This window comes from Dyella sp. 2HG41-7 (assembly GCF_021390675.1).
Taxonomy (GTDB): Bacteria; Pseudomonadota; Gammaproteobacteria; order Xanthomonadales; family Rhodanobacteraceae; genus Dyella_B.
This window is the reverse complement of the sequence record NZ_JAJEJV010000003.1, coordinates 230,687-287,254: the sequence shown is the minus strand read 5'-3', so window position 1 is coordinate 287,254 and position 56,568 is coordinate 230,687. Positions and strand designations below refer to the sequence as shown.

General features: G+C 60.6%; 54 protein-coding genes (2 of these 54 only partly in view). 29 read left to right on the top strand and 25 right to left on the bottom strand.

The genetic code is table 11. The features are described 5' to 3' along the window. The 6 genes from L0U79_RS01235 to treF form a co-directional block, all read left to right on the top strand. Positions 1-398, top strand: partial view of an amino acid aminotransferase gene (locus L0U79_RS01235; protein ID WP_233840062.1) — the end only. The gene continues 802 nt to the left of window position 1, outside the view; only the last 398 of its 1,200 coding nucleotides appear in the window; the start codon falls outside the window, past its left edge; its stop codon occupies positions 396-398. Positions 399-511: 113 nt separating this feature from the next. Continuing rightward, positions 512-1,423 (top strand): recombination-associated protein RdgC, encoded by a 912-nt coding sequence (locus L0U79_RS01230; protein WP_233840061.1) that lies wholly within the window; start codon positions 512-514, stop codon positions 1,421-1,423. A gap of 183 nt (positions 1,424-1,606) precedes the next feature. Next, on the top strand, positions 1,607-2,374 hold the full coding sequence (locus L0U79_RS01225; protein WP_233840060.1) for a SprT family zinc-dependent metalloprotease: 768 nt from the start codon (positions 1,607-1,609) through the stop codon (positions 2,372-2,374). A 36-nt stretch (positions 2,375-2,410) separates the two neighbouring features. Further along, entirely contained in the window at positions 2,411-2,713 is a 303-nt protein-coding gene (locus tag L0U79_RS01220; protein ID WP_233840059.1) for a YciI family protein, read from the top strand. A 27-nt stretch (positions 2,714-2,740) separates the two neighbouring features. Beyond that, on the top strand, positions 2,741-3,319 hold the full coding sequence (locus L0U79_RS01215; RefSeq protein ID WP_233840058.1) for an isoprenylcysteine carboxylmethyltransferase family protein: 579 nt from the start codon (positions 2,741-2,743) through the stop codon (positions 3,317-3,319). 110 nt (positions 3,320-3,429) lie between these two features. After that, complete coding sequence (gene treF / locus L0U79_RS01210; RefSeq protein ID WP_233840057.1) at positions 3,430-5,025, top strand: alpha,alpha-trehalase TreF; 1,596 nt, start codon at positions 3,430-3,432, stop codon at positions 5,023-5,025. Between the two features lie 32 nt (positions 5,026-5,057). Here treF and L0U79_RS01205 read toward each other — a convergent pair whose 3' ends face one another. From L0U79_RS01205 to pip, 4 genes are all read right to left on the bottom strand, one after another. After that, complete coding sequence (locus L0U79_RS01205; protein WP_233840056.1) at positions 5,058-6,047, bottom strand: alpha/beta fold hydrolase; 990 nt, start codon at positions 6,045-6,047, stop codon at positions 5,058-5,060. A gap of 76 nt (positions 6,048-6,123) precedes the next feature. Further along, positions 6,124-7,980: a M1 family metallopeptidase gene (locus tag L0U79_RS01200; RefSeq protein WP_233840111.1), complete on the bottom strand. Its 1,857-nt coding sequence runs from the start codon at positions 7,978-7,980 to the stop codon at positions 6,124-6,126. A gap of 77 nt (positions 7,981-8,057) precedes the next feature. Then, entirely contained in the window at positions 8,058-8,699 is a 642-nt protein-coding gene (locus L0U79_RS01195; RefSeq protein ID WP_233840055.1) for a glutathione S-transferase family protein, read from the bottom strand. A gap of 78 nt (positions 8,700-8,777) precedes the next feature. Then, positions 8,778-9,728 carry a prolyl aminopeptidase gene (gene pip, locus L0U79_RS01190; protein ID WP_233840054.1) on the bottom strand — a complete coding sequence of 317 codons (951 nt, stop codon included), beginning with the start codon at positions 9,726-9,728 and terminating at the stop codon, positions 8,778-8,780. A gap of 224 nt (positions 9,729-9,952) precedes the next feature. On the opposite strand from pip, the gene L0U79_RS01185 reads away from it, so the two are divergent. Then, entirely contained in the window at positions 9,953-11,782 is a 1,830-nt protein-coding gene (locus L0U79_RS01185) for a DUF3300 domain-containing protein (protein ID WP_233840053.1), read from the top strand. Between the two features lie 41 nt (positions 11,783-11,823). On the opposite strand, the gene L0U79_RS01180 is transcribed toward L0U79_RS01185, so the two are convergent. Then, complete coding sequence (locus L0U79_RS01180) at positions 11,824-12,324, bottom strand: Lrp/AsnC family transcriptional regulator (RefSeq protein ID WP_233840052.1); 501 nt, start codon at positions 12,322-12,324, stop codon at positions 11,824-11,826. Between the two features lie 118 nt (positions 12,325-12,442). On the opposite strand from L0U79_RS01180, the gene L0U79_RS01175 reads away from it, so the two are divergent. Together L0U79_RS01175 and L0U79_RS01170 are read left to right on the top strand one after the other, a co-directional pair. Further along, positions 12,443-13,366: a DMT family transporter gene (locus L0U79_RS01175; protein WP_233840051.1), complete on the top strand. Its 924-nt coding sequence runs from the start codon at positions 12,443-12,445 to the stop codon at positions 13,364-13,366. Positions 13,367-13,400: 34 nt separating this feature from the next. Continuing rightward, entirely contained in the window at positions 13,401-14,090 is a 690-nt protein-coding gene (locus L0U79_RS01170; RefSeq protein ID WP_233840050.1) for a glutathione S-transferase family protein, read from the top strand. Positions 14,091-14,113: 23 nt separating this feature from the next. On the opposite strand, the gene ubiE is transcribed toward L0U79_RS01170, so the two are convergent. Then, positions 14,114-14,863 (bottom strand): bifunctional demethylmenaquinone methyltransferase/2-methoxy-6-polyprenyl-1,4-benzoquinol methylase UbiE, encoded by a 750-nt coding sequence (ubiE, locus tag L0U79_RS01165; protein ID WP_233840049.1) that lies wholly within the window; start codon positions 14,861-14,863, stop codon positions 14,114-14,116. 138 nt (positions 14,864-15,001) lie between these two features. On the opposite strand from ubiE, the gene L0U79_RS01160 reads away from it, so the two are divergent. From L0U79_RS01160 to L0U79_RS01145, 4 genes are read left to right on the top strand one after another with little or no spacing between them, the layout of a single operon-like run. After that, positions 15,002-15,541 carry a DsrE family protein gene (locus L0U79_RS01160; protein ID WP_233840048.1) on the top strand — a complete coding sequence of 180 codons (540 nt, stop codon included), beginning with the start codon at positions 15,002-15,004 and terminating at the stop codon, positions 15,539-15,541. 15 nt (positions 15,542-15,556) lie between these two features. Then, positions 15,557-16,507, top strand: coding sequence for a substrate-binding domain-containing protein (locus tag L0U79_RS01155; RefSeq protein WP_233840047.1), 951 nt, complete (start codon positions 15,557-15,559; stop codon positions 16,505-16,507). Then, entirely contained in the window at positions 16,504-17,166 is a 663-nt protein-coding gene (locus L0U79_RS01150; RefSeq protein ID WP_233840046.1) for a c-type cytochrome, read from the top strand. The genes L0U79_RS01155 and L0U79_RS01150 overlap by 4 nt, the downstream gene beginning before the upstream one ends. After that, positions 17,163-18,092, top strand: a complete 930-nt coding sequence (locus tag L0U79_RS01145) for a c-type cytochrome (RefSeq protein WP_233840045.1) — start codon at positions 17,163-17,165, stop codon at positions 18,090-18,092. The genes L0U79_RS01150 and L0U79_RS01145 overlap by 4 nt, the downstream gene beginning before the upstream one ends. 57 nt (positions 18,093-18,149) lie before the next feature. Here L0U79_RS01145 and plsB read toward each other — a convergent pair whose 3' ends face one another. The 3 genes from plsB to L0U79_RS01130 all read right to left on the bottom strand — a co-directional run bounded on the left by plsB (position 18,150) and on the right by L0U79_RS01130 (position 22,983). Beyond that, positions 18,150-20,813, bottom strand: a complete 2,664-nt coding sequence (plsB, locus tag L0U79_RS01140) for a glycerol-3-phosphate 1-O-acyltransferase PlsB (RefSeq protein WP_233840044.1) — start codon at positions 20,811-20,813, stop codon at positions 18,150-18,152. A 39-nt stretch (positions 20,814-20,852) separates the two neighbouring features. Next, positions 20,853-21,830 carry a hypothetical protein gene (locus L0U79_RS01135; protein WP_233840043.1) on the bottom strand — a complete coding sequence of 326 codons (978 nt, stop codon included), beginning with the start codon at positions 21,828-21,830 and terminating at the stop codon, positions 20,853-20,855. A gap of 256 nt (positions 21,831-22,086) precedes the next feature. After that, a complete protein-coding gene (locus L0U79_RS01130; protein WP_233840042.1) occupies positions 22,087-22,983 on the bottom strand; it encodes an HAD family acid phosphatase in 897 nt (298 codons plus the stop codon). Positions 22,984-23,074: 91 nt separating this feature from the next. On the opposite strand from L0U79_RS01130, the gene L0U79_RS01125 reads away from it, so the two are divergent. Next, complete coding sequence (locus L0U79_RS01125) at positions 23,075-24,094, top strand: AI-2E family transporter (protein ID WP_233840041.1); 1,020 nt, start codon at positions 23,075-23,077, stop codon at positions 24,092-24,094. 10 nt (positions 24,095-24,104) lie between these two features. Here the strand turns inward: L0U79_RS01125 and bluB are convergent, their stop codons facing one another. Together bluB and L0U79_RS01115 are read right to left on the bottom strand one after the other, a co-directional pair. Beyond that, entirely contained in the window at positions 24,105-24,800 is a 696-nt protein-coding gene (bluB, locus tag L0U79_RS01120; RefSeq protein WP_233840040.1) for a 5,6-dimethylbenzimidazole synthase, read from the bottom strand. Between the two features lie 8 nt (positions 24,801-24,808). Next, a complete protein-coding gene (locus L0U79_RS01115; RefSeq protein ID WP_233840039.1) occupies positions 24,809-26,791 on the bottom strand; it encodes a UvrD-helicase domain-containing protein in 1,983 nt (660 codons plus the stop codon). A 138-nt stretch (positions 26,792-26,929) separates the two neighbouring features. Here L0U79_RS01115 and L0U79_RS01110 point away from each other — a divergent pair, with 138 nt between their 5' ends. Next, positions 26,930-27,562 (top strand): thymidine kinase, encoded by a 633-nt coding sequence (locus tag L0U79_RS01110; RefSeq protein ID WP_233840038.1) that lies wholly within the window; start codon positions 26,930-26,932, stop codon positions 27,560-27,562. Positions 27,563-27,592: 30 nt separating this feature from the next. Continuing rightward, the gene (locus L0U79_RS01105; RefSeq protein WP_233840037.1) at positions 27,593-28,369 is read left to right on the top strand and encodes a hypothetical protein; all 777 of its coding nucleotides are present in this window, start codon (positions 27,593-27,595) and stop codon (positions 28,367-28,369) included. Between the two features lie 6 nt (positions 28,370-28,375). Here L0U79_RS01105 and mutM read toward each other — a convergent pair whose 3' ends face one another. The 5 genes from mutM to L0U79_RS01080 all read right to left on the bottom strand — a co-directional run bounded on the left by mutM (position 28,376) and on the right by L0U79_RS01080 (position 32,816). Then, a complete protein-coding gene (gene mutM, locus L0U79_RS01100) occupies positions 28,376-29,203 on the bottom strand; it encodes a bifunctional DNA-formamidopyrimidine glycosylase/DNA-(apurinic or apyrimidinic site) lyase (protein ID WP_233840036.1) in 828 nt (275 codons plus the stop codon). A gap of 268 nt (positions 29,204-29,471) precedes the next feature. Continuing rightward, positions 29,472-29,966, bottom strand: coding sequence for a DUF4340 domain-containing protein (locus tag L0U79_RS01095; protein WP_233840035.1), 495 nt, complete (start codon positions 29,964-29,966; stop codon positions 29,472-29,474). Next, complete coding sequence (locus L0U79_RS01090) at positions 29,963-31,288, bottom strand: DUF4350 domain-containing protein (RefSeq protein ID WP_233840034.1); 1,326 nt, start codon at positions 31,286-31,288, stop codon at positions 29,963-29,965. Before L0U79_RS01090 ends, L0U79_RS01095 begins: the two co-directional genes overlap by 4 nt. Further along, entirely contained in the window at positions 31,288-32,073 is a 786-nt protein-coding gene (locus L0U79_RS01085) for an ABC transporter permease (RefSeq protein WP_233840033.1), read from the bottom strand. Before L0U79_RS01085 ends, L0U79_RS01090 begins: the two co-directional genes overlap by 1 nt. Beyond that, positions 32,070-32,816: an ABC transporter ATP-binding protein gene (locus L0U79_RS01080; protein ID WP_233840032.1), complete on the bottom strand. Its 747-nt coding sequence runs from the start codon at positions 32,814-32,816 to the stop codon at positions 32,070-32,072. Before L0U79_RS01080 ends, L0U79_RS01085 begins: the two co-directional genes overlap by 4 nt. A gap of 154 nt (positions 32,817-32,970) precedes the next feature. On the opposite strand from L0U79_RS01080, the gene L0U79_RS01075 reads away from it, so the two are divergent. From L0U79_RS01075 to L0U79_RS01050, 6 genes are all read left to right on the top strand, one after another. Next, a complete protein-coding gene (locus L0U79_RS01075; protein WP_233840031.1) occupies positions 32,971-34,170 on the top strand; it encodes a fatty acid desaturase in 1,200 nt (399 codons plus the stop codon). A 503-nt stretch (positions 34,171-34,673) separates the two neighbouring features. Continuing rightward, complete coding sequence (locus tag L0U79_RS01070) at positions 34,674-35,006, top strand: hypothetical protein (protein ID WP_233840030.1); 333 nt, start codon at positions 34,674-34,676, stop codon at positions 35,004-35,006. 567 nt (positions 35,007-35,573) lie between these two features. Beyond that, complete coding sequence (locus tag L0U79_RS01065) at positions 35,574-35,879, top strand: hypothetical protein (protein ID WP_233840029.1); 306 nt, start codon at positions 35,574-35,576, stop codon at positions 35,877-35,879. 12 nt (positions 35,880-35,891) lie between these two features. Then, a complete protein-coding gene (locus tag L0U79_RS01060; RefSeq protein WP_233840028.1) occupies positions 35,892-36,251 on the top strand; it encodes a hypothetical protein in 360 nt (119 codons plus the stop codon). 190 nt (positions 36,252-36,441) lie between these two features. Beyond that, entirely contained in the window at positions 36,442-37,380 is a 939-nt protein-coding gene (locus L0U79_RS01055; protein WP_233840027.1) for a DUF2071 domain-containing protein, read from the top strand. Positions 37,381-37,538: 158 nt separating this feature from the next. Further along, on the top strand, positions 37,539-37,841 hold the full coding sequence (locus L0U79_RS01050; protein WP_233840026.1) for a hypothetical protein: 303 nt from the start codon (positions 37,539-37,541) through the stop codon (positions 37,839-37,841). A gap of 217 nt (positions 37,842-38,058) precedes the next feature. Here the strand turns inward: L0U79_RS01050 and rpmG are convergent, their stop codons facing one another. After that, entirely contained in the window at positions 38,059-38,226 is a 168-nt protein-coding gene (gene rpmG, locus L0U79_RS01045; protein WP_233840025.1) for a 50S ribosomal protein L33, read from the bottom strand. A 13-nt stretch (positions 38,227-38,239) separates the two neighbouring features. Then, positions 38,240-38,476, bottom strand: a complete 237-nt coding sequence (gene rpmB / locus L0U79_RS01040) for a 50S ribosomal protein L28 (protein WP_026635436.1) — start codon at positions 38,474-38,476, stop codon at positions 38,240-38,242. A gap of 307 nt (positions 38,477-38,783) precedes the next feature. Here rpmB and secB point away from each other — a divergent pair, with 307 nt between their 5' ends. The 3 genes from secB to L0U79_RS01025 all read left to right on the top strand — a co-directional run bounded on the left by secB (position 38,784) and on the right by L0U79_RS01025 (position 43,452). Then, positions 38,784-39,284, top strand: coding sequence for a protein-export chaperone SecB (gene secB / locus L0U79_RS01035; RefSeq protein ID WP_233840024.1), 501 nt, complete (start codon positions 38,784-38,786; stop codon positions 39,282-39,284). A 17-nt stretch (positions 39,285-39,301) separates the two neighbouring features. Then, positions 39,302-40,327: an NAD(P)H-dependent glycerol-3-phosphate dehydrogenase gene (locus L0U79_RS01030; RefSeq protein WP_233840023.1), complete on the top strand. Its 1,026-nt coding sequence runs from the start codon at positions 39,302-39,304 to the stop codon at positions 40,325-40,327. 101 nt (positions 40,328-40,428) lie between these two features. Beyond that, positions 40,429-43,452 (top strand): DEAD/DEAH box helicase, encoded by a 3,024-nt coding sequence (locus L0U79_RS01025; protein ID WP_233840022.1) that lies wholly within the window; start codon positions 40,429-40,431, stop codon positions 43,450-43,452. A gap of 194 nt (positions 43,453-43,646) precedes the next feature. On the opposite strand, the gene L0U79_RS01020 is transcribed toward L0U79_RS01025, so the two are convergent. The 3 genes from L0U79_RS01020 to L0U79_RS01010 form a co-directional block, all read right to left on the bottom strand. Next, positions 43,647-44,330: an HAD family hydrolase gene (locus L0U79_RS01020; protein WP_233840021.1), complete on the bottom strand. Its 684-nt coding sequence runs from the start codon at positions 44,328-44,330 to the stop codon at positions 43,647-43,649. 45 nt (positions 44,331-44,375) lie between these two features. Next, positions 44,376-45,392, bottom strand: a complete 1,017-nt coding sequence (gene glk, locus L0U79_RS01015) for a glucokinase (protein WP_233840020.1) — start codon at positions 45,390-45,392, stop codon at positions 44,376-44,378. 177 nt (positions 45,393-45,569) lie between these two features. Then, a complete protein-coding gene (locus L0U79_RS01010; protein WP_233840019.1) occupies positions 45,570-47,090 on the bottom strand; it encodes a S53 family peptidase in 1,521 nt (506 codons plus the stop codon). 487 nt (positions 47,091-47,577) lie between these two features. Here L0U79_RS01010 and hemB point away from each other — a divergent pair, with 487 nt between their 5' ends. Further along, on the top strand, positions 47,578-48,570 hold the full coding sequence (gene hemB / locus L0U79_RS01005; RefSeq protein WP_233840018.1) for a porphobilinogen synthase: 993 nt from the start codon (positions 47,578-47,580) through the stop codon (positions 48,568-48,570). 27 nt (positions 48,571-48,597) lie between these two features. Here the strand turns inward: hemB and L0U79_RS01000 are convergent, their stop codons facing one another. Together L0U79_RS01000 and L0U79_RS00995 are read right to left on the bottom strand one after the other, a co-directional pair. After that, on the bottom strand, positions 48,598-48,978 hold the full coding sequence (locus L0U79_RS01000) for a tautomerase family protein (RefSeq protein WP_233840017.1): 381 nt from the start codon (positions 48,976-48,978) through the stop codon (positions 48,598-48,600). Between the two features lie 13 nt (positions 48,979-48,991). Continuing rightward, positions 48,992-49,567 carry a DUF4865 family protein gene (locus L0U79_RS00995; RefSeq protein WP_233840016.1) on the bottom strand — a complete coding sequence of 192 codons (576 nt, stop codon included), beginning with the start codon at positions 49,565-49,567 and terminating at the stop codon, positions 48,992-48,994. A gap of 108 nt (positions 49,568-49,675) precedes the next feature. On the opposite strand from L0U79_RS00995, the gene L0U79_RS00990 reads away from it, so the two are divergent. Beyond that, the gene (locus L0U79_RS00990) at positions 49,676-50,545 is read left to right on the top strand and encodes a LysR substrate-binding domain-containing protein (RefSeq protein WP_233840015.1); all 870 of its coding nucleotides are present in this window, start codon (positions 49,676-49,678) and stop codon (positions 50,543-50,545) included. A 28-nt stretch (positions 50,546-50,573) separates the two neighbouring features. Here L0U79_RS00990 and L0U79_RS00985 read toward each other — a convergent pair whose 3' ends face one another. Continuing rightward, positions 50,574-51,362, bottom strand: coding sequence for a glutaminyl-peptide cyclotransferase (locus L0U79_RS00985; protein WP_233840014.1), 789 nt, complete (start codon positions 51,360-51,362; stop codon positions 50,574-50,576). 106 nt (positions 51,363-51,468) lie between these two features. Here L0U79_RS00985 and L0U79_RS00980 point away from each other — a divergent pair, with 106 nt between their 5' ends. Both L0U79_RS00980 and L0U79_RS00975 read left to right on the top strand, forming a co-directional pair. Next, the gene (locus L0U79_RS00980; RefSeq protein WP_233840013.1) at positions 51,469-53,313 is read left to right on the top strand and encodes a monovalent cation:proton antiporter-2 (CPA2) family protein; all 1,845 of its coding nucleotides are present in this window, start codon (positions 51,469-51,471) and stop codon (positions 53,311-53,313) included. A 117-nt stretch (positions 53,314-53,430) separates the two neighbouring features. Next, complete coding sequence (locus L0U79_RS00975) at positions 53,431-54,516, top strand: glycosyltransferase family 9 protein (protein WP_233840012.1); 1,086 nt, start codon at positions 53,431-53,433, stop codon at positions 54,514-54,516. Between the two features lie 22 nt (positions 54,517-54,538). Here L0U79_RS00975 and L0U79_RS00970 read toward each other — a convergent pair whose 3' ends face one another. Beyond that, positions 54,539-56,568 carry the 3' portion of an ankyrin repeat domain-containing protein gene (locus L0U79_RS00970; RefSeq protein ID WP_233840011.1) on the bottom strand. The gene runs 1,414 nt beyond the window's last position, so the window shows 2,030 of its 3,444 coding nt (coding positions 1,415-3,444); its start codon lies off the right edge, out of view; it ends in the stop codon at positions 54,539-54,541.

Below are 56,568 nucleotides of genomic sequence, written 5' to 3'. Positions count from 1 at the left end.
GCGATGAAGCGCTGCGCGTGCAGTCGCTGGTCAAACGCATCATTCGCTCTATCTACTCGAGTCCGTCGACGCACGGCGGCGCGTTGGTGGCCGGCGTGCTCAATAGCGTCGAATTGCGCGCGTTGTGGGAGAAGGAACTTACCGAAATGCGCGAGCGCATTCACGCGATGCGTGCCGGCATGGTGGAAAAGCTCGCTGCAAGCGGCGCGCCGCAATTCGGCTTTATCCAGAAGCAAGCCGGCATGTTCTCGTACTCGGGTCTGAGCAAGGCGCAAGTCGACCGTTTGCGCGAAGAGCATGCGATCTACGCCATCGGTACGGGGCGCATTTGTGTGGCGGCGCTCAATCGCAACAACCTCGATACCGTGGTTGCTGCGGTCTCGGCCGTCATTCGCTAAAACTCTCATCACCGTCGCCCCAGCGAAAGCCGGGGCCCAGTGTCTTGTGCCTCGCATAAGGAATTGGGTCCTGGTTTGTGTCGTCACGGCGTATCGCTGCAATCGGATACCGCATGTTCTTCCGCAATCTCACGCTGTTCCGCTTTTCTCCTTCCGTAGCCGATGATCTGAAGCGCCTCGACGAAGCGCTGGCCGACCATCGTCTGCGCCCGTGCGGCCCGCTGGAAATGGGTACGCGCGGTTTCGTGCCGCCCGTCGGCCGTGGCGACGATGCGCCGATGACGCACGTCGTGAACGCATGCACCTTGGTCACGGTGGGCAGCGAAGAAAAGCTTCTGCCCGCCGCCGTCGTGAACGACGAATTGCAGCGCAAAGTGCAAAAGATCGCCGAAGAAGAAGGCCGCAAGATCGGCGGTCGCGAACGCAAGCGCATGAAAGAAGACTTGCTGACCGAACTGCTGCCGCGCGCCTTTGTGCGCAGCTCGCGCATGTCGGCATACGTCGATCGCAAGAACGGATGGCTGGTGCTCGATACATCGAGCCGAAAAAGCGCCGAGAACGCGCTGACGCAAGTACGCGAAGCGCTCGGCAGTTTCCCCGCCGTGCCGCTCGCGCCGGAAGAAGGTCCGCGCGTGTTGATGACCGATTGGCTCGCCCACGGCAACTTGCCCGGCGGCCTGGTGCTCGGCGACGAATGCGAACTGCGCGATCCGGCCACGGCCACCGGCGCGATCGCGCGTTGCCGTCGTCAGGATCTCGATGCGGAAGAAGTGAAAGAGCATCTGCGCAACGGCAAGCAAGTGTTCCAGCTCGGCTTGGTGTTCGACGATCGCATCAGCTTCGTGCTGGGTGAGGATCTGGTCGTGCGCAAGCTCAAATTTCTCGACGCGGTGCTCGATGAAATGGGCGACAGCCAACAGGATGCAGCCGCCGAAATGGACGCCCGGTTCGCCCTCCTGACCCTGGAATTGGAGCGCCTGCTGGCCAAGCTGGAAGAGTGGTTCGGGCTGCCTCGGCCCGAATAAGTCCTTGCCCCGGACAGCCTTTGGACCCCCTTCCGCGTCCCACCCTCAGGTGAGACGCGCGCCAGATCGCGCTTCCCGCCAATGAGGCAAAAAAGCCCTTGCGCGGAGACCCCGCGCCCCACATTCTGGCTGTAGCCGGAGCCCCCTTTCGGCCCCGGAAGCAGTACCCAAAGGCAGAACCCCATGGCGTATCTCGACGGCGACTGGCTGGAGTTGGCGACACCCAGCGGCAACACCATCCGTGTGCTCAAGGCTTCGCATCCACGAGCACGACGGCTGCGCCTGACCGTGTCCACGAAAGGCGCGCGCATCACCTATCCGCAGGGCACGCATCCGTCGCAGGTCAACGCATTTTTGCGGCACAACGCCGATTGGCTGGAGCGGAAACTCGACGAGCTCAACCTCGTCGTCGAGCCGCTGCCGCCGTTGCGTTTGGGGTCGCCCATCGAATTCCCGTTGCGCGGCGAAATCGCGACGCTGGATTGGGCCGAAGGTGCGTATCCGCGCGTCGTCGCCCACGACAGCGGTCTTACGCTGGAAATTCCGCGTCCGCACAGTCGCGCTTTACCGGTCGCGCGCGGATTGCTCGCGTCGTATTTCGAAACGCAGATTCGCCGCGACGTGTCGCGCTGGCTCGCCGGTTATGTGCCGCAGCTCGGTCTAGCACCGACGGCATTGCGCATTCGTCCCATGAAGAGTCTGTGGGGCAGCCTGGATACCCGGGATCGCATTAATCTCGATCTTTCGCTCGCGCTCGCGCCGACCGCTGCGCTGCGTTATGTGCTCGCGCACGAGTTGTGCCATCTGAAAGTGCGCAACCACTCGCCGCGCTTCTGGGCGCATGTCGAATCGATCTTTCCCGATTGGCGCGAGCAGCGTGATTGGCTGCGTCAAAACGGCGCCATGCTGAAGGCGGAGTTGGATCGACTGATCGCCGATGTGGCCGATTAAGGGTCGAACTGCACCGTTGCAGTAAGGATGCTCGCCATGCGCTATTTCTTCTGCAAGCTGCACGGACCTCGCGATACATTTCCCGCCGACATCACGCCGGAAGAAACGGCGCTGATGAAGTCGCACGCGGACTACTGGCGCGAACGGATGAATCAGGGCTATGTCGTCGTATTCGGTCCGGTGATGGATCCGCATGCGGTATACGGCATTCTCGTCATGCAATTGCCCGACGACGCTGCGCCCGAATCGCTGGTTAACGAAGATCCGGTCATCAAGGCCGAGCGCGGTTTTCGTTTCGACATTCATCCGATGCGCGCAGTACTGCCGCAACAGGCATAAATCACGCGAACACTCTTGGAGGCAATGATGCCGGTGTCATTCGAAGATGGATTCCGAGTTGTCTGGACGGTTTGGTTTATCTACTGGTGTGTCAGCGCGCTGGGGGTGAAACCGGCCGCGCGTGTCGAATCATCGGGCTCTCGCCTCGGCCGGCATGTGATCCCGCTTGTCGTTGCGGTGCTGCTGTTGTACCGATTCAACTGGATGGATGGCACGTTTCTTATCGAGCGTTTCGTGCCTGCTCAATCTTGGGTTGTGTGGGTGGGTTTCGGCCTCACCGTAATCGGCTTAGCTTTTACATGCTGGGCGCGTGTCACGTTAGGGCGTAACTGGAGCGGCATCGTGCAGCTCAAGCAAAATCACGAATTGATCGTACGCGGCCCTTACGCTTGGGTGCGCCACCCGATTTACACTGGTTTGCTGCTGGCGTTTTTCGGCACCGTGCTCGGCAATGGCGAATGGCATGCGCTGCTAGGCGTGCCTCTCGTCGCGTTCGCTTTCTGGCGCAAACTTCGACTCGAAGAGCGTTGGCTGTGCGAGCTCTTTGGCGATCAATATCGTGCGTACATGCGCCGCGTGAAAGCGCTGGTGCCGTGGGTGGTCTAGGCATGTTGGACTTCACCGATATTCCACGGTTTGCACCGTAAGTTTCTCTTGTTGAGACAAGACGCCTAGTTTTTTTGAGGTGCGGGCGTCGTTCCGACACGATATCGGCCATGAACAATCCATCCCTTCCAAGCGCGCACACAAAGCTTGCCGGCGTAGCATCCGCCGACACGCTTACGCCTGCCGATCGCTATCAGGAATTGTTTGTCGACGTGCAGCTGGCGCGCGTGTTTCCCGACAGTAAAACCTTTGTCGACTGCGTACCGCATGGCGAGCCGGAGCGCATCCTCGCGTTGTATCGGCAACAGCGAAGCGAAGCCGATTTCGATCTTGCCGCGTTTGTCGACGCGCATTTCGACGCGCCGAAGATTCACAAGCACCATTACGTATCGGTGGAGGGCCAGTCGCTCCGCGATCATATCGACAGCTTGTGGGACGTACTGACGCGCCACCCGCATCAACACCCCGCCCAATGCTCTCTGCTTCCGCTGCCGAATCGTTATGTCGTGCCGGGCGGTCGCTTTGGCGAGCTTTATTACTGGGATTCGTATTTCACCATGCTCGGCTTGCGTGAGAGTGGGCGTACCGATTTGTTACACGATATGGCGAACAATTTCGCCTATCTCATCGACGCGTACGGACACGTGCCCAATGGCAACCGGACGTACTACCTGAGTCGCTCGCAACCGCCCATGTTCGCCTTGATGGTGGAGCTCTTTGAAGAGCACGGCGTTCGCGAGGCGATTGAATATTTGCCGCAACTCGTTAAAGAGCACAGCTTCTGGATGGCTGGCGCGGAGGAGCTTCGCCCAGGGGATGCGTACTGCCATTGCGTACGATTGGACGACGGTACCTTGCTCAACCGTTATTGGGACACCCGCGAAACGCCGCGCGAAGAATCGCACGCCGAAGATGTCGAAACCGCCCAGCGCTCGCCGCGCCAGCACTCACAGGTGTATCGCGATCTGCGCGCCGGCGCCGCGTCCGGTTGGGACTTCAGTTCGCGCTGGTGCGACAACGGCAAGCTCGAAACGATTCGCACCACCGCCATCTTGCCAGTGGATCTCAACGCATTCGTCTACAAGCTGGAACAACAAATCGCCGAACTCAGTCGCGCAGACGGTCAACGAAAACAAGCGGAGGCATTCGCCAAGCGCGCGGAAGCGCGACGCCAAGCGATCAACCGTTTGCTTTGGGACGATGTCGTTGGTGTCTATCTCGACTACGACTGGCAACGTCATGCGTCACGCGAAGCACTTAATGCAGCAACCTGCACGCCGCTTTATGTAGGGCTCGCGAGCCAGACGCAAGCGGAACGCGTCGCCGAGTCATTGCGCAAACGACTGCTGGCCAAAGGGGGCCTGGTCGCCAGCGAAGTCGAAACAGGCGAGCAGTGGGACAAGCCAAACGGTTGGGCGCCCTTGCAATGGCTGGCGATTCACGGCCTGCGCCAATACGCACTGGACGATTTAGCCGACGACATTGCGCATCGCTGGCTTCATACCGTCAGCGGCTTGTACAAGCGGGAAAGCAAGCTGGTGGAGAAATACGCGCTAGTCGGATCGACCGGTCAAGCCGTCGGCGGTGGCGGCGGCGAATATCCGCTGCAGGACGGCTTCGGATGGACCAATGGCGTCACGCGTCGATTGCTGCATGAAAAACCCGATCATCATGCAAATCGTGCGTGCGCGGCATCCGATGCGTGAGGATGCCGTACACGCATGTTGCTAACGCGCCATCAATGCGCCAGCGCGAAGCTCGTCAATACCTGCACGAACGCCTGCGGCTTCTCCATCTGCGGCATGTGATTGCATCCGTTAAGCACGCTGGTGCTGATCGAAGGTGAATGCGTTAGGCCGCCGCGCAAACTTTCGAGTGCCGAAATATCGATGATCTTGTCGTCGCGGCACCACATGCCGAGCACCGGCATGGTGAGCTTGTCGAGTTGGTTCTGCAGCGACAGTACCTGCGAGTTTTCGCGCAGCTCGTTGAACGTATGATCGATGAACGCGCGATTGTTGACATTGTCTTCGACGAATACGTCGACCAGGCGCCCGGGCAGTTTCGGCACGTGTTCGAAGGCCAGCGCATTGGCTTGGTAGAAGCCGGCGCGGTCGTTGAAAACGAACGGATCTTTGCCGCTCATCGCTTCCTTGGCGAAGTCGTTTTCCTTGAACTTGAGGCCAAACGAATCGACGAGCGCCAGCTCGGCGACATCCTGAGGATGCTCCGCGGCATACACGCCGGCGATCGCGCCGCCCATGGAGTGGCCGACAATAAGTGCGTGCTGCAAATGAAGCGTCTGGACGAAATCGTTCAACCGATCCGCCTGGTTGTCGATGTTGTAGCTGGCGCCGGCGACGCGCGACGACTCGCCCCAGCCGGGTAGATCGGGAATCACAACATGGAAATGCGCGGTGAGCAGCGGCGCCACTTTCAGCCACACTTCCTTGCGCGCCGCAAAACCGTGCAGCAGTACGATAGTCGGACCTTGGCCGCCTTCGTAATACACCCAGCGCGTATCGCCCGCTTGCACCGAGCGCTTCGACAGCTGGGCGTTCATCGCCTCGCGCCAGGTGTTGGCTTTCATCAGCCACTGCGGCGCAAAGAGATAAGTGCCGCCGCCGAGCACGATCAGCAACGCGGCAAGCATGCCGAGAAATTTAAGTCGGCGTATCAGCAGCCGTTGCCAAAGGGGGCGCGCATTCGCGTTAGCGGGAGTGCTCATTGAGGTGTCTCGCAATAACCAAGGGGATGTTCGCTATCCCGGCGTGGCCGGGATAGCGAAGGTCCAGAACGTCGGATCAGGATTTGGTGCCTTTGGCCTTCGCAAACAAGGCTTCGACCGCCTGTTGCGTGAGCGGGTGATAGCCGTCCTTCGCCTTGCTGTACACCTGTTCGGCAAAGGCCAGGCCTTCCGGCGTTTTGCTTAGCGCGCGATAGACCGGCATGGTGAGGTACAGGCGGCCGATACGCGTCATATGTTCCGCTGCGGCAGGCCAGGTGGCCTTGTCGCCCGCGGCAATCGCATGCACGTACCAACGCATGCCGATTTCGGCGTTGGGCGTACCGGTGAGATGCCACGTTGCATCCAGTTCCTGCATCTTGGCGAGCGACGGCGCTTCCGGCATGCCGTCGAGGAAGTACATCCATTCCTGTGTGTTCCAACTCTTCGCATCGAGCTTGGCGGCCGTCAGCGTGCCGCCGAGAAACGCTGTGCGTTCCTTGTCGATGGCGTCGAAGCGCGGCGAGTCGGGAATTGGCGCGTTCTTGGGAAGGCCGGCGCCGTAGACCCATTCCTTCACTTCGTTCCAGCTCATTTTGCCGGGGTATTTGTCGATCAGATTGGGCTTCAAATAATCGAGCATCTGTTCGGTGGTAATGCTCTGGAACGCGAAGTGGCTGAAATAGCCCTTCAGATAGTTGTCGAAGTTCTCGCGACCGTAGCGTTGTTCCAGCGTGCGCAGAAACCACGAACCTTTGTTGTATGCGACATCTGACAGCGAGTCGTCCGCATCCACCTTGCCGGGCACCGGAGCAAGCCGCTGCGAATTCAACGGCAGTGTGGCGATTTCCTTTTGCACGGTATGGATATCGAGCAAGGCTTCTTCGTCGGCTTGGCGCTTGCCGTACAACGCCTCGGTAATGCGGCCTTGCACGTATGTGGTGATGCCTTCGTTGAGCCAGATGTCGCGCCACGATGCCGCCGTAATCAGATTGCCCGACCACGAGTGCGCCAGCTCATGCGCAACCAACGAAACCAAACTCTTGTCGCCCACCAGCACGGTCGGCGTGGCGAACGTCATATTCGGATTTTCCATGCCGCCGTACGGGAAACTCGGCGGCAACACCAAGATGTCGTAACGGCCCCAACGATACGGGCCGTACAACGATTCCGTGGTGCGTATCATCTTTTCCGTATCTTCAAATTCATGCGCGGCTTTGCCGACCACCGAAGGCTCCGCGTACACCGCCGAGCGTGGTCCCGTGTCTTTCGCGGCAAGATCGCCTGCAGCGATCGCGAGCAAGTACGACGGAATCGGATGCGCCTGGTCGAAGTTGAAGTGACCATTCAACGCATGCGACGAATCGTTCGGCGCGCTCATCGCGACACGCGTGTCCTTGGGCGCCGTGACATCGGCCGTGTACGTGAAGCGAATCGCGGGTGAATCCTGCAGTGGCACCCACGAGCGCGCGTGGATAGATTCGGATTGCGAGAACATGAAAGGCTGCTTCTTGTCCGCCGTTTGCGCGGGCGGCAACCATTGCAGGCCCGATGCGTTGGGCGAGGTGGCGTACACAATGCGCACTTCCTGCGGATGTTGCGGCGCCTGGATGGTGAGTTTGCTGCCGAGTTGCTTATCGCGTGGCGCGAGCGCAAACGTCAGCGGCGATGTTTTGCCCTGCGCATCGACCGCATCGACACGCGTGATGGTGAGGTCGCGCGTGTCCAGCACCAGCATGCTGGCCTTGGGATCCTTCCAGTTCAGCGTCAACGTCGCCTGACCGTCCAGCTTGCGCTGCGGAAAATCGATCGCCAGCTTCAGGTCGAGATGGGTGACGCGCACCTCGTCGGGCTGGGCGTAGGAATAGGGATCGTCGGCATAGGCCGCCACCGGCAGCAGCAGGGCGCCAAGGGCCAGGGTTCGAAGCGGGGACATCATGCGGCTTCCAAAGAAAATCGGGAGCAGCGAGTATGCCACTCCCTCCTCGTTCCTGGCCCGTGACGAACGTTAGGTCACGGCAATTCGCCGCTGCTGTGCGGGTCGTCGGAATACGGGTGCATCGTGGCCAGGAAGCCCGGTTGCGATTTCACGCGATCGATCCACGCACGAACATGCGGATGCGGCGCCAGCGAAAAGCCTGCTTCTTCCGCGTGGCTGGTGTACGCAAAAAGGGAGATGTCGGCCACGCTATAGCCGTGATCGGTGAGAAAGGGGCGTTGAGCCAGTTCGCGGTCGAGAATCTGCAGCGTTCGTTCGCCCGCGGCGCGCTTCATCTCAACTAAAGCCGGCGGGCGGCGCTCCAGCTTTCCGGTAAGCGTCCAGTAACGCAGCGAACCGATCACCGACTCCACACGCTCCTGTTCGAAACTCAGCCACTGCTGCACCTTCGCGCGGCCGAAGGCGTCAGCGGGCAGATACGGCGTATCCGTGGCCAGAAAAAACAAAATCGCATTCGACTCGGACAGCGAGCGCCCATCGTCAAGCTGGATCGCCGGCACCGTGCCCGTCGGGCTAATGCGCAAATACGCCGCGGTACGACCTTCGCCCTCGAAGATGCTGACGTTCACGGTGTGATAAGGCCGCTTGAGATGATGCAGTAGTTGGCGAACTTTCCAGGCGTTTTCGGAAGCGGGGTAGTCGAACAGCGTGAGCATCGAGCGTCACCTTTTCATGTGTGTCGGCTGACTATCTCAGAAGCCGTGCATGGGCCGATATCCGTTCTTTGCGCGACGCTAGACGTAGCGATCGGCAAGCTTGTCTGTCGCTTGCACAAGCACATCGACGATGGCCGGCTCCGATGCCGCGTGGCCGGCCAGCACAATATGGAACTCCGCTTCCGGCCATACGGCAGCGAGGTCGCATGCATTTTTCACGGGACAGATAATGTCGTAACGCCCGTGCACGATAACGGTGGGAATACGGCGCAACTTTTCCACGCCGTGCAGCAATTGATCGTGTTTCAAAAAGGCGCCGTTACGGAAATAGTGCGCCTCGATGCGGGCAAGGCTCACCGCCACTTCCGGCGCGGCGAAACTCGCTTCCGTTTCGGGACTTTCTTCCAGCGTGATGCCGCCGCCTTCCCACGCGCCCCAGGCTGTAGCCGCTTGCAGTCGGACGTTTTCGTCGTCGCTGGTCAGGCGTTTCCAGTACGCGTCGAGCATGTTGGTGCGTTCTTCGGGCGGAATCGCTTCGGCGTACCGCTGCCATTTCTCCGGCAAGATCCACGACGCGCCACCTTCTTCGTAGTACCAGCGGACTTCCTCCGGGCGACAAAGAAAAATGCCGCGCAACACCAAGCCGAGCACCCGCTCGGGGTGCGTTTGCGCATACGCCAGCGCCAACGTGGAACCCCATGAGCCGCCGAACACGCCCCAACGTTCGATTTGCAGTTGCTCGCGGATCGCTTCGATATCCGCGACCAGATGCCAGGTCGTGTTGTCGGTGAGATCGGCGAAGGGCGTGGATTGCCCTGCGCCGCGCTGGTCGAACAAGACGATGCGATAACGTGCCGGATCGAAAAAGCGCCGGTGATACGGCGATAAACCCGCGCCAGGACCGCCATGCAAAAACACAACCGGCAGCCCGTCCGGATTGCCGCACTCTTCGACATAAAGCGTATGCCGGTCGTCCACGGCGATACGATGCGTGCGATACGGTTCGATTTCGGGATACATCGTATGCATGGAATAACGCGTCCTTAGCAATTGACGCCATAGTTGGCGCACTTATGAAACAAAGCTTACCGGTTTGCCAAACGCCGGCCTAATGCGATTTTCGTTTATCGCGCATTTGCCCAAATGTCGAAGAAGCGTGTGCATACTCGGCTCGAACGCCACGGAATGTCCGTGGCGTAATCCGGGAAAATGTTTCGTTTTCCCGTGGCAGATATCGCTCGAGGAGTGATGCCGTGGGCAAACGAAATTCGCTGAGTGTGGCCATCGTAGCTGCCATGTGCGCAGGCATGTTGATCGTGGCCGGATGCAATCAACAGCCGGCGCAAAACCAAGCCAATGCGCCGGCGGCGGCGAGCACAGCGCCGCAGCAACCCGCGTATACGCCGCCAACGGCGGACCAGCTCTACCAGATGGTGGCGCCTATCGCGTTGTTTCCCGACAAGCTGGTCGCGCAAGTGTTGGCTGGTTCCACGTATCCCGATCAGATTACCGCGGCGGAAAACCTGGTCACGCAGAATCCGAATCTCAAAGGCGATCTGCTGCAGGCCGCCATGCAGCCGCAAAATTGGGATCCGAGCGTCAAAGGACTTACGCAGTTTCCGGCCGTGCTGAGTCAGATGGCGCAAAACATCCCGTGGACGACCGCGCTCGGCCAGGCGTATGCCAACGATCCGACCGATGTGCTCAACGCCATCCAAGTGATGCGGCAACGCGCATCGGCGAGCGGCAATTTGCGCAGCTCGGCGCAGCAGAGCGTCACCATGCAGCCGGTAGAGCAGCCGCAGGAAAGCCAGCAAACCGGCTATGCCGATAACGGTGAAGCGCAGCCGACGTATTCCGGCCCCTCTGTGGTGCCGCAGCCTGGTCAGGTTTTCGAGATCCAGCCGTCGCAGCCCGACGAGGTCTACGTGCCGTCGTACGACCCGCAAACGGTTTACGGCGAAGAAGTGCCGGCGTATCCCGATTATCAGTATCAACAGCCGTCGTACAGCGCGGGCCAAGTTGCAATGGTCGGCGCGGTCGCGTTCGGTGCGGCCATCGTGGTCGGTGCGCTGATCGAACACCACGATCGCGATCGCGACCGCAGTGGCGACTGGCATTCGTGGGGTATGAATTGGGGTGGCGGAAACCGTGGCCAAGATGGTGGCGGCGAGGGTGGCTGGCGCCGGCCAGCTGTGGTGTACAACAACCAGACCTATGTGTCGCGTTCGACGACGGTGATCAACCGTTACACCAACAATGTCGTCAACAACACCGTTACCAACAATCGTTACGTCAATAACAGCACGGTCAACAACAGTTACGTCAACAACAATCGCACTACCAACAACGTGACGAACAACAATCGCGCCGTCCCGAACAATGCGGTCGCGAACAACCCGACCAACAATCATCCTACGACCGCAGCGCCGATGAGCATGCCGAACTTCGGACGTGCGGGTTATCCGCCGGTTGCGAATCGTCCAGCGGCGCCGGCAGCGCATCCACAAGCACCTACGCAACCGATTGCGGCGCCGCATGCACAGGCGCCACGCCCAGGCGCTGCGCAACCGGCGCCCGCTCCGCGTTCAAACCTCGCGCCGCACGTCGCGGAGTTCCACCAGCCCGCTCCCGGTCCCGCTGCGCCGTCGCATATCTTGCCGCAGCCGCCTGTGATTCGACCTGCGCAACCGCGCCCGCAACCCGAAGCGCGTCCCGCGCCAGCGCAGCAGTCCGCGTTTCATCCAGCGCCGGCTCCGGCTCCGCAAGCGCGTCCGCAACCTGTATTTCATCCAGCGCCTGCGCCAGCGCCGCAAGCGCAACCTGCATTTCATCCAACGCCGGCACCAGCGCCGGCTCCACAGGCACGCCCGCAACCTGTATTTCATCCGGCGCCAGCACCAGCACCAGCGCCGCAGCCACGTCCGCAACCTGCCCCCGCTGAGCGTCCGGCCGCACCTGTGCAACATGCGCCACCGCCGCCTCCTGCGCCGCAGCCGCAACAACAGGCGCATCCGGCGCAGCCGCAACATCAAAACAACAACCCGCATCAGCCGCAGAAAAAAGACGACACACACAACTAGCCTTTCGACCAACGCGCTCCCTGTTCTGCAGGGAGCGTGTATCAGTCTTGCGATAGCTGGCGAGCCGCATCCCACATGGCGCGCGAGATCGATCGGTTGGCGTGCGGGGTTTGCAACACGATCAGCGTGGTGGTGCTGATGCTGGAGTGAATCTTCAGCAGACGATCGAGCACGGCTTCCAGATGCGTGATCGACATCGCCACCACGCGCAGCAGGGCCGAGTCTTCGCCGGCGAGGCGTCGGCAATCGAGCACTTCGGGTATGTCCGCAACAATCTTGCCGATGCGCGCGCAAATGCCGCCATCGCAACGCAGGCGGACCATCGCTTCGATACCGAAGCCGACGCGTTTGGGATCGACCACCGCGCGATAGCCGACGATGGCGCCGGCTTCCTCCAATCGCTTGACGCGTTCGGCAACGGCGGGCGCAGACAATCGCACCTTGCGGCCCAGTTCGGCGTACCCAAGGCGCGCATCCTGTTGCAGGGCTTCCAACAGTTGCCAATCCTTGGTGTCCCAATCGGGTTTCGATTCGTAGGTCATATACGGCCTTTGATACTTCGTTCGACGGTGAAACAACGGATAGGAATACGGTTCCATTATTCCTCCATCGGCAGCGCAAGACTAGGATTTACCTGTTCCTACCCCGCGGATTTCACCCATGGACAGCCATGAGCGCCTAGACGGGCGCGCTTTGATTTACATCGCCATTGCATTGGTGACCTGGTCGTCCGCGTATGCGGCGATTGCGTATGCGCTGGCTTCGTTTACCCCGGGCGAAGTGGCGCTCGCGCGACTGGCGATTGGTTCGCTGTGTTTCGCCGCGCTGTTGGCGGCCAAACGCGTGGCGATGCCACAGCGTCGCGACTGGCCGCAGCTGGCCGTACTTGGCGTATTCGGTTTGACCGTCTATCACCTCTGCCTCAACGTCGCGGAAACGCGCATCGCCAGCGGCACGGCCGCGATTCTTATTTCCCTGGTGCCGGCCGCGACCGCGGCGCTTTCCGCGGTGTGGATTGGCGAGCGTCTCAGCCCGCGCATGATTGCAGGCTTGTTCGTGGCGTTGATCGGCGTGGTGCTGGTGGTGTTGGCGAGCGGCAAGCAAGTGACGTTTCAGCCGATGGCGGCGCTGGTGTTGGTGAGCGTGCTGAGCTCGGCGGTGTTCTTTGTCGGCCAGAAGCCGCTGTTCGTCCGCAACAACATGATCGGTGTGACCGCCTTCGGTTTCTTCGCCGGCACCTTGGGTGCGTTGCCGTTTGGTCTGGGCTTGCCACACGCGCTGGCGACCGCACCGTGGTCGCATATCGCCGCATTGCTGTGGTTGGGCATTGCGCCGACGTTTGTGGGTTATCTGGCATGGAACGCGGCTTTGCATCGCGCGTCGGCCTCGCAGGTTTCCAGCTTTATCTATTTTTCGCCGCCGATTGCGGTATTGATCGGTTGGGTGTGGTTGGGCGAACGGCCCGGCTTGCTGACCTTGGTCGGCGGCGCGATTACGGTGGGTGGCGTGGCCCTGGCGAATGCGAAGCGGCGCGCGCCGGCTCCGTCGATGCCGAACGACTCGGCCACCGCGAAGCAGTGTTGAGTTCGATCCTTTACGTCATCGAGAAGGGGAATCCATGTATACGCTTTACATCGCCAATAAAAATTATTCGTCATGGTCGTTGCGGCCATGGGTGTTGTTGAGCGAACTGGGTATTCCGTTTGAAGAAAAACTGACGCCGTTTACATCAGGCACATCGTCGAGTTGGACGGCGTTCCGAGCGTTCTCGCCGACCGGCAAAGTGCCTTGCTTGCACGACGGCGATATCGCAGTGTGGGATTCCTTGGCGATTGCAGAGTACGTCGCAGAAAGCCATCCCGCCGTATGGCCGGCCGACGCGCGCGCGCGCGCCTGGGCGCGCAGTGCGGCGGCGGAGATGCATTCGGGATTCACCGCGCTGCGTTCCAACTGTCCGATGAATTGCGGCATTCGATTGCGTCGCCACGCGATGCCGGACGCTTTGGCGAGCGATGTCGCGCGCTTGAACGAATTGTGGAGCGAAGGGCTGACGCGTTTCGGCGGGCCTTATCTCGCAGGCGCTACGTTTACCGCCGTCGACGCGTTTTACGCGCCGGTCGTGTTCCGTATTCAAAGCTACGGACTGAAGATGGACGCGCCGGGCCAAGCCTACGTGCAGCGCATGCTTGCGCTACCGTCCATGCAGCGCTGGTACGAGGCCGGGTTGAAGGAAACCTGGCGCGATCCCGATCACGAAGAAGAGACGCTGCGCGAAGGCGACTTACTGGAAGATCTGCGCGCGTCGTAACGCGCGCAGATTCACGCGTTACATCAGAGCTTGTAAGCGCGATGAATCGCCACGATGCCCTGGCTCAAGTTGCGCACTTCCACGCGACCGAAACCTGCGCGTTCCATCATGCTCTTGAGCGTGTCCTGATCGGGATGCTTGCGGATCGATTCGGCAAGATACTGATAGCTGTCCGCATCGCCGGCGAAGAGTCGACCGAGCTTGGGCAACACCTGGAACGAGTGGAAATCGTAGAGCTTGCTGAAGAGCTCGTTCTTTACCTTGGAAAACTCGAGCACCAAGGCGCGACCGCCCGGCTTCAGCACACGGCAGATATCGGCGAGCGCTTTGTCTTTGTCGGTGACGTTGCGCAGGCCGAACGCCATCGTCACCGCATCGAAGCTGTTATCGGGAAAGGGTAGGGCCTCGGCGTTCAACTGCGTCCAGCGCAGGCCGGATACCACACCGCGATCGGTAAGCCGGTCGCGGCCCACGGTGAGCATGGCGGCGTTGATATCGCCGACCACCACATCGCCGTTTTCGCCGACCACCGGCTTCAATAGCGCGGCGATATCGCCCGTGCCGCCGGCCAGATCCAGCACGCGATCGCCGGGGCGAATGCCGCTGGTGGCCACGAAATGGCGCTTCCACAGCCGATGGATGCCGAACGACATCAGGTCGTTCATCAGGTCGTAATTGCCGGCGACCGAGGTAAATACCTGGCCGACCAGCTTTTGCTTGTCCTCGACCGGAACGTCGCGGAAGCCGAAATGGGTAGTGGGCTGATCGCTCATCCGCCCATGGTACAGGATGGGCGCGCGCCGATCGATTTTACGGATAAGGCGATCTTATTTGTCATATACGCAACACAAAGTGGCCTGATGGACCCGGCCGGCGTAGCCTTGCGGACATTGCCACGAGGAGATGCAAGGATGAAACGTTCGACTCTGTTGTGCTGTGCGATCAGTCTGCTTGGCTGCACCGCGATGGCCGCGCAAGCGGCATCGACGCAAGTCATTACCGCCGCAGGCAACTACCATCCCTTGCCGCAGGCGGCATATCAGCCCAGTCCGTCCGCGACTTACAAAATCGTTTTCTCGTTGACCAAGAACAGCGACAAGCCCGATCAGGTGAATCCGGCACTGGAACGCGTGGCGCGCACCGTCAATATTTATGCGGGCGCCGGCGTGCCGCTCGATCATCTGAAGTTCGTCGCGGTGGCTTACGGGCCCGCGACGCCGCTAGTGCTCGACGATGAGCATTACAAAGCGCAATTCGGCGTCGCCAATCCCAATCTCCCAGTGATTGCGCAATTGCGCAAAACCGGTGTGGACGTGGCCGTGTGCGGACAGGCGATGGCCGAACATCACTATCCCAACGAATGGGCGTCGAAAGACGTGACACTGAGCTTGTCCGCGCTGACCACGATCAGCGAGCTGGAATTGCAGGGTTATGCCCTGCTGCCGTTGTAATCGAGGGAGTCGATCATGTCGCTAGGTTGGAAACGGCGTCGGCAACACGCGTTGCTGGCAACGGTGCTGGTTGCCGCGTGCGGTGTCGCGCAGGCGACGCAAACGGATTATCTGCCGCCCTGGAATCCGCCGCCGACTGGCGGCGTTTCCTTCGCGGTGCCGCCGTTCGATGCGATCGCCGATTTGCACGGCGATATTGTCGATCCGCAGCTCACGGTGTTTTTCGCCGGCAATCAATTTATGGTGGTGCACGATTTGGTGGAAGCGTTCAAGCAACGCTATCCCCAATATCAGCGCATTTACGTGGAAACGTTGCCACCCGGCATTCTCGCCAAGCAGATCGAAACCGGCTCGCTGGTGATGGGCAATCTGCGCATTGCCTTGAAGCCGGATATTTTCACCAATGGCAAAAGTTCCATCGCGGAATTGCAAAAGCAGCACGCATGGTTTGCCGATACCGTGGACTATGCGCTCAATCCGCTGGCGATCATGGTGGCGAAGGGCAATCCCAAGCATGTCGAAGGCTTGAAGGATCTTGGTCGCGCCGATGTGCGCGTCAGCATGCCCAATCCGCAGTGGGAGGGCATCGCCAAGCAAATCGAAGCGAGCTATCGCAAAGCGGGCGGCGATGCGCTGGATAGCACGATCATGCAAACCAAGGTGAAGGATGGCAGCACGTATCTCACGCGCATCCATCACCGCGAATCGCCGCTGCGCGTGTTGCAAGGCGAATCGGATGCGGCGCCGGTGTGGTCGACCGAAGCGTATTTTCAGCAACAGGTTTTGCATCGCCCGGTGGAGACGATTGCGATTCCGGCCGATCAAAATGTCACGGCGACCTACACGGTTGCGCGGATGAAAGACGCGCCGCATGCGCAGGCGTCGAAAGATTTTCTCGCGTTTATGGCGTCTGCCGACGCGCAGGCGATTTATCGCAAATACGGTTTTCAGCCGCCAAAGCCATGAATAAGTATTTCGTCGTCACGTTGTTGATTTGCGCGCTGTGCGTGAAAAGCGTCATGGCGGACACGCCAGATGGCGCCACCATCGCGCATCAAGGCAACGGACACGGCGTTGCGCCGTGCATGGCGTGCCACGGCATAGATGGCGGTGGCCAAGCAGCGGCAGGTTTTCCGCGTCTGGCAGGGTTGCCGCAAGCCTATCTGCGCAAGCAGCTGGAAGATTTCGCCAACGGCTCGCGCAACAACGCCACGATGCAACCCGTGGCGAGCGCATTGAGCGATGCCGAGCGCGATGCGCTCGCGCTGTACTACAGCAAACTCGCGGTACCGAATGCCACGCCTGCTCCGGCGCCTTCGGGCACAACGGCTCAATTAGGTCAATCGCTGGCTGAGCGCGGACGCTGGTCGACGGGCTTGCCTGCCTGCGAGCAATGTCATGGCCCGGGCGGCATCGGCGTAGGCGATCACTTCCCGCCATTGGCCGGACAATCTTCGGTCTATTTAGGCAATTCGCTGCATGCGTGGCAGCAGGGTGCGCGGCATAACGATCCGCTGCAATTGATGCAAAGCGTAACCGGAAAATTGAGTGATGCCGACATTGCTGCGATCAGCGCATGGTATGCGTCGCAACCTTCCGCCGTAGCGAAGGAGCTCAAGCCATGAAGCCGTTGCAATGGATCATGGTTGGCGCATCGCTTTCGCTGGCGGCGTGTCATCAGCCTGCGCAGCAGGCAGCTGCGCCCGTATCGAAGACGCCGGCTCCCGCGTCGTCGTCAGCGAAAAGCGCGAGTCGATTCGAGCCGCCGTCGGAATCGTCCATGCCGAGCGACGAATTCGGCAAGCAGATCGCATTAGGTCGGCAAATCTTTATCGACCCAGGCCGTTACGCCAAAGCGTATGTCGGCAATCAACTCAGTTGCGAAAACTGCCATCTCGATGCGGGCCGACTGGCGCATTCCGCACCGCTTTGGAGCGCGTATCCGATGTATCCCGCGTATCGCGCCAAGAATCACCACGTCAACACGTTTGAAGAACGCTTGCAGGGTTGCTTTCAGTACAGCATGAACGGTAAGGCGCCGCCGCTTGGCGATCCTGTGTTGGTGGCGTTGGAAACGTACTCGTATTGGATGGCGAAGGGCGCGCCGACCGGCACGTCGTTGCCCGGACGCGGTTATCCCAAGTTGTCGAAGCCGGCGATGGCGCCTGACTACGCGCGTGGCGAGGCGGTGTTCAAACGCGATTGCGCGCTGTGCCACGGCAACAACGGTCAAGGTCAGCAGGTCGCCGATCGCACGGTGTTTCCGCCGCTATGGGGTCCGCAGTCCTTCAATTGGGGCGCGGGCATGGAACAGATCAACAACGCGGCCGGTTTTATCAAAGCCAATATGCCGCTGGGTCGTGGCAACACGCTCACCGATCAGGACGCGTGGGACGTCGCGTATTTCATGGATGCGCACGAACGACCGCAGGACCCGCGCTTCAACGGTTCCATTTCGGAAACGCGCAGCGCGTTTCACGATACGCCGGATTCGCTGTATGGCGTGGCGGTCAACGGAACGATGTTAGGGCAAGGAAGTTCCAAGCAGTAACGATGCGTTGATTTATCGATCGCGTTCGACGCGCCTCAAGGGCCGCGTCGAACGCCGTCAATCGTTCTCGTGATCCGGCGGAGCATGTTCATGCTCCCGATGCTCCGCAATCACATGCCGCTCGTGCAGCTCTTCGCTGGTGTTCATCGATTCGGGGGGTCCCGGCGGCGGCGTCAGCGTCAATGACGGTGGCTCGGGTTCTGGTTCTGGCACAGGCGGCGCGCGCGTCGGTTCCTTCTCGCCTTCGCTGCCGGTGATCTTCAAAATCGCATGACGCATTTCGCGCGCGAGAATCACGCGTGCGTCGCGCACCATGCCTTCGAGCGCCGCGTCGTAATCGAGCTTGCCGTTCGCGTCGGTCCACACCACACGGCGTTCGCGCAGCTTTTGAATAAAGCCGCGGAACAGCGCCTTGTCGAAAAACTCCGGCGCCAGCGGTTCGCTGAGCAAGCTCAGGCGTTGCGCAGTAAGCGTACAGACGTTTTCCAGCTCGCTGGCGGTGATGGTGTGCGGGCCGTTTTTCACCAACGCGGCGATGGCGATGTAGTAGCGCTCGAACGCCTGGATCAGGCTGCGCGCGATGATCTTCAATTGATAAGCGGCGTCGTCCTGTCCAGGGCCGCGTTCAAGTACGCGACCGTCGCCGGTGGTCTCCAGCAAGCCACGACGCACGAAGAAGTCGATGGTGGCCTGAAGCTGCACGCCGAAACCGTCGGCGTCCCAGGGCAGGAACAACTCGCCTTGGATAAAGGGATAGATGATGCGCCCAAGTCGCTGCACCGACGCGCGCGACATGCGGCGATTGTTGAGGAAGCAGCACGCCACCCACGCGGCGGTCGCGGTGAGATGCAGCACGTTGTTGCGGAAGTAGCTCAGCAACACAGCGGGTTCGCCTTCCACCGTCAGCACGTCGCCGAGCGGATGACGTACGCGGGTGATCCAACCCATCTGCTCGCCGTATTGAATGATGGCGTCGGGCGCCATCGGCGTGAGCGTCATGCGGTCGGAGTAGGGAAGCTCTTCCAGCAGCGCCTTGAGCAGATCGAGCTGCGCTAGCAGGTCGCTTTCCGCCATCGCATGTTTGGGTGTTGACAGCAGCGCCAATGCGAGCAGGTTGATCGGGTTAACGTCCGCGGCGCGATTGATGTTGATCTGAATCTTTTCGGCGAGTTGATCGACCACGGACCCGAGCCATTCCGGCTTGGCGTTGGGATCGGTGGTGGTGTCGCGCCAGTTCGTGCTGGCGGCGTCGAGCATGGGCGTCAATTCGATCGGCTCGCCGAAATTGAGCGCGACGTGGCCGTAACGCTGACGCAAAACGCCAAGTCCGCGAATCAGGCCGATCAGCGATTCTTTTTCTTTGGGTTTGCCGGACAGTTCGCCGATGTAACTTTTGCCTTCCATCAGCTTTTCGTAACCGATGTAGACCGGCTGAAAGAGCACGGGACGGCGTGGCGCACGAAGAAACGCGCGCACGGTCATCACCAACATGCCGGCACGCGGCGCGAGCAAACGACCGGTGCGCGAACGACCGCCTTCGATAAAGTATTCCATCGGCACGCCGCGATCGATCAACTGCGCCACGTATTCGTTGAACACCACTGAATACAGCGCGTTGCCCTTGAAACTGCGACGCAGGAAGAACGCGCCGCCACGACGAAGGAAGGGCCCGATTACCGGCAAATTGAGATTCACGCCGGCCGCGATATGCGGCACCACCACGCCGGAGGCATGCAGCTGATACGACATCAGCAGATAGTCCGCATGACTGCGATGGCTCGGCACGTACACCACTTCGTAACCGGGCGCTGCGGCGCGCGCCTTGTCGAAGTGATGCATGGTGATGCCGTCGTACAACTTGTTCCAGAAATTGCGCAGCAGGAATGATGCCGAACGCACCACCGGGTGCGAATAATCGGCGGCGATTTCCATCATCATCTTATGCGCGCGTTGCCACGCTTTGGCGTAACTGATGTTTTCCTTCGCCGCGGTGGACGTGATGGCGGAGCGCACCGGTTCGGCGTTGAGCACCGCGTCGACGACGGTGCGACGGTGCGAAAGATCGGGGCCGATCACCGCCGCGCGAATGCGGCGGAAGTGCGTGCGCAATACGCGCGCCATTTTGCGCGCGAAGCGTTCGGGGCGAACTTCGGCTTGTTCATTCAACGCGGCGCGCAAGGACACCGGCGCGGAAAAATGCACCACCGTGTCGCGCCCGTTGAGCAGAAACGCCAACATGCGGCGGAAGCGGCCGACCACCACCCAGTTTTCCGAAAACAGCACGCTGAACCAGCCGGATTCGCGCGTGGGCGCGCGACCGACGTAAATGGAAACCGGCACGATCTGAATATCGCGTTCGGGAAAGCCTTCCAGCGAACGCACCAATTGGCCCAGCGGTTCGTTCGGCGAGCGCTGGCGACTGCGTCCGAAAATCCAGCCATCGCGACGCGCCAACGCAAACACCGAACGACGCCGCCGCGTATGCGGCAACGGTTGCATCGGGCTGGGCAGGCCGGCTTCGCGACAGGCGCGATCCAGGATCAACGCGTCGGAAAATCCATCGCGTTCGATCACGTAGCAAACCGGTGCATCGCCTTGTAGCAGCGTAGCCGGCTCCGCTGGATCGCGGCGAATGCGTACCCAGGGTTCGAGCAGGTGCCCGGCGAGGTTGAACCACCAGGGGGCGCGGCTGCGGTAAGTCTGTTCCGCGGTCGTCATCATCGGCATCTGCATAGTGTAGCGGTCGGCCCTACGGCCGGCTTAGGGTTTTGCGGCCAGCGTCGTGCTGGTGGAGGCGCTGCTTGCCGGCGCTTGCGCGGAAGCCGCTGGCGCCGGGGCGCTGGCGCTGCCGGCAGGCGCGGGCGGATGCAGCAGCTGCTCGTGCTGAGCATGCTCGCTGTCGATCGCGTCCTGGCTGTACCAGCGACCGTCGATCAACACCAATTGAGAATCCGTACTCAGCGGTTTACCCAGCAAGGTGTAGTCGATCTTCACATGCGCGTGACCGTGATCCACGCTGAGCGTCGTCACCTTCGCCGAATCCAGCACGTCGTCGACCGACAAGCCGTAAATATTGAGCAATTGCTTGAGGCCTGTGTAGCCGATGGCGTACTGCTTCATCGACGTATCGAAATCCATATGCAAAACGTCGTCGGCGGACTTCAAGTTGAGCTGGCGCGCGGTGGTCACCACCACGCCCACTGCCTGCTTGGCTTTGTCCTGATCGAACCACGGCGTTTGCTGCGCCCAGGGCAGCAGCACGTTGAGCACGTCGCGCGCTTGCTGCTTCTGGTTTTCCGTCATCGTTTTGTTTTGCGCGATGCCGGTGGTGAGGATCGCCTGGCCGATGCCGATCATCACCGGCAACTGATCGTGGTACTGCTGATCCATCTGCACCAGCTTGGGCTTGAGCTGGTTGTACAGCGTGGTTTCCGCGTTCGGCGCGGTGATCTGCTGGATCGATTGCGCGAAACGGGCGCGATCTTCGTCGGTAATGGGGCGTTGGTCCGGGCGGGGCTTGGTCCAGTCCGTGCGCAGATTGGCGTAGTCCGCCGGGGGCAGCTCATGTTGCCAGAAGCCGGCGAAGTCGCCCGTTTTGATCAGGGCGATCGACTGCTCCACCGACGCTTCCGGTGTGGCGCCGCCGGGCGTCGCTGCGTTCTCTTCTTTCTTGTGGCAGGCGACCAGGGCGAGCATCGCCAGGAGCAGCAGGCTGCGGCCAAGTGTTTGAAAGCGCATGGAATCTCTCTCGGACGAGGGCGGTGGCTTGCCATCCAGGCAAAGGGCACAAACAGGCGCCACAGAGAGGGCGCGGTGCATCTTAAAAGAAAACCCCGCGGGCGTTGGGCCTCGCAGGGTCATGCCGGCAGAGCCGGAAGGGAAATGGCCATGCCCGCAGAGAATTGGAGGTCAGCAGGACAGGCGAGCCCATGATAGAGCTCTTCCTGTCTTCAAGCAATACTTTAAGTATGTCTGTATAAGTGATTGAATTAATTCAATCTACATGTAGCGCTCGGATCTTCTGCAGGCGACGCTGATCGCGCGGCTGGCCCCACTCGTTGTTGAACAACGCCGGCTCCCAGGAACCGTAGGTGGGATTGGGCAGCACAAACCAGCGGGTACCGATCCAACCCATATAGGTTGCCATAGCTTGAGCTCGGCCGGTGGCGGTGTTGCTCAGTACCGTGACGAAATCGCCAAGTTGATCGCCGAACTGCATCAGCACGCGATAGCGCTTGCTGACGAGCTGGCGGCGGCAGTTCTTTTCGGTGCCGACCTGATCGCAACCCGGCAGGATGGTGCCCAGTCCAAGGAACGCGTCTGGTCCCGAAACGGGCAGGCCGACCTTGCGCAGGTTGTCGATGGTGGCGCTGTCGAGATCCTGTGCGCGGTTGGAGATGTAAATCACCGCAATGCCGTGCTTGGCGGCGAATTGCGTAAAGGCCACAGCGCCGGGCATCGCGCGTGCGCGCTCCTCTTTGCACCATGCGGCCCAATCGGCTTCGTTGTATTCGCCGCCGCTGCGAATCAGGCGCGCTTGATAAGGCGAGTTGTCGAGCACGGTTTCGTCGATATCCAAGATCACGGCCGGCTTCAGATCTTTGATCGACGCAATGCGATCGTCGCTTGGTAACGCATCCCAGTTTTTGTCTTTGAGTGCGGTCAGCAACTGCGACTGCGCGCTGCGAAAGGTTTCCTGATAAATCAGATCGTGTTCGAGCGCGGTCTGTGTCCAAGCGACGGCGTTGAGATTGTCGTCGGCGTGGGCGACAGGCGCTGGTTGCGATGGCGCGGTCGCGTTCGACGCGGGCGCGGTGGGATGCGGCGCCTGGCTGGCGCATCCGCAAAGCAACAACGACATGCCCAGCAGAACGGGCAAAGACTTGATCATGAAACACCCTGTGAAAGAGACGAAACCGGCAGAGGATGGCGCAAGTTTATGACAGACTTGCGGGTATTCGGCGCTGCCAAAGGTTATCCCCGTGTCGGTACTTCCCGAATCCACCCGCGGCGTTCGCGTCGCCAGTTACGTGCTGACGGCGCTGGCGTTGGTGCTGGTGCTGCGATTGCATCTGCTGCCCGCGCTGCTGGCGGGCTTGCTGGTCTACGAATTGGTGCACGCCATGACGCCCTTGCTCGGCCGACGCATTTCCGGCGAGCGTGCGCGACTGGTGGTAGTGACGACGCTGGGCGTGGTGGTGGTGGGATTGCTCACCTTGCTGATCGTCGCGCTGGTCGGGTTTTTTCGGAACGAAATCAGCAATCCCGGACTTATTTGGGAGCAGCAGCTGATGCCGCTGGTCGAAAAAGCCCGCGTGCAATTGCCAGCATCGTTGACCAACCTGCTGCCCGACAGCGTCGACGAATTGCGCGTGATGGCGCTGGATCTCACGCGCCGCCATGCCATGAGTTTGCAGAACGCAGGCAAGGAAACGGCGCGCGTGCTGGTGCATATCATTCTCGGCCTGGTGCTGGGCGCGTTGGTGGCGCTCAATCGTGCACGTCCACCGCATCAGATCGGGCCGCTCGCCGCTGCATTGGGCGTGCGTTGCCAGCGTCTTGCCGAAGCGTTCCACAACATCGTCTTTGCGCAGATCAAGATTTCGCTGATCAATACGCTGGCCACGGCGGTGTTTCTACTCGGCGTATTGCCGCTGATGGATATCCACGTGCCGTTGGCGAAAACACTGGTGGTGGTGACCTTCCTCGCCGGGCTTCTACCGGTGATCGGCAACCTCATCTCCAACACCGCAGTGACGATTGCCAGTTTGTCCGTGTCGCTTTGGGTAGCGGCCGCGTCGCTTGGCTTTCTGATCGTGATCCACAAGCTGGAATACTTTCTCAACGCGCGCATCATCGGCACGCAGATTCGCGCGCGAGCGTGGGAGCTGCTGGTGGCGATGCTGGTGATGGAAGCGGCGTTCGGTTTGGCCGGACTGGTCGCCGCGCCGATCTACTACGCGTATCTCAAGAGCGAGCTTGAAGCGAACGAGATGATTTGACGCGCGCGCCTCACGATTCGCGAATCGCGGACAACAGCGAGTCGTCCTGCACGGCGCCGTCCCACGTATTGCCGTGAAGCAATTGCTCCAACGGCAAGCGCGAACGCCAGCCGACCATTTCCAATTCGGGCTTGGGCAGAAACTCGCTTACGTGCCCCAGGCACAAATAGGCCAGCGGATAAACCTGCTCCGGCAGGCCGAGCGTTTCGGCCAAGCGCGACGGATCGACAATGCTCACCCAGCCCACGCCGATCCCTTCGGCGCGCGCGGCCAGCCACAGGTTCTGCACGGCCAGACACGTGCTGAAAAGATCGGCGTCCAGCATCGTGTTCCGGCCGAGTACATGCGGACCGCCGCGCTGACGGTCGCAGGTGATGCAAAGATTGATCGGGCTGTCGACGATGCCTTCCAATTTCAGTCGGCGATATTGCGCCGCGCGGTCGCCGGAATAATTGTGGGCGGCATCCGCGTTGGCGTCGTCGTAAAGCGCCTTCACCGCGCGCTTAATCTCGATGCTGTCGATCACCACAAAATCCCACGGCTGCATAAAGCCCACTGACGGCGCGTGATGCGCCGCATGCAGCAGGCGAGCCAGCACATCGGGCGCAATGGGATCGGGCAGAAACTGCGAGCGAACGTCGCGTCGTTCGTGAATGGCGCGATACAGACCCTCGCGCTGTGCGTCGGAAAAGCGATGATCGGTCATAAGCGGTCTCAGTTGCCTGCCAACATCGCGGCGATCTTCGCCATATGCGACTCGGCGGTTTCGCGCACGGCTTCCTTGTCCGCTTCCGGATCTTTGCCTTCCCAATGCAAATCGTCTTGCGGCAATTCGTGCAGAAAACGGCTGGGCTGGTTGTTGTGCACTTCGCCGTAGCGTTTGGTTTTGGCCGACCACGACAGCGTCAGCAATTCCTTGGCGCGCGTGATGCCCACGTACATCAGGCGGCGTTCCTCGTCGATGCGGCCTTCATCGATCGCGCCATCATGCGGCAAGGTGCCTTCTTCGCAGCCCACGATAAAAACGAAACGAAACTCCAAGCCTTTTGCCGAATGCAAGGTCATCATGCGCAAGGCGTTGCCGGGTTCGTCGCGATCCGCATGCGACAGCAGAGCAAGCTGCGAGGCGAGGTCGCCCGCGCTGTTGTTGCCTTTTTGCATGGCGCGAAACCAATCGGCGAGTTCGCGCATATTGCCCATGCGGCGTTCGCGCAACGCGGCGTCCGGCGTGCCGGCGGCGATATGGGCGGCGTAGTTGGTGCGCGTAAGAATACGGTCGACCAGATCGGCTGCGCTCTCATGCAAAGACGCGCTGCGCAGTTCGTCGAGCAAATCGGAGAACGATGCCAGCGCGGCGGCGGGGCGCGGCGTTAGCTGACGCAGCACGCTGTCGCTGCGTGTGGCTTCGAGTAGCGAGCAATGTTTGCTCTGTGCGATTTGACCAAGCTTTTCCAACGTCGTCGAGCCGACTTCGCGCTTGGGCACATTGACCACGCGCAAAAAGGCGGCGTCGTCGCTGGGATTGGTGAGCAGGCGCAGATAGCACAGCAAATCTTTCACTTCCGCGCGATCGAGAAACGACAACGCGCCGGTCAAGTGATACGGGACGCGTGCAAGGCGCAGCGCCTTTTCCAGAGGACGCGCCTGGAAGTTGCCGCGATACAGGATCGCCATATCGTGCCAGCGCACTTTGTGCTTCTCGGCCAGCGTCGCCGCCATACCGGCGATGCGTTCGGCTTCGTGCTCCGCCTCTTTGCATTCGATGACGCGGATCGGCGCGCCTTCCGGATGCTCGCTCCACAGCTTTTTGGTATGCAGATGCGGATTGTTGGCGATCAGCTGGTTGGCGGAGCGCAGAATGCGCTTGCCGCAGCGATAGTTCTGCTCCAACTTGATCACGCGCAGATTCGTCCAATCCTTGCCGAGCTGTTCAATATTCTCGGGATTGGCGCCGCGCCACGCGTAGATGGACTGATCGTCGTCGCCCACGCAGGTAAAGTTGCCGCGCTCGCCCGCCAGCGCTTTCAGCAAACGATATTGCGCGTCGTTGGTGTCCTGGTATTCGTCCACCAGTAAATAACGCAAGCGTTCGCGCCACGCGTTGCGGCATTCTTCGTCGCTTTCAAGAATGCGCAGCGGCAGGCGAATCAGATCGTCGAAATCGACCGCGTTGAACGCGGCGAGACGTTGCTGATACAAGTCGTAAATCGTGGCCGCTTCCAGCTCGCGTGGACTGCGCGCGGCGGCGAGCGCTTCTTCCGGGGACAAGCCGCTGTTTTTGGCGCGGCTCAGCAAATTGCGCAAGCCGAACAGCACATCGGGTTTCACGCCTTTGGGCGCCAGTTCCTTGACGATGTTTTCGCTGTCGTCCGCGTCCAATACGGAAAAGCCGCGACGCATGCCGGCGCGCGCATGTTCGATTTGCAGAAACTTCAAGCCCAAGGCGTGAAACGTGCACACCGTAAGCGCCGTTGCATCGTCTGCGCTTACCAGCTTGCTGACGCGTTCGCGCATTTCGCGCGCCGCCTTGTTGGTAAACGTAATGGCGGCGATTTTCGACGCGGCTAATTTGCGACGCTGCACCAGGTGCGCGATTTTCTGCGTAATAACGGAGGTTTTGCCGGAGCCGGCGCCCGCAAGCACCAGCAGCGGACTTTCGACGTGCTCGACAGCGGCCAATTGTTGGGGGTTGAGCATGCGTCGATCAGGTCGGCTGGGTGGCTACGGCGTACCGGGCGATCCTAGCAAACCCGGCGTCTCCCGAGCAGGCTTGTAAGTGGCCCGCCAGCATGTCAGTCGCGGTACCATGCGCTATTGCGCGTGCCCGGAACCCGCATGGCCAAGCTCTACTTCTATTATTCGTCGATGAACGCCGGCAAGACCACCAACTTGCTGCAAAGCGCTTACAACTACTTCGAGCGCGGCATGCGCACCTTGATTCTCACGCCGGCGCTGGACAATCGCTACGGCGAAGGCGTGGTGGCGTCGCGTATCGGGTTGAAATCGCAGGCGCAGCGTTTTGCGGCGGATACCGATTTGCTGGCGCTGGTGCGCGCGAATATCGCCGAGCACGGCGAACTGCACTGCGTCTTCGTCGACGAGGCGCAGTTCTTAAGCAAGGCGCAAGTGTGGCAGCTCGGCGACGTGGTCGACGTGCTCAAGATTCCCGTGCTTGCCTATGGCCTGCGCACCGATTTTCGCGGGGAATTGTTCGAAGGCAGCAGTTACCTTCTGGCCTGGGCCGACGTGCTGGAAGAGATCAAGACGATCTGCCACACCGGCAGCAAGGCCACCATGGTCGTGCGCGTGGACGAGCAGGGGCGCGCGATTACCGAAGGCCCCCAGGTTGAGATCGGTGGCAACGAACGCTATGTCTCGGTAAGCCGCGCGGAGTTCAAGAAAATCACGCAGGGCCGCGGGCGCATCGAATTGAAGCAACCTCATTTGCCGCTGGATGAAAAGCCCTGATCGGGACCGGCATAAAGACAAGGAAAACGCATGAGCAATCCGGTCACCTATTTTCCCGCCTGGCAGCGCCCGCATTGGCAGCCCAGTGACGAAGAAGTCATTCTGCAGTTCTACGTCTTCGGCAATTTCAAACCCACGCGCGTGCCTTCGGAACCTTATGGCAGCGACGGGTTGCCGGAAGAAGTGCAACTGAGCAGTCATCACCACCACGTGTTGCGCGATTGGGAAGGTTATCCGCTCAAAGAAGCGCTGGGCGACCTGTTCAAAAACGACGCGCCGGAAGCCTTCGAGCAAGCCTTGGCCGCACCGCAAGTGCTGGTACTGCATGGGCGCTTCAAGGATCAGGGCGATACGGGCTATCTGCGCGATACCTACGGCGTGCTCGCCGGCTTGCTCGATATCGGCGGCGTGGCGATTCTCGATCCGCAGATTCTCACCTTGTTTAGCGCGGACGAATGGCGTCGACGTTATTTAATCAAGGACGGCGCGCCGTTGCGCAATCACGTGTTGATTCTGCGTGACGAGGAAGACGCATCGGGTCGCCAGTGGATTCACACGCGCGGCATGCGCAAATTCGGTCGCCCCGATATCAGCTTGCACGACGTTCCCGAGACCGACACCGATCGTGCGGGAGCGCTTTGCCAGAAGTTGATCGAATTGGAGGCGCTTGGTGCGCGTTTCGTCGACGGTCAATCGCTGGAAGTCGACGGTGTGTTTGGCGGATTGACCGCTGAATTGGGCGGTGGAATGGACGATCCGCAATTCAATAACACGTATGTGTCGTTCTACTGGCCAGGCCAAGAGTAAACATCGTCACTTTTGGCAGTGCGGACACCAAAACGTGGAGCGCTGTCCGATCACTTGTTGGCGTATCGCCGTGCCGCACACTTTGCACGGCTCGCCTTCGCGTCCATAGACGAACAATTCGCGGAAGAAATAGCCGGGCGCGCCATCCGGATTGAGAAAATCGCGCAGCGTGGTGCCGCCGCGTTCGATCGCCCACGCCAGGATGCGTTTCACTTCGCCCGCCAGGCGTTGATAACGGGCGCGCGATACGGAGCCCGCTTGACGACGCGGATCAATGCCGGCCGCGAATAATGCTTCGCTGGCGTAGATATTGCCCACGCCGACCACGATCGCGTTGTCCATCAAAAACAATTTCACCGCAGCCTTGCGACCGCGCGAACGCCGCCACAGCAAATCGCCGTCGAATGCATCGGTAAGTGGTTCCGGGCCCAGGTCGGCTAGCAGTTCGTGCGTAGTACCGGGCGCTTGCCACAACAAACAACCAAAGCGCCGCGGATCGGTAAAACGCAGGATGCGTGGCTTTTCGCCTCGCAAGGGTTCCAGATGCATATCGACGTGATCGTGTGCGCCCGGCGTAATATCCGGCGGCAACACGCGCAGCACACCGGTCATGCCCAAATGCAGAAGCGCGCTTCCCGCGTGCGTATGCAGCAGCAAATATTTGGCACGGCGTTCCACTTCGTCGATACGTTGGCCTGGTAGCAGCTCGCTGATTTCGCGCGGAATCGGCCAGCGCAAATCCGCGCGACGCAACGTCACGCTGGTGATGCGATGACCGATCAGATGAGGCGCAATGCCTCGACGCGTGGTTTCGACTTCCGGCAATTCAGGCATTCAGAGCCTACTTTGGGTCTCGGCGTAGCCCGCGTTGTCACGGTGCGTCCGCCAGGTGGTGGCGCGCGGCGCAGCGCTTGCCTGGCTGGCAAGCCAAGCCGCGTGCTGCCGCATGGTGGACGCACCGTGACAACCCGAAGGGCCGGGTTTGTTTGCCCGCCGGGCTGCGTCCTCACTCAGTTGTGTATCGACATACACGCCTTCGTTCCTCCTTGCCCGTCAGGCAAACAAACCCGGCGCGGGCCACGCCGAGACCCAAAGCAGGCTCTTACTGCGCCTGCACGGAGGTGCTTTGCGCCGAACGCGGCATATAAAGCATCGACACAATGCCGACACGTTCGCCGGTTTGCACGTAAACGTCGTGACCGATCGCCGTCATGCTGCCGAAGCTGAGTGTGGCGTCGTCCAGCGTCAGCTTCGCTTGCGGCGGTGCTAGGCCGATTTTCGCGATGTCATAGTTGGCAGCGGGCTGCCAACTCTGCACCGGCGCGGCGGCGATACGAATCAGCTCGCCGATGCGACGATCATCCGCGCGCACCGGATCGCCCTGATCGATACGCCACCAATGTTCGTCACGCTTCACATATTTTTCGGTCGGCGTGGCGCCCATCGCCAGACTGACGCGCGTGATCGTTTCGGGCTTGAACGACAACAGCGTCCCAGGCGCGGCGTTCTCGTCGCTGCGCAACTGCCATGCCGCTGCGGCGAGCAGCACAATCACAGCAACAATCAGCGCCAATTGCCGGCGTACAGCCCGTTTCATGCGCGTCGTCTCCGCCACGCAATAACGCCGCCGATCACCAGCAACAGCACCGGCATAATCAAAATAAAAATAATGCTGAGCGCACTCAGCTCGCCCTGCGAAACGGTCAACACGCGATCGGGCGCGCCGCGCGGCGGCATATTGATCAGTTCGTCGTCGCCGAGCAGCCAGTCGAAAATACGGTCGCCCAGCGCGCGATTGCCGCCGTTGCCGAGATAACTGTTAGAGAGAAAATCGCCGTTGCCGATGACCACGACGCGCTGCTCGCTTTTCGCGGGGCTGGGCGACAGTCGGCTCAAAGCAAAACCGAAATCCAGCGGACCTTTCAACGGCGCTGCTGCGTTGCCGCCTAGCGATTGTGTCGTCGCTTGAGGACTCGAACGAAGGAATGGTTCCACGTTCCATTCGCTCTTGCGCACTTGCGCCAACGGCGCGACTTCCGGAAACAGCGTGGCGAGCGTAAAGCCGCGTGTAATCGCGCTGGGTGGGTAATCGCCGAGCGCGATCATGCGCGGGTCCTTCAAACCAAGCGCCGACGATGACGCATCGACCAACTCGCCCGGCAGCACGCGAATGCTGAGTGCGTCAGCCATCGGTTGCAGGCTTGCGTCCATATTGCCGGGATCGGCAAGCCACAACAGATTGCCGCCGCTGCCGAGATAATCCGTCAGCGCTTTCGTGGCGCCCGGTGACAGTGCTGCTTGCGGCCCCGCCAGCACGACGAGATCCGTTTGATTCGGAACCGCCGCGACTTGCGAGAAATTCAACGGCACGGCGCGCATACCGCGCTGCGAAAGTTGCGAAGCGAATGTGCCGAGATCCGCATTAGCGACACCATCGGCGCGTCGTTCGCCGTCGCCGGTGACAAAGGCCACGATACGATCGTTACCTCGCACCAAGCGTTCCAGCGCATCGGTAAGGCTGCGCTCGTTCAACGTATCCAAGCGCTGCTGACGATCGCGATAATGAAGGATCAACTCGCCATCCACCGTAATGCCAAGATTGCGCATCGCGTTGGGATCTTGTTGCGGGTCGACGAAACTCACATGCAGATCGGGCTTCGCCTGTTCGTAACGCTGCAAGAACGCCGCGATAGTTTGGCGCAGATCGCCCTGCGGGCTCGCGTAGCTGACGATATCCACCGGGCCGTTGAGCTTGGTAAGCACCGCGCGCGTTTCCGGCGACATGCTGACGCGACTGTTGAACGTCCAATCGGCGACATGATCGTGACGCGCGGTAAGAAAACCGATCGCGCCCGCACCGAGGAGCACAAGCAACGCAGCCAACCAACCGTTGAGGCGACGAGTAAGCGGCGCATTCATCAGTTGCGCTCCTTGTCGGCCGCCAAACGTTGCGTGCCCAAGATCAACGCGACCGCTATGGCGAGCAGAAACCACGTTACATCCGCAGTCGATACCAGCCCGCGCAACAAGTTTTCCTGATGCGTGCTCATCGCCAGCCAATTGATAAAGCCACTATTGATGCCCGCGAGCTGCGCGCCAAGATTGATGCAGTAAAGCGCAAGGCTGATCATCAACGCCGCCACGGCAGCAACCGCTGGATGCGATGCGAACGCCGAGCACGCGACGCCAATAGCGCCAAGCACAGCAAGCGCAAGAAACGTCCCCGATGTTGCTGCAGCAAGCTTGCCCCAATCCAACGTCGCGCCATGCGCAAGACTCAACGGCACCGCCATCGCAAGCAGCAACCACAGGGCGAGCCAAATCAACACCGCCAGATATTTGCCGATCAAAATGCGCGTCGCGGAAAGCCCTGTGGCGAACAACAACGGCAACGTGCCGCTGCTGCGTTCGCTGGCTAACGTCGTCATTGTCAACAGCGGCACCAGCAACAGCGCAAGTTCGATCACGCCGAACGGCAACGGGCTGCCAGTGATAAAGCTGCTATCCATCCGCACCGCCACCAGATCGGTGTAGCCGGGTCCATCCGGCAGCGCCGCGAGCTTCACCTGATTGAGCAGAAAAATCTGCAACAACAACGCAAAGCGCCAACCCAATTCCGCGAGCGCCAGCGCAGCGACGATCCATCCAAGCGGGCGCACAAACAAGCGGCGCAACTCCAGCCGCGTCACAGCGAAAAGTGTCATGCGGCCTGCCTAGCCATCGCGATGTCGAAGAAGATTTTTTCCAAAGCAGCGTGCTGATCCGCCGGCAACGGCGCGTCGTAGCGCAGCGTGCCCTGATGCAGAATCGCCACGCGATCGCACACCGCCGTCACTTCGGTCAGCTGATGCGTTGACAGAATTACCGCCGTGCCGTTGGCGGCCAACTCGCGCAGCAAGCCGCGCAAGGCGACCACCTGCACCGGATCGAGCGCATTGGCCGGTTCGTCCAGCACCAGCAAGGCCGGCCGATGGAGCAGGGCGCAGGCCAGTCCAAGGCGCTGGCGCTGTCCCTGCGACAAAACGCCCGCCAGGCGGCGCGCCAAGTCGTTCAGCTCCAGCCGGTTGATCACCGCATCGCGCGCTTCGTTCAGTTTGGCGCCGGTGAGACCGCGCAGCCGGCCGTGGGCATCGAGGTGTTCGCGCACGGTCAGTTCCGGCCACAGCGGGGCACCTTCCGGCAGCCAGCCGATGACCTGCCGCGCCTGTTCAGGTCGCTCGATAAAGTCCTTTCCTTGCAGCCGGATAAACCCCCGATCGGGCCGCAAAGCCCCGGCAATCATGGCCAGGGTGGTGGATTTGCCCGCCCCGTTCACCCCAAGCAGCCCAAGGATCTGGCCGGCATGCAGGTTCAGGGTCAGGTCGCTCACGGCCGGGCGCCCGGCCCGGCGGCGGCTGACCTGTTCCAATTCCAATACGGGGGGTGACGTCGGTTTAGGCGCGTTCATTGCATGATTGTCAGGGCGACCCCATCCACCAGACAACCGTTTCCCGTCACGGCTTTACGAGTTAACGGATTGCCAAACGGGGCCGGCTAACATGCTGGTGGGTACGGACGCCCTCGACTAGACTCTTTTTTCTACGTACCGGGATATTCCTACGATGTTCGACGCTGTGCTGAATTTCCTTACCAGTGGCGTTACTGGCGCTGGTTGGGTGGCGATTCTCGTCTACCTTTTGGTGGTCACGCAGATCACCATCTTCACCGTCACCTTGTATCTGCACCGCTGCCAAACGCATCGCGGCATCGACCTGCATCCGCTTATCGCGAACTTCTTCCGTTTCTGGGGCTGGCTCACCACGGGCATGGTCACCAAGGAATGGGTGGCCGTTCACCGCAAGCACCATGCAAAGGTGGAAACCGAGGAAGATCCGCACAGCCCGCAGATCCACGGCATCAAGAAGGTGTTCTGGGATGGCGTGTCGCTCTATCGCGACGCCAGCCTCGTAAAAGAAGACCTGGAAAAATACGGTCGCGGCACGCCCGACGACTGGTTCGAGCGCAAGCTCTTCACCGGCCACCCGTATTGGGGTCCGGCGCTGATGCTCATCATCAACTTCACCCTGTTCGGCGTGATCGGCCTGGCCGTGTGGGCCGTGCAGATGGCGTGGATTCCGTTCTGGGCCGCCGGCTTCGTCAACGGCATCGGCCACTGGTGGGGTTATCGCAATTTCGAAAGCTCCGACACCGCCACCAACCTTATCCCGTGGGGTTTCTGGATCGGCGGCGAAGAACTGCACAACAACCATCACGCCTTCCCGAGCTCGGCCAAGTTCTCGCTGCGCAAGTGGGAATTCGATATCGGCTGGGCCGCGATCGTGCTGCTGCGCAAAGTGGGTCTCGCCAAAGTGCTGCGCGTAGCGCCGACTTTGGACATGCGCCCTAACGTGCATCTGCCCGACGCCGAAACCCTGAAAGCCGTGCTCACGCACCGCTTCCAGGCCATGACCGATTACTACCGCAACGTCATCGTGCCGACCCTGCGCGACGAAGCGCAGCACGCCGGCGAAGGCATCAAATCCACCCCGCGTCGCCTGCGTCGCGCGCTTGCCGACGGCGGTCGCTGGCTCGATGGCGAAGGCCGCGAGCGCATGCAGGCCGTGCTGGCCAAGCGTCCCACGCTCAGCACCGTGTGTGAATTCCGCAATCGCCTTGCCGACTTGATGGATCAGCGTGGCGCCGACCAAGCGCTTAAGGGTTTGCAGCAGTGGATTGCTGAAGCGGAGCAAAGCGGCATTCGCACGTTGCAGGATTTCGCGCAACGGTTGAAGGGTTATTCGCTAGCGAGTAGCAACGCCTGATTGGCGTTAGCTTCTAGCAAATTGAAAAGGCCGCCTTAGGGCGGCCTTTTTGTTTGTGCAATTGGTGCATCACAACCAATGTAAGTTATCTGGAAGTCGAGTGACTAAGAGGCAATTTGACTGACGCATTCGGATAACGCGCAAAATGGAACCAAGTAATGTCTGCTTTCGACTGCGGATTCAGCCGGTCGATGCAACGGAGTTTCTCATGTTTGGTTTTACAGTGGATTTTGTAAGCCCGATGGACTTCGAGTACTTGGCTGCAGAAATCTCATACGACGGGCAAGTGCTCTGCCGTGTACGAAATGAGCGTTCGGATAGAGTGCTCGAGGTGGAGCTTTTCGTCGACGTTGTGAGAAAGGTAGACCAACACAGTTGGCTGTCCCGCTGCGAGAATTTATGACTCTTCTCGACGATGTTGGGAAAGAAGTTGCAGACTGTCGAGCTTAATAAGGTCCGCTTTCGACCCATAGCAGATAATTGCGGGCTTTCTGGAAATGAATATGAGTGATGCCATCGGATATCTCGCAATAGCTTTTATCGTGTCGACGTTTCTGAGTGGCCTGTGTTACTACGCGCTGCTTTTCGCTTTTGCGAAAAAATTGAAGGAGAGCAATGCCGAGATATGGTCCTTGTCCCGACGTGCTGCAAAACCGTTCGAGACGGATCTGATGACGGCTTACCGCGTACTGACGAGTAGTGATCCTGGTTTGGGACTGACGGCAGGAACATCTGAGGCCAAATTGGCCCGCGCAACCAAGCGACAGCTCTACATATCAATGGCCATGTTCATGGTCATCCTAGCTGTGGGTTTGTACGTATCGGTCGACAAATAGCCAGTTCACGATATGGAGTTCCAGTTCGCACGAAGGCGATGCAAATGGTCCGCTTTCGACCCAAATCTGATAATGCTTCCCCGCACTTATCCGGCGAGCACTCATAGATCAGCTTTCCCGCTGTCATCGAATCCGCGTTCGCTGACAGATGACCATGCCGCATTCATGCGAAGGTCCAAAAGTCGGGTGTGCCCATCCTGCTCTAAAGAACCCGGCACACCCGACATGAGTGAAGCAAAAGCGCGGATCGCCTGGGTTGCAGCCCAAACGATCCGCTGGCCACAACCAACGAAAGGACAAGGAGTTGATCATGGTTACCCCCGATCATACGGCACGCTCGCATCCACGAGCCCCCGCCACGCCGAGAGCCACACTGCTTCACCGCCGCTCATACTGGACGGCGTCGGGACTAACTGGGCGTCTGTAGAGAATTCAGTCAGATAAAACCTCTGCATATGCAGGATTTTTCCTGCACCCCTTCCCGCCGCGCGCAATACGCGGCGGGACTTAAGCGTGCACGGCGAATAACGCCATGCGCGATCGGCGCACTGTGAAAAGGATTCTTCCATGAAAGAAAAGGCCCCTGGCGCTTGGCTTACCCTCAGCACCAGTTATTTTCCCGCCCCCGTCGTTAACCCGCTCCGCCTGCTCGACGACGCATACATGTTGATCGAAAACGCGCACGGCGTTGTCAAAGTCATGCGCGATGCCATGCAACTTTCCCCCTACGTAGACACCCGCGCACTTTCGCTCGCCTTAAAAGCCGTCGAAATATTGATGGAGATGAGCGCGGGGTCGACGGAAGCGGCACATGTGCGCTTTGAGGAAATTGGCGACGGCTGGGTTGCCCACTATGAAGTGATGGACAAATAGTTTTGGCTTCAAATGCTCACGCTGACGCGAAAATCTGCACAAGTCGACTTTGTTTTTCGTCGGCACGCCTTCTCTATTTCTATCGTTGAGTGGATATTCGAAATTAAAAAGGAATTTGAAATGAAAAAGATGATTGTCTTTGCTTCATTTGCCCTTGGTCTAACGGGCTGCGTCACAATGTCAGGTGATTATCGCGTTACCGCCGTTAGAAAAGACGGGACAGCGGCTCTCTTTGTTATGCATGCTCATGGTTCGAATATCTATGCCGCACGAAATGCCTTCTGCCTTGCGAACCCAGGAGCAACGGTGTCTATCGTTGACGTCAACACCAATAAGGAGTTGACGAACGAAAGCCCGTATAAGTGCAAATAGCCTTCGAGAAAGTTTTGCCGGGTTTGTGTCTTGCGGATGTCGGCTTGATGTAAGCGCGTCCGGCTTCATTTCGCCTATTCGTATGTCGTTCCCGCAGAACTCTTTTGTGTATTCGTTCAATAGACGACGGCCTGGCTTTTCGCCAGGCCGTTAAGGGCGCTGCTCCGTTGCGCTGTAATTGTGGAATACCATGGATGTGTTTGTTTCCGATCCGAAACGGACAACGGCAAAGACAAAGGGGTGTCCAATGGAAGGTCATTCGGTAGAGGACATGACAAATAAAAATGGATTTGTGTACCCGACAGCGGGTCTGCTTGGAAAATTCATCAATCGGTTAGTCGCGTGCCAATTGCTCCTGAGGTTCCGCCGTGCGCTTTTTTCCCGGTTACCTTTTTTGACATTGGCTAGCGATGTCAAAAATGTCGTGTATTGCACATGGGTGGTCGCTGTCAGTGACGTTATCCATTTAGTGCCACCCGGTGTTGTGCTCAAACAACGTAATGGATCGACGCTTTTCACCGTTCTTACCTATGCGCACGACCATTTCGGGCCAAAAATTGCCGGACCTCTTCGACGAATTTTCCCCTCGCCGCTTCAAAGCAATTGGCGGTTTTATGTCGAGGCGCTTCCAGGTGATGTCCCAACAGAAAAGACTGTCCTGTTCGTCAAGAACATCTTTGACAATCCGCTCTACGCGATAGGAACTCGCCTTTTCAGCGATGCTCTGCCATCTCACCTCGCTGAAAGGTTCGAGCATGCAGCGTTGAATGAGCAATTCAGCACAATGATTTTCGCAGGTGCGGGCAGTGCGCCCGATTTTCAGTGTGTTGCCGAAACAACGTCCGAGCGATCATTGCCACAAGCGCTCGCCCCGTTTTTCGACTCATGGCTCAGCGCCGTTACCTTCTTGTGTCTGCAACATGGTGCGATCTCACAAGTCGAACACTGCGCCCGACTCGCGTATGCAGAGATAGATCTACCCGTCGATATCGACGCCGTGGAGCCGCTGACTTCATTGGATCAGCCTGAAAGAGGAAAATTCCTCAGGCAAATCGGCGCTACAGGCAGGCCATTTTGCTTCCGCGTTCCAAGCGTCCCGTTTAGTGTTCTGTCCGAACGGTTGCTCTGATATGTTCGATCCTAGTGTCCGCTTTCGACTGCGGATTCAGCCGGTCGATGCAACACTCCCGCTGCTCACACAGTCTTTAGTGTGTTGCATCGACCGGCTGAATCCGCAACCCAAAGTGGACATCAAATTAAGAAAATTAAACGAACGAAATGACGTCAATGAGTGAACCTCAACATGCGACGCTACTAAAAACTGGAAGAACTTATTGGCGTGCTTTTGCACTCGCGTGGATTTTCCCAGTCGTATTTCTCTTTGGCGGCCTTGAGGCTGATCAACTTGGCTATCCGACTGTCTTCTTCTTTGCCTTGCTTCCGTTGTTTTTCTGGAGCCTAAATCGGGCTGGTCGCCCTTGGATGCGGCGTGAAATCAGTTATTGGCATGCCATATTTTGGTGCCTTGCCGTTCCCTTTATGGTTTGGGCGCTTGCTGTATTTGTGCACCTAGCAGTGTCGGGCCATTGAAATCGTGCTAATCCAACTGGGTCGGAATATGCGTCCGCTTTCGACGCAAAGCGGACGCCGCGGCGATGCCAACTCTGGAATGTGACTGGCAACAGTTCGCGACATGTTGGCAATCAAAAACACCATGCATTCCCCCAAAAGAAAAACCCGCCACAAGGGCGGGTTTTAATTGAAAGCTACGATCCCGGTTTTCCCGACGGACTCGTCTAACGACGAATCACTTGATCTTGCCTTCCTTGTACATCACGTGCTTGCGGACTACCGGATCGTATTTCTTGAATTCGAATTTGTCCGGGGTGTTCTTCTTGTTCTTCTGCGTGGTGTAGAAGTGGCCGGTACCGGCCGAGGAGATCAAACGGATCTTGTCGCTTTTGCTCTTAGACATGGCTCAACGCTCCTCAGATCTTCTCGCCGCGGGCACGCAGGTCGGCGATCACGGCCTCGATGCCCTTCTTGTCGATGGTGCGCAGCGCCTGGTTGGAGACGCGCAGTTTCACCCAGCGGTTTTCGCTGGCGACCCAGAAGCGACGCTCATGCAGGTTGGGCAACCAGCGGCGACGGGTCTTGTTGTTTGCGTGCGAGACGTTGTTGCCGGTCTGCACACCTTTTCCGGTGACTTGGCATACACGGGCCATGATGACCTCCGTAATTTTGTTTACCGCCCGTTGGCCAGGGCGACATCGGCCCAGCGGCGCAGTGCGCCACGCGATGCTGGAGGGTGTTGCTTCTCGCCGTGGTCGTGAGGTCCACATCGCGTTGCGGACATGCCCGGATGGCCGGGTCGAGGAGGGCGAGCCGTGCATTATCCCTGAAAAATGCCCGTCTATGCAATCGGTTGGGGTATTTCATCCACAGCCCCACATAGCGACAAACGGGGATGTATGGAACAATCCTTTTTCTTTGCGCCTCACGCGCACAGCCTTTTAGAACCGAGGGATACCCATGGCAGAGATCACCGCCAACGGCCAGGCCAGCAGCCAGGCCAACCAGCCGCAGCTCGCGCTGCAGAAAATCTACGTCAAGGACGTGTCCTTCGAAGCCCCCAACGCACCGCAGATTTTCCAGGATATCGGCGAAATCACCGAGGCGCCGCAGGTTCAGCTCAACCTGTCCCAGCAGGCCACCGGCCTGGGCAACGACATGTTCGAAGTGGTGCTCACCCTCACCCTGACCTGCACCCTGAACGAGCGCACCGCTTATCTGGCGGAAGTGAAGCAGGCGGGCTTGTTCGGCATTGCCGGTTTCAACGAGGCCGACCAGGCCGGCGTGATCGGCAGCTACTGCCCGAATCTGCTGTTCCCCTATGCCCGCCAGGTGATTTCCAGCCTGGTGCAGGAAGGCGGCTTCCCGCCGTTCCTGCTGCAGCCGATCAATTTTGAAGCCCTGTACGCCGAGCAGCAGCGCCGCATGGCGGGCGGCGAGGCCCCCACGCTCAACAGCTGAGCCAACAGGCCTCCAACATGACCGATCAGCCGGTTTTGGCTGTCCTGGGCGCGGGTTCCTGGGGAACGGCACTCGCCACGCTGGCGGCGCGCAACGGCGTGCCGACCCGGCTGTGGGGCCGCAACAAGGCGGCCCTGGAATCGATGGCGGTTACGCGCCGCAACCAGCGCTACCTGCCGGATCTCGAATTGCCGCCGGGGCTCGATTTCGAGCCCGATCTGGCCGACGCGGTGCGCGGCGCCACGATCGTCTTGATCGTGGTGCCCAGTCATGCTTTCGCCGAAATGCTTACCGAGATCGCGCCGTTGCTCGAACCGGGCGCGAACATCGCGTGGGCGACCAAGGGCTTTGAGCCCGGCACGGGTCGTTTTCTGCATGAGCTGGTGGCGGAGAAGCTGCCGGGTCGGGCGGCGGCGGTGATCACCGGGCCGTCGTTCGCCCGCGAAGTGGCGTCCGGCATGCCGAGCGCCGTCACCGTGCATTCGGAAAACGAAACCTTCGCCCGGCAACTCGCCACCTTGCTGCACGCGCCGAACTTCCGCGCATACACCGGCAACGACGTGCTCGGCGCGGAACTGGGCGGCGCCATGAAAAACGTGCTGGCGGTCGCCACCGGCGTCGCCGACGGCATGCGGTTGGGGCTCAACGCCCGCGCCGGCCTGATCACGCGCGGTATGAACGAGATGCTTCGCCTGGGCGTCGCGCTCGGCGCGCGGCCGGAAACGTTGATGGGCTTGTCCGGCCTGGGCGATCTGGTGCTTACCTGCACGGGCGATTTGTCGCGCAACCGTCGCCTCGGCTTGGCGCTGGGGCAGGGCATCGGCATCGACGAAGCCGTGGCGCAGATCGGTCAGGTTGTCGAAAGTGTCGTCACCGCCGACGAAGTGATGCGCTTGGCCGACAAGCACGGCCTGGATCTTCCGATCAGCAACGGCGTGCGCGCCGTCTTGCACGGCGAAGTCACGCCGGTGGAAGGCTTGAAAGCCTTGATGGCGCGCGAGCAGAAGCCGGAATATCCCCAAGGTTTGTTCGGAACGCATTGAGCAATTTCGCGCCGTGATCGACGTCCGCGCATTTCGCTTGCGATGCGCACCCGAATCGCTGCTAAGCTCAAGGTTTTGATCGCTCCAGGGATCGCATGCGCATGCACCTACCGGACGAGAAACAGCAACGCGATCCTTCCGCCCGCAATGACGAGCGCGAGGAAAGCCTGCCCGGCGTGTGGCGCAAGCTGCTGGCCAAGCCCGCTACGGCTCCGACGCACGAACATGTCGTGCTGGGTTTCTTTTTCGAAGTAATGCCGGAGGAAGGCGTGCCGTACGCACGCCTGGACGCCGCGCCGGTATTGCTGGTGCCGAGCGAACACGGACGCTTCACGCGCCCCGCGCCGCTGGAAAGCAAATTGCTTCAGCACACCTCGCTGCCGCTGCACGAACAGCGACTGGCGACGGCCTTGCTGGGCCTGCCGCAAACCGTGCGCAAGTCGCGCAGCTACGCGCGCTTGATCGGCCACGTCGGCAATGCCTTGCTGGCGGACATGCTCGATACCGCGCCGTGCTTCCTCGGCGGCTTGGGCGGTTTGCGGTTGTCGCGCGGAAAATCCCATCAGCTCAACTGGCATTGGCAACTGGAGCAGGACGGCAGCCAGCGCCTGTTGCCGGCGCTGCCGCACAGCCAGCGCCTGCTGCGCGTCGACGGTTTGTGGTTCTTGGACGCCGAGCGCGCCGAACTCGGTCACCTCGACGCCGATCCAGAAGAAACGCACTGGCTCGACCTGCCGCCGCTCAAACACGAATACAGCCGCACCCTGCGCCGCACCTTGCCGACGAGTCGTCTCGCGCATCGCGTGCCGCTACCGCAGGTGTTCGACGAATTGCGCCGCGCGGAACTTGCGCCCAAGCCGGTGCTGATCCTGCATGCGCTGACGCGTCACGCGCGCCTTGCCGCCGGCACGCCGCCGCTCGCGTACGCGCGCCTTGCCTTCGATTACGCCGGCGAACGCCTGCCCGGACGTGGCGGCGAGCCGCTAGTGCGCCGCGTGCGCAACGGTCAGCTGGTGGAAATCACCCGCAAGCGCGCGGAAGAGCTTTCCACCATGGAGCAGCTTGAACGCGCCGGCCTCACGCTGGGCGTAGACACCGAAGGTCTGCCGTGGGATCTGGCCGACACCTTGCCCGAAGACGCCTGGCTGTTCCCCGGCAAAGGCCACGCCGGCGCGCTCGAAGTGAACACCCCTGCGCGCTGGCTCGCGCTGCGGCCGAAACTCGAAGCGGAAGGTTTCGTACTCGAATACGCACCGAGTTTTCCGTTCGAAGTGCTGGAAGGTCCGGTGCGCTGGTACGGCAACGTGGTGGAAGACGCCGACGACCATGCGTTCGATCTGGAAATCGGCATCGAAGTCGAAGGCAAACGCCGCAACTTGTTGCCCGCTGTGGCGCAAGCGCTGGCCGAACATCAGCTCAATCTGAGCCCCGCGCCCAACGAGCCCGAAGACGCTGTGTGGTACGCGCCGGTCGACGAACGTCGCCGCGTGCCCGTGCGTTTGAAAGAACTGCGCGGCTTGCTCGCGCCGCTCGCCGAATATCTCGAAAAACCGAAAAAGAAATTGCACTTGCCGCGCGTGCAGGCCGGTCGACTCGAAGAAATCGTCGAAGCGTTGCCTGCAGGCGGCGAATTGCAGGCGCCGGATCAGTTACGTGGGTTCACCGCGCGCTTGCGCGACGCCGCCGAACGCGCAAGCGATGCGGTACCGGAAGGTTTGACGGTCGAATTGCGTCCGTATCAACGCGAGGGTTTGCGTTGGTTGAACGCGCTGGCCGAAGCAGGCGTCGGCGGTGTGTTGGCCGACGATATGGGCTTGGGCAAAACGCTGCAGTTGATTACGCATCTGCTTGCGTTGAAAGAACGCGGTTCGTTGCAGCAGCCTGCCTTGATCGTGGTGCCAACCAGTTTGATTCCGAACTGGTTGGCGGAAATCGCGCGCTTCGCGCCGTCGCTACGCGCGCTCGCCTTGCATGGTCCGCAACGCAGCGGCGATTTTTCGCAGATCGCCGCGCAAGACATCATTCTCACCAGCTACGCGCTGCTGCCGCGCGACGTGGTGACGCTGCGCAAACAACCGTTCTCATTGATCGTGTTCGACGAAGCGCAGCAAGTGAAAAACCCGCGCACACAGGCGCGCCGCGCGGCATTGACCTTGCGTGCGCCCCGTTGCATTTGCCTCACCGGTACGCCGCTGGAAAATCATCTCGGCGAATTGTGGTCGCAGGTGGATCTGGCCGTGCCCGGTTTGCTCGGCGACGAAGGCGCGTTCCGTCGTCACTATCGCGTGCCGATCGAAAAGCAGCGCGACGAAGATTGCCAGGCGCGCCTCAATCGTCGTCTCGCGCCATTTATTTTGCGCAGAACGAAATCGCAGGTCGCGTCGGAGCTGCCGTCGAAGACGGAAATTACGCGTCGCGTGGTGCTCGACGGACGTCAGCGCGAGTTGTACGAAAGCCTGCGTTTGTCGTTGGCGGACGAATTGCGCGAGGTGATCGCACAACGTGGCATCGCGCATAGCGGCATCGTTGTGCTGGATGCGCTGCTCAAATTGCGTCAGGTATGTTGCGATCCGCGATTGGTGAAGCTCGAAGCGGCGCGCGGCGTGCGCGATTCCGCCAAGTTTGAATTGCTGATGGACATGTTGCCGGCGCTGCTGGCGGAAGGGCGCAAGGTGCTGCTGTTCTCGCAGTTCACCGAAATGCTCAAGCTCATCGCGAACGAATTGGAGCGTCGTCGCGTGAGCTATGTGATGTTGACGGGCGAAACGCGCGATCGTGCCGAACCGGTGCAGCGATTCCAGGAAGGCGATGTGCCGTTGTTCCTGCTTTCGTTGAAAGCGGGTGGCGTCGGTCTCAACCTCACCGCCGCAGATACCGTCATTCACTACGATCCGTGGTGGAATCCCGCGGCGGAAGCGCAGGCGAGCGATCGCGCGCATCGCATCGGTCAGGATAAACCGGTGTTTGTGTTCCGTTTGATTACGGCGGGTACGGTGGAAGAGCGCATCGAAGAATTGAAGGCGCGCAAAGCGGAGCTAGCCGAAGCGGTGCTTGAGGGTGGCGGTACGCGCGAAAAGCTCAGTTTCGATCAGGCTGATCTGGATGCGTTGCTGGCGCCGAGTTGATGCGCACCGCATTTTGTTAGTGACGTTATTGATGCATTCCACGAGATCTACTCCCTCCCCTGCTTGCAGGGGAGGGTCGGGGTGGGGTAACGCAGTCTCGCGGTAAATCTGTGTTGCGCGACAAGCGCGTGCAACCCCACCCCAGCCCTCCCCTGCGAGCAGGGGAGGGAGCGCATACGGTTTGTTGGCGGCTTTTAGTCGCGCGCCGCGACTTCGTCGATATGCAACAGCAGGTCCGCCGGGTCGTCATACACGCGAAACGCGCCGGCGCGTTGCAGCTCTTCTTGGCCGTAGCCGCCCGAAAGTAAGCCCACGCCAAGCGCGCGTGCGCGTTGCGCGGCGAGCATGTCCCAAATGCTGTCGCCCACAACGAGCGATTGATGGATATCGACGTCTAGTTTTTCGGCGCAAGCCAAGAACAAATCGGGATCGGGCTTCGCGTGACGCACCATGTCGCGCGTGATCACCGGCACTTCGTTTGGATCGACACCCAGTGCGGAGAGATTGTGCGCAGCCGTTTGCATGCGACCGCTGGTGGCGATGCCCCAGGGAATTTTTTCCTTGGTAAGAAACGCCAGCAATTCGCGCGCGCCGGGCAGCGGACGTACCGAGCCTTGCGTGTGATGACGATTGAAGGCTTCCGCATGCCATTGCTGCAGGCGTTCCACGCGTTCGGGCGTGATATCCAGGCCGGTTTCGCGCAGCAGGATATTGGTGAACAAGCCGCCGCTCATGCCGATCTTGCGGTGAATGCTCCACACGGGCAGCACCACGCCTTCCCGATCGAGCGCTTCTTTCCACGCCAGCACATGCTGGTACACGCTATCGATCAATGTGCCGTCGAGGTCGAAAAGAAAAGCCGTGTTGGAGCGAGGCATATCGAATTCCGTGCGTAAGCGGCTAGGGTTTTCGGCGCGTCGTGCTTAATGGTTTTGCGGCAACGCGCGACCCGAATCGAGCACCGCCAACGCCGCTGCGCCGAGCAGGCCCGGTTCCGCATGCGTGATGGCGATGGTCGGTACGTGTTCCAGCGTTTCGCGGAAACGGCCTTTGGCTTCGAAGCGCTCGCGGAAACCCGCGCGCTGCAGCCACGGCATCAGAATCTTCAACACGCCGCCGGTGAGATACACGCCGTCCCAACCGCCCAGACTCAGCACGAGGTCGCCCGCCACGCTGCCGAAGATGCCGGCAAGCGTTTCCACCGTGCGCACGCATAGCGCATCGCTGCCGTCGGTGGCGCGCGCGGTGATGTCTTCGGGCGTGTATTCCTCGGCAGGCTGGCCGGCGATATCGGCCAGCGCGAGATAGAGATTCACCAGGCCGTTGCCGCAGATCATGCGTTCGTTGGACACGCGGCCGAAGCGCGCGTTGAGGCGATGCAGAATCTCCACGTCTTCTGCCGTATGCGCGGCGAAGCCGGCGTGGCCGCCTTCGGTTTCCAGCACGATCCAATGGCCGTGACGCAGCAGCAAACCGGCGACGCCCAGGCCCGTGCCGGGGCCCATCACGACGAAGGTCTGCGTGGATTTGTGATCGTGCTCGGGCGGCAGCACGCGGCCGACCGCCTGCAATTCTTCACGCAGCAGCAGCGGGATCGACATGCCCTGCGCGGCGAAATCGTTCACTAGCCGCGCGCGCTGAAAGCCGAGTTCTTCCTGCAGGCCATGCGCGGACACCTTCCACGGATTGTTGGTGATCTGCACCGTCTCGCCGTTGGCGATGCGCCCGGCGGCCGCGATGATCGCGTGCGTGGCGGTATGGCCGGTGTCGGCGAAGTATTGGCGGATGGTGTCGGCCAGCGTGTCGAAATCCTTCACGCGATAGCGCCGCACGCTGTCCATCATCAACGGCGATGCAGAGCTGGTGTCGGCGAGCGCGAAGCGAACGTTGGTGCCGCCGAGGTCGGCAAGCAGGGTCGGGGAGGCGATGGAGCGATCCATGGGGAATCCAGGCTAGCAAGCCTTACAAGACTGCCCGTTGTCGTTCGATTCGTCCAGCTTTTGAGCCCTGCTTTGCGGGCCTAATGCTCGACGATTTGTCAGAAGGCATGCCGTTTTCCTCCTAACCAAGCGGGCCGGTGCGTCGGCCCGCTTGGTCCGTTGGCGATCCACGCTGCATCAGCTTTGCTGTGTGGTGAGGGCCGTGAGCAGCGCCTGTCCGTTGGGACTGCCCAGTCCGGTGCAAGCGTCCCAGCCGGCGCCGGCCTGATAGGCGCCATTGTTGCCTTGGGTGATGTCGCGGAATGCGGACTCGCCGATCTGATAGATCGCCGCGTGCACATCGCCTACCGGTTTGCCGAGTTTCTGGTTGAGGCGCGCGATCAGTGCGGCCCAGAGCGGCGCGACCGCGCTGGTGCCGCCGATCACCTGCGACTGGCCATCGATCAGTACCTGATAACCGGTCATGGGGTCCGCATTGCCGGAGACGTCGGGCACGCCTCGTCCCGCACTGCCGCTGGGTGAGGTCGGCACCTTGGCGTTTTGCTGCCAGCTCGGCAGGCTGTATGTCGCGCTTACGCCGCCGCCTGTCGCGCCTTCGTTGCTCGCGGATTCGTTCCACACGACTTCGCTTTGGATGGTTTGGCCGCTGGAGGTCAGCGTGGTGCCGCCGCACGCCAGCGAATACGGGCTGGAGGCGGGAAAATCGACATGCGACTGACCGTCGGTCACGCCGTCCGTCGAGCCGTTATCGCCCGCTGCGACGGTGACCGTCACGCCGAGAGCTACCGCATCCTGCAAAGCGCTTTCCATCGCTGCAAGCGATTGGCTGGCCCAGCTGCTTTCGGGGCCACCCCAGCTGATGGAAATAACCGACGGCTTGTTGGTCGTGTCGTGCGCGGCTTGCGAAATCGCTTCGTAAAAACCCTGATCGGTATTGGGCGCGAAATACACCGCGATCGCTGCGCCGGGCGCGAGCGCGCCGGACACTTCGATATCCAGCAACACTTCCGCATCGGCGTCGCCGCCTGGCGTGTTTGTTCCGCCTGCGACCGAAACATCGACGACTTTGGGCGGCGTCGTAATACCCAAGCTGGAAAAATACTGCGTGAGATCGCTGCTGTTGTAACCGCCGCCCAATTCGATAATGCCGATGGATTGGCCAGTACCGTCGGTGCCGCTGGGATAGTTGTAAAGCTGTCCAAGCTGCAGCGGCGTATACGACGTATTGGGCTGCGCGCGCGGTTTGCGAAATTGCGGCGTAGCGACGGGCCGCCGATCCAAACCCAGCACCGCAATCGCTTCGGAGGGAAGCGTGGGCGCATGGCCGCAGCCGACGAAGGTGCAGCCGTTAAATTGATACTTGCCAAGCGTCACGCCGAACGCCTGTTCCAGCTGCGACGGCGTGCCGCGCAGATGCAGCACGCGACGATGCGCGTCGCAACCGGTTTCGTTGAGACCGTGCTTCTTCGCAAAACCCTGCAAACTTTCCACGTCGCTCGGATTGGCGCCGTAGTAATTGCCGAACTCGCCGCGCGGATACATAGGTGCTTTGGGCCACTCGGCGGGCGTTGGCATGGTGCTGGAGCGACGCCGCAATACAACGGTCACATCGATGGGATCGGTACTGTCGTGCGGACCCAAATATTTCATGCCTTTGGGCGTGGTCCAGTGCGGGGAACGCTGGGCGGTTTGGCTCATGACGCGACTCCTTCCTAACCTAATGGGGCGGGGGCTGCACCATCAAAGATGGCACACAAAATGTGTCGAACTCGCGCACGGGCGCGCCGTCGTTTAGTTCTCGTGCGTATTCTTAAACCTAGGGCCTGTTCGCACTATTTGCGTAGCCCGCGTTGTCGATGAGTGGCCGCCATGCGGTAGTGCGTGGCTTGGCTTGACTGGCTGTCAAGCCAAGCCGCGCGCTGCCGCATGGCGGCCACTCATCGACAACCCGTAGGGCCGGGTCTGTTTGCGCGCCATCCGGCGTCATCGCTCAGTCGTGTACGGACGTACACTCCTTCGCTCTTCCTTGGCTGGCGCGCAAACAGCTCCCGGCGCGGGCTACGCAAATAGTGCGAACAGGCCCTAGGCATCTCACGCACTGAGTCGTTCATGCGCGGCGTTTTGTGCAAGCGCCGCCTGGTCTGGCAGCGTTAGACTAGGCGGACAATTCGCTCGAGACGCGCCCATGAACTTCCCCGCCATCCGCATGCGTCGCATGCGCCGCGACGCCTTCTCCCGCGCGCTGATGCGCGAACACACGCTGTTGCCCACCGATCTGATCATGGTGGCGTTCGTGATCGAAGGCGAAGGCAAGCGCGAGCCGGTGCCGTCGATGCCGGGCGTGGAGCGTCTGTCGATCGATGGCTTGCTGGATTTGGCGGGAGAATGCGTGCGATTAGGCATTCCCGCGCTGGCGATCTTTCCGTCGCCGAATGCCTCGGCAAAAAGCGAAGACGCGGCCGAAGCATGGAATCCGCAAGGCTTGATGCAACGCGCGACGCGCGCGCTCAAAGCGAAATATCCGGAACTGGGTTTGATCGGCGACGTAGCGCTCGATCCCTACACCACGCACGGTCAGGACGGTTTGATCGACGAGCACGGTTACGTGATGAACGAGCCGACGGTCGAAGCGCTGATCAAGATGTCGCTGGCGCAAGCCGAAGCAGGCATGGATTTTGTCGCGCCGTCGGACATGATGGACGGCCGCATCGGCGCGATTCGCGAAGCGCTGGAAAACGCGGGCTATATCCATACGCGCATCCTTGCCTATTCGGCGAAATATGCGTCCGCGTTCTACGGGCCGTTCCGCGATGCGGTCGGTTCTGCGGCGAATCTCGGCAAGGGCAACAAACACACTTACCAGATGGATGTCGGCAACAGCGACGAAGCCTTGCGCGAAATCGAACTGGATATCGCCGAAGGCGCCGACGCCGTAATGGTGAAGCCCGGCCTGCCGTATCTCGATGTCTTGCGTCGCGTAAAAGATGCGTTCGGCATGCCCACGTTCGTGTATCAGGTAAGCGGCGAATACGCGATGCTGAAAGCGGCGGCGCAGAACGGTTGGCTCAACGAGCGCGCCGTGGTGCTGGAATCGCTCACCGCGTTCAAGCGCGCCGGCGCCGATGCGATTCTTACGTATTACGCCATCGACGCCGCACAGTGGTTGCGCGAGAGCTGATCGCTCCCTTTTGTTGTCGTCACGGCATTACGCGTACTGTGCGATGCCGTTTCCGAACGACCAGTTTTCTTTTGCTGTTTCCAGCAAATTGATAAACACGTCCTCCGGTCGCACGCCGGGATCGGCCGTTAGCTTTTCGGCGACGCTTCGATAGAACGCCTGCTTTTGCTCGACCGTGCGCGTGTTGTTGCAAGCGATCTGCACGATCACTAAATCGTCGCTGCGCGCGATGTCGAGATAGTTGGGGTCGTAATCGAATTCCTCGGCATCGTGTTGGTTGACCAGAATGAAGCGATCGTTTTCGGGCACGCTGAACGATTCGCGCATGGCGGCGTAGATACCGTTGCGAAGGGCTGCGATATACGCCGGCGATTTGCCGCGACGCAGAGCAATACGGACGAGAGGCATGATCGGATCTCCTTCAAGAATCGTGTTTGGCGGAGGGTTGAGAGATATGTCCAACTTGATAGACATCGATGTTTTTGTCGGCAACCTCGACCACGTTGCGCCAAAGCCGAAAACGCAGCAAGGTCCAATGCGTGGGATCGAAGGCGGTGACAGCGGCAAGAGCGCCTCGCTCAACATCCTCCTGCACGCGCGCGTGTTCCGTATCGCGTAATTCGCCCAGCGCGATGTGATGGGCGATCGGCGCGATTTCGCGCGTTGCGTACGTGGCAATGGATAGATCCGTCGCGACCTGGGCATGCCATACCGACCACGTGTTCACCACAGGCCGACCGAACGAGTCGATCACGCCGGCAAAGCCCGCGCCGCCGAGAAACGCGTTCATGCCTTCCGTGTCGCGCCAAAGATAGAAGGGCGCGTAGAGATTCTCGCGATCCTTCGCGTAAGCCGCCGTGCGATCTGCATAGAGATACGCCTTGAACGCGAGCCGCGGGAAATCGTCGGTGAGATGGCCTCGCTCGGCGATGCGTTTGCGGATGATGGCCATGTCGTAATCGGCGGGCAGAACGATGCGGTATTGCATGGTGATCATGGCGGTCGTCGTCCTCGGCATGACTTGACGACATCAGCCTAGCGAGTCAGCATGGTTCTGAAAATCGGGAATTTATGAACATATAATCCTGAAAAACAGGATCATTCCATGGGCCGCATCACCTTCGATCTGGACGTTATGCGCAGCTTTGTCACCGGCGTGGAGCTGGGCAGCTTCGCCAAGGCCGCCGACCGGCTCGGTCGCTCCACCTCCGCCGTCAGCGCGCAACTGAAAAAGCTGGAAGAGCAGGCCGGCACACCGCTTTTGCGTAAAGCCGGGCGCGGTATGGCGCTGACAGAAGCGGGTGAAGTCATGCTCGGCTACGCGCGCCGTTTGCTGGAACTCAACGACGAAGCGGTCAGCGCCGTGGGCGGCGTGCAGCTGGAAGGTCGCGTGCGGCTCGGCATGCAGGAGGACTTCGGCGAAAACGTGCTGCCCGAGGTGTTGGGCCGTTTCAAGCGCGCGCATCCGAAGTTGCGCGTCGAGGTGCATATCGCGCGCAACGCCTCGCTGATGCAATCGTTGCAATCGGGGCGTTTGGATCTTGCGCTGGCGTGGGATACCGAACCGCAAGCGCCGCATCGGCAGCACATCCGAACCCTGCCGATGCAGTGGATTGCCGCTGAGATCGACGAGACCCCTTTCGAAGCGGGCGAGCCGATACCGTTGGTGGTGTTGGATGCGCCGTGCCTGATGCGCACCGCGGCGATCGATGCATTGGATCGCGCCGGTCTCGCATGGCGCATTGCGTTCACCAGCGCGAGCCTGGCGGGAACGTGGGCGGCGGTGAAAGCGGGCTTGGGCATCAGCGTGCGCACGCCGCTAGGTCTCCCCGCCGAATTGCGTGCGTTGGAAGCGAAGCAAGCGCACTTGCCTGGATTGCCAAAACTTGGGCTCGCGCTTTATCGCGGTGAGGCCGAATCCTCGCCCGCCGTGACGCGTCTCGCCGAATTGATCGTGCAAAGCATTAAAGCTTAGGCGCGAAATTCGCCGAAAGCGCGCGGCTTCAGTTACCCGAAGGCGGCGTCAGTTTGATTTCGTAAATCAGCGGCCAGCGTTTGCCGGTGACAAACAGGCGATCGTGCTTGGCGTCGTAGGCGATGCCGTTGAGCACATCGTTGCTCGGGTCCTGCAATTGGTCCTGCGCGGGCCCGAGTCCCCTGAGATTGATTACGCCCGTCACCTTTCCATTGGTCGGATCGATCTGCACGATGTTGTGGGTGAGCCACACGTTGGCGTAGATCGATCCTTTCACCCATTCCAGCTCGTTGATATTGACGAGCGGTCGACCTTCCACCGTGACATCGATCTTGCCGACTTGTTTGAGCGTCTCCGGATCGAGCACGCGAATCGTCGGCGTGCCATCGCTCATGTAGATGTGCTGGCTATCTTCGGTCAGCGCCCAGCCTTCGCCGGGATACTTGAATTCGCCGATGCGCTTGAAGCTGTGCAGGTCGTAGATATAACCGTGTTGCTGTTGCCACGTCAGCTCGATCAGCTTGTTTTTCCACGCGACGATGCCCTCGCCATAATCCGGCGGCGGAATGTCGATCTTCTGCAGCACCTTGCCGGTCTCCATGTCGACTTTACGGACTGTCGATTCGCCCTCCGTGCCGGTTCCCTCGTAGAAGTAACCGTTGAGGTAGAAAAAGCCCTCGGTGTACGCGCTGGTGTCGTGCGGATAGGTACGCACCACTTTGTAGCCGTAAATCGGTATGCCGGCGTTTTGCGCAAACGCAGGGCCGACCAGACACAGCGCAAGCAGGGCGAGCAATCGGGTGGTGGGCGTTTTCATAGGTCGGATCATCCCATGTCCGACCGGCCTTCGTCAGCCGCACGGTTTTACGTTCTGGTTCGTCATTGCGTGAAATAATCGAGCCGGAAGCCCCGAGGGAGTAAGCGTGGACAGTCATCATTTCCTGCAAACGGCGGTTATTTTCCTGCTGGCGACCGTGATCGCGGTGCCGCTAACCAAGCGCTTTCGCCTTGGCGCCGTGCTGGGTTATCTGATTGCGGGCATTGTCATCGGCCCGGCGGAACTGCATCTGATCGCCAATCCGCAAGGCGCGAGCGATATTTCCGAATTCGGCGTGGTGCTGATGCTGTTCGTGATCGGCCTGGAGCTATCGCCGCAACGCTTGTGGGTGATGCGTCGCGCTGTGTTCGGTGCGGGCTTGACGCAGGTGCTGACCTGCGGTCTTGTCATCGGCGCGATCGCGCATCTGGCGTTCGGCTTTTCGGCAAGCGCATCGGTCATTGTGGGCGGAAGCCTGGCGTTGTCGTCCACGGCGTTCGGTCTGCAGATTCTTACCGAGCGTAAAGAAGCCTCGACGGCTTACGGTCGGCAATCGTTCGCGATCTTGCTGTTTCAGGATCTCGCTGCGATTCCCCTGATCGCGGCAATCCCATTATTGGCCACCAACTCGACCCATCCCGGCATCGATCCGCTCGCCGCGCTGCGCACGATTGCGCTGGTCGCCGTGGTGATTGTGGGTGGTCGCTATCTGCTGCGTCCGGTGTTTCGTTTTGTGGCGCGCGCCGACTCGGTGGAAGTGTCGACGGCGACAGCTTTGCTGGCCGTTATGGGAACCGCGTTGTTGATGGAAGAACTCAACGCACCGGTAACGCTCGGCGCGTTTGCCGCGGGCGTGCTGCTGGCGGATTCGGAATACCGCCACGAACTGGAGTCGAACATTGAGCCGTTCAAAGGCTTGCTGCTCGGTCTGTTCTTTATCAGCGTCGGCATGTCGATGCGTATCGATCTGCTGCTGCAGATGCCGTTGCTTGTGCTGGGGATTACCGTTGCGTTGTTGCTGGTGAAGGGCGCGCTGCTGTGGCCGCTCGGACTCACAATGGGAAAACTTCATCGCATCGATGCACTGCGTCTGGCGATCCTTCTGGCGAGCGGCGGCGAATTTGCGTTTGTAGTGTTGCGTCAGGCAACCGATCGCGGATTGCTCGCCGAGCAGGCAGGCGCAGTGTTGGTGCTGGCGATCACGTTGTCGATGGCGCTGACGCCGTTGCTGGTCACCGTCGCCGGCAAAGCGATCGGCGCCAAGAAAAAAGCGGCGCCGAAACGACCCTTCGACACCATTACAGTGGATCATCCGCGCGTCATCATCGCCGGTTATGGGCGCATGGGTCAGATCGTCGCGCGCGTCTTGCGCACACGCAAAATACCATTCGTGGCGCTGGATCACTCCGTCGAGCAACTGGATTTGGTGCAGCGATTCGGCAACAGCGGCGATATTTTCTACGGCGATCCCGCGCGTCCGGAACTGTTGCGCGCCGCGCAGGCGGACAAGGCGGAAGTGTTTGTGCTTGCCACCGACGATGCCGAATCGAGCTTGCGCGTGGCGCGCGTGGTGCGTCGTCAATATCCGCATCTCAAAATCGTGGCGCGCGCCCGCAATCGTCAGCATGTGTGGCGCATGATGGATCTCGGTATCGAAGAGCCGGTGCGAGAGACGTTTTTCTCAAGCCTCAAAATGACGCGCAAAACGTTGGAGTCGCTGGGCATCAGCCCGGACGAAGCGGCCGCGGAAGTGGAGCGCTTCCGGCATCGCGATGTCGAACTGCTCAAGCTTCAATATCTCGTGTATGACGACGAGGCGAAATTGGTGCAAACAACGCGTGAAGCGAGTGAGGATCTGGACAAATTGTTCGAGGCCGACGCGGACGAACAAGCCTTGCCGACGCAGGAAAAAGGCCCGGATGCGGATACGCCGCTGATCGGCGAGCGCTAGAAAGCGAAACTCTATGGTCGTCGTCAAAACGCAAGTTTCCCGCAACCGGTTGCACGCATAATCGGCATCGCCGCCCATGAAGGCGCGACAAATGCGTGTTGCGCCGTTTGCATGTCGATGCCCATACAGCCACTTGTCATTCGTTTTGGCCGCCTTGGCGATACCTTGCTGTTGCAACCCTTGTTGCGTCGTTTACACGCACGCTACGGCGAACCATGTTGTTTGCTAACGACCGGCCATTCCGCGTCTGAGCTGTATCGCGGGCAGGCCGATGTCGCCCAAGTGATGGCGCTCGGGTCGCGTCATCGTCCGTTGCCACTGAATCCAGAGCAATGGCGCGCGGTGTTTGCATTGCGCCACAAGCAGCGTGTTCCCGTGTACGTATGCGAGCCGCAACAGCAATCGCTGAAGCGCATTCGCTTGCTGCTGCGATTGGCCGGCATCCCGGAAGGCGATTGCGTGTTTCTCAACGATATTCCGCTCGCAGCTGGCGATCACTGGATAGAACATTTGCTGCAACTTGCGGACGCCACGCCGCCGGCGTTTCGCGAACGCTTTGAAGATGTCGTGTGCGACACGAGCGCCGTGCCCGAATTTTCCCTCAGCTTCGAAGAGCGCCTGGAGTGCCACCAATGGTTGGCCCGGCAAGGCCTTTCGGGTCATCCGCTGGTGCTGTTGCAAGCACCGAACCGACGCACGATGCGATGGAATGGCGTGCGCAAGGCCTGCGACGACGACAAATCGTGGCCGATGCAACATTGGATGATGGTCATCGCGGCGATTCAGGCGCGTTTGCCAGACGCACGCATTTTGCTGTGCGGCGCGCCGGCGGAACACGCGTATCTGGAAAGCATTCGCGCAACCGTGACGCATCCCTACGTGCATGTTGTCGCCAAGGATTTGTCGTTATCACGACTGAAAGTGCTGGCCACGATCGCGCACAGCATGATCTCCGTCGATACCGGGCCCGCGCATATCGCCGCGGCGATGGGCTGTCCGTTGGTGGTGATGTTCGGCGCCGTGTCGCCGAAACATTGGCAGCCGCGCAGCCCCTCGTTCGAATCGGTGCGTGTGTTGCGCGGTCCGCCTGCGAGTCGACGCGTCGACGCCATTACGCCGGAGCGGGTGATCGAAGCGTGGAAAGCATTGCCGACGCGGGAAGCCGCGGCGACGAGCGCGGGTGCGAATTCCGCGCTCGTCTAAGCCGAAAAATGCTCGGCGCGGATTACTGATCCGACGCGGGCTGCCGCAAGGTTTGCCGAACGCTAGGAATCACGCTCGCGCGTGCGGCGAGTTCGTGCGCGATATCGATCAGTCCTAGATGGCGCGCGACATCCGCCGCCGTGCGACCGAAATTGTCCGCCGCGTTCCGATCCGCACCGCGCGCGAGCAGGATGCGTGCGGGCGGAAGCAACGCATGCATCGCGCAGGCATGCAGCGCGGTGACGCCGCGCTGATCGGCGTGTTCGATACGCGCGCCGGCGTCCACCAGCACGGGCAGCAAGGCGCCGATATGCGTGGCGTCGCAGGCGCTGCCGGGGCGCAGATGCGCGCCGAGCAACAACAACAACGGCGTTTTGCCTTCGTTGTCGGCGAGATTGGCATCGGCGCCGCGCTTGAGCAGCACGTCGAATAGACGGCGCGCGCGCAAGCTGTCGTTCTGCTCGAATCCAAATTGCGAGGCGGCGTGCAGCGCGCTGTGTTTTTGCGCATCGACCGCGTTTGCATCGGCGCCTGCATCGAGCAGTTGCTCGGCGATCTCGGGATAGCCTTGCACCGCGGCGATCATCAACGCGGTGGCGTCGTTCGGCAGGCGTTGATCCGCGGCAGCGCCGTGTTCGAGCAGCAACGCCACCAAGGCTTCGCGACGTGCGGCTACCGCGGCGGCCAGCGGCGTCATGCCGTTGTTGGCGCTCGCTGCAACGTCTGCGCCTGCGTCGATCAAGATGGCGGCGACATCGCGATGGCCGGCGCCGCAGGCGTGTAGCAGCGCCGTGGCGCCCTGCGCATCGCGCGTATCCACAGGAAAACCGAGTTCCAGCAGGCGACGTACCGCCGTGTCTGCGCCATGCGTTGCGGCGTGAATCAGATCGTCGGCGCGTAGCGGACGGCGCGGACGCTGCCAATCGTTCCAATTGAGCCAGCGTTCCAGTTCCGGGTGTTCCAACGCCAAACCGAGCGGTGTTTCGCCGTTGACGTCCACCGCTTCGGCATCGGCGCCGTGCGCGGCGAGCGCGCGCACCAACGGCAACGCGTTCGCGCCGTGTTCGAGTGCGGTGAGCAGCGGCGTGCGACCGCTGGCGTCTCGGCAATTCGGATTGCAGCCGCGCGCGAGCAACGCTTGCAAGACGGCGATCTGGCCGTTGGCGGCAGCCAAGTGCAGCGGCGTGCGTTCGCGTTCGCCGGCGCCGAACGGATCGGCGCCGCGTTCGAGCATGGCGAGCGGAAGCGTCGACGATGGGTGCTGCAAACGGCTCAGTGTTTGCGCAAGCAGATTGGCGCCGGCGGGGCTGGCGCCGGCATCGAGCAGATCTTCGATCGCTGTGGCGCTTTCGGGTAACTTCGGCAGCAACGCATCGAACAGTCGACGACCGAGCGGCGGCAAGGTGGGATGTTCGCTTTCGAGTTCGTCGACCAGCTGCGGTTGCAAGCGCGCTTCGGCTTGCAGGCCGTGATCGAGCAACCAGCGACGCGCCGTGTGCAATTCGGGTTCGGTCAAATCCAGATACAACTGCGCGAGTTCGGATTGCGACCAATCGCGCACGCGCGTCGCAAAACTGGACACGATGGCCCAATGACCGAAGCGCAACGCGTCCAACAAATGCGCCGGCGTGTCAGCGCCTTCGGAAATGGCGTCGAGATCGAGACTCGCCGGCAGCGGCGTGTCCGGATCGAGCAACGCAACCAGATCCCAGCGTCCGCTGGCGGCGGCGTGATCGAGTGCGCTGCGGCCGTCCGTGCCGGGCGCTTTGGGTTCTGCGCCCAGCGCGAGCAGCGCGCGCACGGTTTCGACTTGCGCCTGTGGCGACTGGCAGGCGAGCGTCAACGCATCGCGACCGTGCTTGTCGCGCGCACGCGCGTCTGCCTGTGCGTCAGCGAGCAACGCCACCACGCCGACCGCGCCCGCGCGTGCGGCTTCCATCAAAGCGGTGCTGCCGTGATGGTCGGTGAGATTCACATCGGCGTGCGCAGTGCACAGCGCGCGAGCAATGTTTTCGTGACCTTCGGCGGCGGCGGCCATCAGCGGACTGCGCT

Bases quoted from the DNA above. Each gene is read 5' to 3' on its own strand.
- L0U79_RS01230 (WP_233840061.1), top strand. From the start codon at position 512: ATGTTCTTCCGCAATCTCACGCTGTTCCGCTTTTCTCCTTCCGTAGCC.
- L0U79_RS01225 (WP_233840060.1), top strand. From the start codon at position 1,607: ATGGCGTATCTCGACGGCGACTGGCTGGAGTTGGCGACACCCAGCGGC.
- L0U79_RS01220 (WP_233840059.1), top strand. From the start codon at position 2,411: ATGCGCTATTTCTTCTGCAAGCTGCACGGACCTCGCGATACATTTCCC.
- L0U79_RS01215 (WP_233840058.1), top strand. From the start codon at position 2,741: ATGCCGGTGTCATTCGAAGATGGATTCCGAGTTGTCTGGACGGTTTGG.
- treF (WP_233840057.1), top strand. From the start codon at position 3,430: ATGAACAATCCATCCCTTCCAAGCGCGCACACAAAGCTTGCCGGCGTA.
- L0U79_RS01205 (WP_233840056.1), bottom strand. From the start codon at position 6,047: ATGAGCACTCCCGCTAACGCGAATGCGCGCCCCCTTTGGCAACGGCTG.
- L0U79_RS01200 (WP_233840111.1), bottom strand. From the start codon at position 7,980: ATGTCCCCGCTTCGAACCCTGGCCCTTGGCGCCCTGCTGCTGCCGGTG.
- L0U79_RS01195 (WP_233840055.1), bottom strand. From the start codon at position 8,699: ATGCTCACGCTGTTCGACTACCCCGCTTCCGAAAACGCCTGGAAAGTT.
- pip (WP_233840054.1), bottom strand. From the start codon at position 9,728: ATGCATACGATGTATCCCGAAATCGAACCGTATCGCACGCATCGTATC.
- L0U79_RS01180 (WP_233840052.1), bottom strand. From the start codon at position 12,324: ATGACCTACGAATCGAAACCCGATTGGGACACCAAGGATTGGCAACTG.
- L0U79_RS01175 (WP_233840051.1), top strand. From the start codon at position 12,443: ATGGACAGCCATGAGCGCCTAGACGGGCGCGCTTTGATTTACATCGCC.
- L0U79_RS01170 (WP_233840050.1), top strand. From the start codon at position 13,401: ATGTATACGCTTTACATCGCCAATAAAAATTATTCGTCATGGTCGTTG.
- ubiE (WP_233840049.1), bottom strand. From the start codon at position 14,863: ATGAGCGATCAGCCCACTACCCATTTCGGCTTCCGCGACGTTCCGGTC.
- L0U79_RS01160 (WP_233840048.1), top strand. From the start codon at position 15,002: ATGAAACGTTCGACTCTGTTGTGCTGTGCGATCAGTCTGCTTGGCTGC.
- L0U79_RS01155 (WP_233840047.1), top strand. From the start codon at position 15,557: ATGTCGCTAGGTTGGAAACGGCGTCGGCAACACGCGTTGCTGGCAACG.
- L0U79_RS01150 (WP_233840046.1), top strand. From the start codon at position 16,504: ATGAATAAGTATTTCGTCGTCACGTTGTTGATTTGCGCGCTGTGCGTG.
- L0U79_RS01145 (WP_233840045.1), top strand. From the start codon at position 17,163: ATGAAGCCGTTGCAATGGATCATGGTTGGCGCATCGCTTTCGCTGGCG.
- plsB (WP_233840044.1), bottom strand. From the start codon at position 20,813: ATGATGACGACCGCGGAACAGACTTACCGCAGCCGCGCCCCCTGGTGG.
- L0U79_RS01135 (WP_233840043.1), bottom strand. From the start codon at position 21,830: ATGCGCTTTCAAACACTTGGCCGCAGCCTGCTGCTCCTGGCGATGCTC.
- L0U79_RS01130 (WP_233840042.1), bottom strand. From the start codon at position 22,983: ATGATCAAGTCTTTGCCCGTTCTGCTGGGCATGTCGTTGTTGCTTTGC.
- bluB (WP_233840040.1), bottom strand. From the start codon at position 24,800: ATGACCGATCATCGCTTTTCCGACGCACAGCGCGAGGGTCTGTATCGC.
- L0U79_RS01115 (WP_233840039.1), bottom strand. From the start codon at position 26,791: ATGCTCAACCCCCAACAATTGGCCGCTGTCGAGCACGTCGAAAGTCCG.
- L0U79_RS01110 (WP_233840038.1), top strand. From the start codon at position 26,930: ATGGCCAAGCTCTACTTCTATTATTCGTCGATGAACGCCGGCAAGACC.
- L0U79_RS01105 (WP_233840037.1), top strand. From the start codon at position 27,593: ATGAGCAATCCGGTCACCTATTTTCCCGCCTGGCAGCGCCCGCATTGG.
- mutM (WP_233840036.1), bottom strand. From the start codon at position 29,203: ATGCCTGAATTGCCGGAAGTCGAAACCACGCGTCGAGGCATTGCGCCT.
- L0U79_RS01095 (WP_233840035.1), bottom strand. From the start codon at position 29,966: ATGAAACGGGCTGTACGCCGGCAATTGGCGCTGATTGTTGCTGTGATT.
- L0U79_RS01090 (WP_233840034.1), bottom strand. From the start codon at position 31,288: ATGAATGCGCCGCTTACTCGTCGCCTCAACGGTTGGTTGGCTGCGTTG.
- L0U79_RS01085 (WP_233840033.1), bottom strand. From the start codon at position 32,073: ATGACACTTTTCGCTGTGACGCGGCTGGAGTTGCGCCGCTTGTTTGTG.
- L0U79_RS01080 (WP_233840032.1), bottom strand. From the start codon at position 32,816: ATGAACGCGCCTAAACCGACGTCACCCCCCGTATTGGAATTGGAACAG.
- L0U79_RS01075 (WP_233840031.1), top strand. From the start codon at position 32,971: ATGTTCGACGCTGTGCTGAATTTCCTTACCAGTGGCGTTACTGGCGCT.
- L0U79_RS01070 (WP_233840030.1), top strand. From the start codon at position 34,674: ATGAGTGATGCCATCGGATATCTCGCAATAGCTTTTATCGTGTCGACG.
- L0U79_RS01065 (WP_233840029.1), top strand. From the start codon at position 35,574: ATGAAAGAAAAGGCCCCTGGCGCTTGGCTTACCCTCAGCACCAGTTAT.
- L0U79_RS01060 (WP_233840028.1), top strand. From the start codon at position 35,892: ATGCTCACGCTGACGCGAAAATCTGCACAAGTCGACTTTGTTTTTCGT.
- L0U79_RS01055 (WP_233840027.1), top strand. From the start codon at position 36,442: ATGGATGTGTTTGTTTCCGATCCGAAACGGACAACGGCAAAGACAAAG.
- L0U79_RS01050 (WP_233840026.1), top strand. From the start codon at position 37,539: ATGAGTGAACCTCAACATGCGACGCTACTAAAAACTGGAAGAACTTAT.
- rpmG (WP_233840025.1), bottom strand. From the start codon at position 38,226: ATGTCTAAGAGCAAAAGCGACAAGATCCGTTTGATCTCCTCGGCCGGT.
- rpmB (WP_026635436.1), bottom strand. From the start codon at position 38,476: ATGGCCCGTGTATGCCAAGTCACCGGAAAAGGTGTGCAGACCGGCAAC.
- secB (WP_233840024.1), top strand. From the start codon at position 38,784: ATGGCAGAGATCACCGCCAACGGCCAGGCCAGCAGCCAGGCCAACCAG.
- L0U79_RS01030 (WP_233840023.1), top strand. From the start codon at position 39,302: ATGACCGATCAGCCGGTTTTGGCTGTCCTGGGCGCGGGTTCCTGGGGA.
- L0U79_RS01025 (WP_233840022.1), top strand. From the start codon at position 40,429: ATGCACCTACCGGACGAGAAACAGCAACGCGATCCTTCCGCCCGCAAT.
- L0U79_RS01020 (WP_233840021.1), bottom strand. From the start codon at position 44,330: ATGCCTCGCTCCAACACGGCTTTTCTTTTCGACCTCGACGGCACATTG.
- glk (WP_233840020.1), bottom strand. From the start codon at position 45,392: ATGGATCGCTCCATCGCCTCCCCGACCCTGCTTGCCGACCTCGGCGGC.
- L0U79_RS01010 (WP_233840019.1), bottom strand. From the start codon at position 47,090: ATGAGCCAAACCGCCCAGCGTTCCCCGCACTGGACCACGCCCAAAGGC.
- hemB (WP_233840018.1), top strand. From the start codon at position 47,578: ATGAACTTCCCCGCCATCCGCATGCGTCGCATGCGCCGCGACGCCTTC.
- L0U79_RS01000 (WP_233840017.1), bottom strand. From the start codon at position 48,978: ATGCCTCTCGTCCGTATTGCTCTGCGTCGCGGCAAATCGCCGGCGTAT.
- L0U79_RS00995 (WP_233840016.1), bottom strand. From the start codon at position 49,567: ATGATCACCATGCAATACCGCATCGTTCTGCCCGCCGATTACGACATG.
- L0U79_RS00990 (WP_233840015.1), top strand. From the start codon at position 49,676: ATGGGCCGCATCACCTTCGATCTGGACGTTATGCGCAGCTTTGTCACC.
- L0U79_RS00985 (WP_233840014.1), bottom strand. From the start codon at position 51,362: ATGAAAACGCCCACCACCCGATTGCTCGCCCTGCTTGCGCTGTGTCTG.
- L0U79_RS00975 (WP_233840012.1), top strand. From the start codon at position 53,431: ATGCCCATACAGCCACTTGTCATTCGTTTTGGCCGCCTTGGCGATACC.